Source organism: Lentzea sp. NPDC020367, assembly GCF_044387305.1.
In the GTDB taxonomy this organism is placed as follows: domain Bacteria; phylum Actinomycetota; class Actinomycetes; order Mycobacteriales; family Pseudonocardiaceae; genus Lentzea.
This window is the reverse complement of sequence record NZ_JBIRVV010000003.1, coordinates 913,795-969,637: the sequence shown is the minus strand read 5'-3', so window position 1 is coordinate 969,637 and position 55,843 is coordinate 913,795. Positions and strand designations below refer to the sequence as shown.

Below are 55,843 nucleotides of genomic sequence, written 5' to 3'. Positions count from 1 at the left end.
GACGATCACGAAGTAGTGCGCAGAGGACTGCGCGAGATGCTCGACGACGAGTCGGACATCTCGGTCATCGCCGAGGCGGGTTCCGTCACCGAGGCGGTGACGCGAGCAGGAGCGAACCCTCCCGATGTGGCCGTCGTGGACGTTCAACTGCCCGACGGCAGCGGCGTCGACCTCTGCCGGACGCTGCGGGACCTTGGCATTCGTTGCCTGGTGCTGACCGCATTCGACGACGAAGAAGCGCTCGTCGGCGCGATCATGGCCGGGGCGTCGGGCTATCTGCTCAAGCAGGTTCGCGGTCAGGACGTCGTCACGGCCGTGCGCGAGGTCGCGGCTGGACGGTCCCTTCTGGACCCCGCGACCACAAGCCGGGTACTCGAACGGATGCGCAATCCGTCCCCGATTGGCCTCACGGACCAGGAACAGCGCGTGCTCGAACTCATCGGTGAGGGCCTGACGAACCGCCAAATCGGTGAACGGCTCTTCCTCGCGGAGAAGACCGTGAAGAACTACGTGACGTCCGTTCTGTCCAAACTCGGCATGGAACGCCGCACGCAAGCCGCCGCGTGGGTGGCTAAACGGGGACGGACCAGGTGAGCGTCGTCCCGTTCGGCGAACTCACCACGCGGAAATCGCCACTCGCGGCCTTCGCCCGTTCGGCGAGGTGCCGCAGCCCGCGCTGAGTCACGCCGGACGGGATGCCGCACCCGTTGTCGGCGACGCGCAGCAGCAGGTGCTTCTCATCGCGCCGTACGTCGATCTGGACGTGTGTGGCGCCGGAGTGCCGTACGACGTTCGACAAAGCCTCACGCAACGCCGCCCGTGCGTCGTCGGCGTGCTTGCGCGGCACGTTCGCCAGGTCGCCGGCCACGTGCAGGCGTGGCGGGAAGCCGAGCAACTCACCGGCCGTGCGGACCTCGGCCTTGATCGAGTCGTGCAGGTCGGCGGAGTCGGCCGGGTCGGTGTTGCGCAGCTTGCGGACGGTCGCGCGGACCTCGGCGATCGTCTCGTCGACCAGGTCGACGGCCTCCTCGATGCGGGCGCGCTGCGAGGTGTCGAGCTTCTTGCCCAGGCGCCGTTGCAGCAGGCTGATCTGCACGCCGGCGCCGTAAAGTCGCTGGATGATCACGTCGTGCAGGTCGCGGGCGATCCGTTCGCGCTCCTCGTAGACCGCGACGCGCTGCCGTGCGGTGAAGCCCTCCGACAACACCACGGCGAGGCCTGCCTGCGCCGCGAACGCCGACAACACGTCCACCGTCTCCTGCGTGAACGGCGGCTTGTCCCTGCGCCGGTACACGGCCAGAGCGCCGATCTTGCGGTCCGAGGTGCCGAACGGCGCCACGGCGAACGGGCCGTAGTTCCGCAGCGCCTGCGGCACGTACGGGGCCGTGCGCGGGTCGTTCGCGACGTCGTCGGCCATGACGGGAACGCCCGTGCGCGCGGCTTTGGCGGCGGCACTGCGCGGGCTCAGTGTCGCGACGATCGGCTCACCGCTGGACGCCTCGACGGTCAGCGTGCCGTCGTCGTCCTCCGTGGCGAGCATGGCCAGGCCGAGGTCGGCGTCCGCGATCTCCGCGGCCGCCTTCACCACGAGCCGCAGCACGTTCTCCGGGTCTTCCAGCGCCGCCGACGTGATCTCGGTGGACGCGACGAGCACGCGCCGCGCCAGAGAAGGGTCCATGGTCCTCAACGGTATGCGGGTGTGCCGAGGTCCAGCACCAGGTCCGCCCTCGCCGCCTCGTCCGGGCGGTGCGTGATGTGCAGAACGGTCCTGCCGTCCTGCCTGAGCTGCTGCAACAACTTGCGTGCGGTCGGCTCGTCCAGGTGCGCGGTGGGTTCGTCGAGCAGCACCACGTCGGCGTCGTGCAGCAACGCCCGTGCCAGCGCCAGCCGTTGCGCCTCGCCGCCCGACACCTGGTCCGGCCTGATCACCGTGTCGAGCCGGTCCACCCACTCCGGCAGGCACGCCCCCCGCAGCGCCTCGCGGAGAGCCTCGTCGTCGTGCTGTCCCGACATGCGCAGGTTCTCCCTCACGGTCGTGCTGACCAGCATCGGCTCCTGCGGGCACCAGGTCGCCCTGGGCAGTTCGACGATGCCGCGTTCGGGCTGCAGGAAGCCCAGGAGCAGCGCGAACAGCGTCGACTTGCCGCTGCCCGACGGCCCGACGATCGCCACGTGCGTGCCGGGCTCGATGTTGAGGTGGAGGTCCTTCAACGTCGGCTCGGTCGCGCCGGGCCAGCGGACGTCGACGTTCTCCAGCCGGATCCGCTTGCCGCGCGGCTGTTCAGGGCGTTCCGGCGCATCGAATTGCAAGCGCGCACTTGCTTCTCGCAGTGCCCTGCGCTGCTGAGCGGCCAACGGCAGCGCGGCCAGCGGTTCGGCGAGGGCGAGCGGGACGAGACCGAGCACCGGGTTGCCGGTGGTGGCGCAGACGAGGGCCGCCGCACCGGTCGCGAGCAGGACGATCGCCGTGGCCGCGCCCGTGCCGAACGCCTGCCGGCGGGTCTGTCCCGCGAGCTCGACGTCCTCGGCGTGCAGCTGGGCCAGCAGACGGTGGTGGGCGTCGTGCGCGATGAGGTCCGGTGCGGCGACAAGAGCGTTGATCGTCTCGCGGGCGACCTTGCGGCGGCCCCTGGAGAGCTTCGTGCTGGCCCGCCGCTCGGTCCAGACGGCGACGGCGGGTGCCGCGAGCCCGGCCGCGAGCAGCAGACCGCCCAGCGTCAGCGCGGCGGCCGGGTCGATGAACGCGAACAGGACCGTGGTCGCGATGCCCGCGCCGATCGCGACGACCGGCGGCACCAGGACGCGCGGCACCAGGTCGCGGACGGTGTCGACGTCCTCGACGAGCCGTTGCAGCCCATCGCGGCGTTGCGTGCGCACGAGCCGCAACCACAGCTCGGCGCGCAGGTCGTTGGCGAGGCGGAACGTCTCGTCGTGGGTCACCAACCGCTCGATGTAGCGGAGCACGCCCTTGCTCAGTGCGAACGTCCGCACGCCCACGACCAGCACCGACAGCGTCAGGATCGGCGGCATCTCGGCGGCACGGGCGATCAGGTGGGCGGCCAGCGCGGTCAGGGCGATGCCCGCGACGGCCGCGAGGATGCCCAGGCCGGCGCCCTTCCACGGGATCGGCAGGCGCTTCGGCCGTTCCCGCTGGGTCTCCTCGGTGACGACCCTGGCGAACGTCTCGTCCTCGGTCGTCTCCTTCTCGCGGTGCGAGGCGAGGACGACGGCGGCCGTGTCGCTAGCTCTCTTGATCGCTTTGTCGACTTTGCGACTTGTCACCGGGTCGAGGTGCGCGGTCGGTTCGTCGAGCAACAGCACGGTCGCGCCGTGGCGCACCCTCAGCAGGGCGCGCGCGACTGCGACGCGTTGGCGTTCACCGGTCGAGAGGTCGGTGATCTGGCGGTCGAGCAGATGCGCGGCCACGACCTCGTGGGCGACCTGCTCGATGTCCTCGGCGCCGGGAACCGTGAGCTCCAGCTCGGCGCGCGGGGTGGCGGCGGCGAACGCGGGCTTCTGCGGCACGTACGCGATGTCTCCGGCGACGAACGCGGTGCCGTCCGTCGGCTCCAGGAAGCCCAGCAGCACCTGGAACGTCGTCGACTTTCCGGCACCGCTCGCGCCTTCAAGTCGGTAGATCTCCCCAGGTCGGACGTCGAAGCTGATGCCGTCCGGAGCGAAACCGTCTCGACGCAGGACGCGCAGGTTGTCGACGTGGACCGAACCGCCGGGCAGCCGCGGCCTGGTCTTGTCCTCGTGATCAACGACCTCAGCGACGCGCCGAACCGCTTCCAGCCCGTCCTCGCTGGCGTGGTGGGCGGCACCGGCGGCACGCAACGGCAGGTAGCACTCCGGCGCGAGGATCAGCACGACCAACGCGGTCATCAGCGTCATGTCGCCGTGCACGAGCCGGATGCCGACGCCGACCGCGATCAGCGCAACGCTCAACGACGCCGCGATCTCCAGCACCAACGCGGACAGGAACGCGATCCGGAGCGTGCCCATCGTGGCCTTGCGGTGCTGCTCACCGATCTGCCGGACCGCTCCGGCCTGTTGCTCGGCACGGCCGAACACCGTCAGCACCGGCAGTGCGCGGAGCAGTTCGAGGAGCTGGGCCGAAAGCAGCTCGGTGACGTCGGCGGCCTTGCGGACGCGCTTCTCGGTGTACCAGCCGATCAAGGCGGCGAAGACCGGGATCAACGGCACGGTCACCGCGATCAGCACGGCCGACGGCCAGTCGGTGAAGAGGATCCACGCACCGGCCAGCGGCGGCACGATCACGGCCGTGACCAGCGCGGGGAGGTAGCGGGTGAAGTAGGCGTCGAGCGCGTCGAGGCCCTTGGTCGCGAGCACCGACAGCTCGGCAGTGCCGCGGTCGGCGATCCAGCCGGGGCCGCGTTCGAACGACTTGGCCAGCAGCTGGGTCCGCAGCTCTTCCTTGGCACCGGCGGCGGCACGGGCAGCGGCGGATTCCGTCGCCCACGACAGACCGGCGCGCGCCAGGATCGCCACGGCCAGCAGCGGAAGGCCTTCGCGGGTCGTGATCACCGACGCCAGCGCGACGGCCTGGGCGACGAGCGCCAGTGCGTTGAGGAACGCCAGCGCGCCCACCCCGACGAGGGCGCGCCTGGCGTTCCTGGAGAGCTGGGGCAGAGCTCCCAGCGGGCCTCTTCTCATCTCAGTGCGCCGCGGGGATGTGCTTGACGCCGATGCGCTTGCGGAACACCCAGTAGGTCCAGCCCTGGTAGACGAGTACCGCGGGCGTGCCGAAGCCGGCGACCCACGTGATCACCTGCAGCGTGTACGGGCTCGACGCGGTGTTCGCGACCGTGAGCGACCAGGCGTCGTTCAGCGTCGACGGCAGGACGTTCGGGTAGAGCGAGCCGAACAGGATCGCGACGGTGGCCGCGATCGCGAGGCCCATCAACGCGAACGACTGGCCGTCGCGGTTCGCGAGCAGCCGCCACATCGCCGCGGCCAGCACCAGCACGACCACACCGGCCCACAGTCCGGCGACGATCGCGAGCAGTGCCACGAGCGGCAGAAGTGCAACGGGCGCAAGCATCAAAGCGACGCGACGGGCCCGTTCGCGGATCTCGCCCTCGGTCTTCAACGCCGTGAACACGGCGCCGTGCACCAGTGCGTAGCCCGCGAAGGCAAGCGCGCCAACGACCGTCTCGAGCCGGATCGCCGCGAAGGCCGAGCCGACCCGGTCGCCGTTCGCGTCGATCGGCAGGCCCAGCACCGTCGTCGAGATCAGCAGGCCGACGCAGAGCGTGGCGATCCACGAGCCCGCGACGATCGTGAAGTCCCACGCCTTGCGCCAGCGGGGGTTGTCGACCTTGCCGCGGTAGTCGAACGCGACACCACGGCCGATCAACGCGATCAGGAACAACGTTAGCGGCAGGTACGCGGCGCTCAGCAGCGCCGCATACCAGCCGGGGAAGGCCGCGAACGTGGCACCGATCGCGACGATGAGCCACACCTCGTTGCCGTCCCAGACCGGCCCGATGGTGTTGATCATGACCCGGCGTTCGGCGTTGCTGCGCCCCAGAACGGGCAGCAGCATGCCGACGCCGAAGTCGAAACCTTCGAGGAACAGGTAGCCGAGCCACAGCACGGCGATCAGTACGAACCAGAGCGTTTCCACGTCGCCTCTCCCCTAGTACGCGAACGCCAGGGCGCCGTCGTCGGTCTTCTGGGGCAGTACGCCGGGTATCCCGCCTCGGACGTACTTGCGGATCAGGTAGAACTCCACGACCGCCAGCACGCTGTAGACCGTGGTCAGCGCGATGAGCGAGGTCAGGATCTCGCCGGGGGTGCTGTTCGAGACCGCCTGCGCGGTGAACATCCAGACGCCGTCCACCCCGCTCGGGTTCGGCACGACCACGAACGGCTGCCGCCCCATCTCGGTGAAGATCCAGCCGAAGCTGTTGGCCAGGAAGGGAGTCGCGATGCCGGCGAGGCCGAGAGCCGGGAACCACCATCCGGTGGGCGTCCGGTTCTTGCGGGTCAACCAGAGCATGAAGACGCCGAGACCGGCCGAGATGCCACCGAACCCGATCATCAGGCGGAAGCCCCAGTACGTCACGGGAAGAGCCGGCACGTAGTCGATCGGCTTGCCGCTGAGCTCACCGAGGCGCTCGTCGACGGGGTAGTTCGTACCGTACTTCTCCTGGTACAGCGGGACAAGATCCTGGATGCCCTTGACCTCGCTGCTGAAGTCGTTGTGCGCCAAGAAACTCAGCAGTGCGGGCACCGTGATGCTCTTGACGTTCTCGCAGTCGGGCCTGGTGACGTCGCCGACCGCGAAGACGCTGAAGCTCGCGGGCTGTTCGGTGTGGCACAACGCTTCCGCGGCGGCCATCTTCATCGGCTGCTGCTCGAACATCAGCTTGCCCTGCAGGTCACCGCTGATGCTCAGCGCCGCGAACGCGACCACGCCGACCCACGTGCCGAGCTTGAGCGAGCTGCGCCAGACCCGTTCCTCCTCCGACTTCCGGTAGAGGTGCCAGGCGGCGATGCCGACGAGGAAGGCGCCCGAGACCGCGAACGCGCCGGCGATGGTGTGCGGGAAGGCGGCGAGCACCGTGTTGTTCGTCAGCACGGCCCAGATCGAGGTGAGCCGCGGACGGCCGTCGTGCATCTCGATGCCGACGGGGTGCTGCATCCACGAGTTGGCGGCGAGGATGAAGTACGCGCTGGCCATCGTCGCGAGGCTGAACGCCCAGGCGCAGGCCAGGTGGACCTTCTTCGGCAGCTTGTCCCAGCCGAAGATCCACAGGCCGAGGAACGTCGACTCGACGAAGAAGGCGACGATCCCCTCCATCGCGAGCGGAGCGCCGAACACGTCACCGACGAACCGCGAGTAGGCGCTCCAGGCCATGCCGAACTGGAACTCCTGCACGATGCCCGTCACGACACCCATGGCGAAGTTGATCAGGAGGAGCTTCCCCCAGAACTTCGTCATCTTGTAGTAGCGCTCGTTGCCGGTGCGCACCCACGCGGTCTGCATCCCCGCGACCAGCAGGGAAAGGCCGATCGTCAGCGGCACCATCAGGAAGTGGTAGACGGTGGTGATGCCGAACTGCCACCGCGCGAGTTCGAGTACGTCCACGTTTCCGAGCGTAGGTCTGGATCATGGCCGCCATCAGGTACGACGGTCCTGTCCAGGCTCGGGACCTTGGTCCCGTGCGCGAAGTCACGCCTTTCGGGTGACATGCGTCGGTTACGATGATTTCGCCAGAGGGGAGTAGTTCCCGCCGGAGTACGTTGCCGGTGGCGTGGTGATCGACATACTGATCCGCCTTCGAGTGGATCCGGTCCCACACCCGATGCTTGTGTCGGGCGAACGAGACCTCCGGCCGGGTTGCAGCACGCCCGGTCGGGGTCTGTTGCGCCTCCGTCCGGGTTCGTATTCGGACGTGGAGGAACCTCGTGGCCACATCACTGCTCGCGTTCATCACCGCCTTCGCGGTGGTGTTCCTGGTCGAGCTCCCGGACAAGACCATGGTCGCGACCCTGGTCCTGACCACGCGTTATCGCGCCTGGCCGGTGTTCGTCGGCGTCATCGCGGCCTTCGCCGTGCAGAGCGTGGTCGCCGCCGCGTTCGGTTCGGCCATCACCCTGCTCCCCGACCGCCTGGTCGCCGGAGTCGTGGCACTGCTGTTCGGCATCGGCGCGTTCATGCTCCTCCGGGAGGGCTTCTCGAAGGACGAGGACTCCGCCGACGAGGCCGGGGCGAGCGCTGCCGTGCCGTTCTGGCGGGCGGCTCTGACCTCGTTCGGCGTGCTGTTCGCGGCCGAGTGGGGCGACGCCTCGCAGCTCGCGACCGCCGGCATCACCGCCCGCTACGGCGCACCGGTCGCCGTCGGCCTGGGCGCCTGGCTGGCGCTGGTCGCCGTCGCCGGGCTGGCCGTGCTGGTGGGGCGCAAGCTCGCCGGGCGGTTGCCGACGCACTGGATCCAGCGGGTGGCCGGAGCGATCTTCGCGGTGTTCGCCGTGATCGCGCTGACGCAGGTGTTCTAGCCGGTCACCAGACCGGACGGAGCCCTGGCTGGTCCTCGCCGTGGACGTGTCGCAGGTACGCGGCGAGGCCTTCCCTGATCGTGACGAGGGTGTCGTCGCCGATCGCCTCGGCCATCTCCGCTTCCAGGTCCGACCAGAGGTTGTCCGCGAACTTCAGGTAGTCGCGGCCCTTCGTCGTCAGCGTGACGTACTGGGCGCGCTTGTCCGTCGGATGCGGCTCCCGCAGCACGTAGCCCCACTCGTCGAGCTCGGTGACGATCTTCGCCGCCGCCTGCTTCGTGACGCCGAGGTGCTGTCCGATGTCGACGGTCGTCGCGCGCCTCTCCTTGAGGAACCGGAAGACGTAGCCGTGGGCGGGCCGGAGCGGTTCGAGGCCGATCTGCCGCAGGCGGTCGTGGAACTGGTCGCCCATGGCGCGGTACGTCATCGCCAGCAGCATCGGCACCGGTTCCATCTTGCTTCCCCGAACTAGGTAGACAACCTGGTTGACCTTATTCTAAGGTTAGACAACTTGGTTGACTACTTTGGAGGTTGTCTTGCTGGTCACGGGGGATTCCGCGGAGCTGCACGAGTTCGGCGGGTTCGAGTTCAGGTCGCTGGCCGTGCCGTCGCGCGGCAGTTCCGAGATCGCGCTGTGGACCGTCGATGTGCCGGAAGGTGGCGACGGGACGCCGCATCGCGCGTCGAAGGAGGAGGTGTTCTACGTGCTGTCCGGGTCGGTGACGATCCAGGGGCACACCGCCGGTGTCGGCGACGCCGTCGTGGTGCCGCCGAACACCGAGCTGGCGCTGACCGGTGGGCCCGCGCGGGTGCTGGTCGCCACGTCGGTGGGCATCCAGGGCACGCTGGCGGACGGGCAGACGATCACGCCGCCCTGGTCGGTCTAGTTCGCCGCGGAGCCTTCTTCACGAGGAGGCTCCGGCGTCGTGTCCGGGACCTCTTCGCGCAGCTCGCGGGCGAACTTCTTGGCGTCGTCGATGAGTTCCTGGGACTCGTCGAGGCGGCTCTCGTCAGGCGGGGTGAGTTCGGTGTCGGCCGACGTCGTGAGGCGGTCTTCGTCCGGTGTGGTCACGGCTCTGGGATCGGCGAATCCGACGATTGTGAAACTCCGGCCATCAGGCTGCGGACGTGCGCGGCCAGGCGTTCCGCGATCTCCAGGTCCCACTCGTCGTCGGCGGCCGGTTGAGGGGTCTCGCCCGCCACCACGCGTTCGCCGAGCAGGCGGCGCTCGGCGGGCGTGAAGTCGGTGATGGCTCGGCGGAGCAACGGGAGGGCGTCGTCGAACGCCTCGCCGCGCAGGCCGCTGAGCCATTCGTCGATCAGGCCGAAGAGGCGTGGGTCGGCGGCCAGGAGGGTGGCCGAGCCGCGGAGGAAGCCGGCCACGAAGGCGCTCGCGACGTTGCGGTGCAGGCGGGCCGCCACGTCGTCGCTCGTCAGTTCGCCCGCTTCCCAGAGCAGGCGGGTGGCCCTGCCCGTCGGGAGGCCGTGGGCCTCGGCTTTGACGAGGGCGTGCAGGGCTCGCCACCAGGTCTTCTGGTGGTCGTCGTCGGCCGCCAGGCGGGTGGCCTCGTGGGCGCCGTCCACCACCTGGAGGGCGTGTTCCGCCGTTTCGTCGTCGACGTTGCGGCAGGCGATCGGGAGGCCGACGGCGCCTCGGGTGAGCAGGCCGTGCAGGGCCACGCGCAGCAGTTCCGGGTCGGTGCCCCGGACCGAGCCGTAGCGGACCGTCCTCGCCAGGTCCGGGAGGGCGGCGAGCAGTTCGAGGGCGTCGGTGGCCATGGCGGCGCAGCGGTCCAGGGCCTGGCGCGCCTCGGTCACGGCGGCCGGGAGTTCGCAGCCCACGGACTTGGTGAGGGTCGCGGCGGCGTCGGCGACCCGCTTGGCGTCCTTGGCGGCCTGGGTGAGGACGTTCTCCGCCGCCGTGTGGACCGTGGTGCCGTGGCGGGCGGCCACGGCGACGGACACCGCGAAGATCGGGTCCCAGCGCAGCTGCCAGACCTCGGAGAAGGTGCCGAGCGAGTTGGAGCGGTCCGGCTTGCCCCACGGGACGCCGAGGACTTCCAGGCGTTGCAGGAGTTTCGAGCGTTCGCGGTCGGTGTCCTTGCGGAGGTCCAGCTTGAGCGGCTTGGGCTGGACGTCCGCGGGGAGGCGGAGTTTGCGTTGCAGGCGTTGGAGATCAGCGGCCAGGGGCGAGCGCGGAACGGCTTCGCCCACCTCGCCGAGGCGTTCGCCGACGACGAGTTTGCGGTGGACCAGCTGGAGCGGGACCTCGTCGCCGCCGCAGAGGACCGCCAGCGCCGCCTCGTTCACCTCGCTCAGGCCCGCCGACGGGCGTTCCCTCAGCGCGGCAAGGGTTTCCGCGAGGCGGACGGCCTCCACGGCGCTCGCGGTCGAGGCCGGGAGGTCTTCCGCGCGGAGCACGGCCGCGGCCTTGGCGAACCAGCGAGGGACCACGTCGGCCTGGTGCTGCCAGAGGTGCGCGTACCAGCCCGGGGAGTCGACGCCGGCGCCGTAGCCCGACTCGGCGGCCAGCTGGCCGTGGCTCCACGGGACCCAGGTGCCGGAGATCTTGCGGCGGCGCAGGCCTTTCAGCAGTGCGGTGTCGGCGGCGACGGTCGGCTTGGTGAGCAGCGCCGGGACGTGCCACGCACCGCAGACGACCGCTATCGGACCGTCGGTGTCCTTGCGCGCCTTGCGGATCGTCTGACGCATGAACGCTTCTCGGCGCAGAGTGCGTTCACCTACTTCGCCTTCGAACTCCTTGCGCACGGAGACCATGGCCTCGGCGATGGCGTCCGCGAGGTCGAGCGGGTCCGACGCGCTGTGCTCGACCACGTCCTCCCACCAGCGTTCCGGGTCGTCGAAGCCCGCAGCCTCGGCGAGCAGGCCGATGGGGTCGACGTTGCCGCTCGGGCCGTCGTCGCCGATCGACGCCGCCGCCGGCAGGTCGAAGAAGCGGGCCTGGACGCCGTTCTCGGCCGCGTAGCGCAGGGCCTGCCACTCCGGGGAGAACTCCGCGAACGGCCAGAAGGCGGCGTTCTCGGGTTCCGTCTCGTCGTGCAGCAGGATCGCGACCGGCGGGGTGAGGGCGTGGACGTGTTCGAGGAGCGAGTCCGCCTCGGGCGGCCCCTCGATCAGGATGAGCGCCGGGCGCGTCTGCTCCAGCGCCCGCTTGACCATCCTGGCCGAGCCGGGGCCGTGGTGCCGGATGCCCAGCAGGACAGGCCCGGAGTCAGGCTCAGTCACCGCTGGCGTCCAGGCAGGCCCGGTAGAGGTCGCGCCACTCGGAGCGCTCCTTCAGCACCGTCTCCAGGTACTCCTGCCAGACCGTCGCGTCCGACACCCGGTCCTTGATCACGGAGCCGATCAGGCCGCTGGCCAGCTCGTCCGCGCCCAGCGTGCCGTCGCCGAAGTGGCCGGCCAGCGCCATGCCGTTCGCGATGACCGAGATCGCCTCCGCCGTGGACAGGCTGCCGCTCGGCTTCTTCAGCTGCGTGCGACCGTCCACGGTGGAACCGTTGCGCAGCTCGCGGAAGATCCGCACGACCCGGCGCACCTCGTCGAGGGCGGGCGGCTCGGCCGGCAGCTGGAGCGCCTTGCCGAGCTGCTGGGACCTGGTGAGGACGATCTCGACCTCGGCGTCCTCGGTCGCGGGCGGCGGCAGCACGACGGTGTTGAAGCGCCGCGCGAGCGCCGACGACATCTGGTTGACGCCCCGGTCCCGGTCGTTGGCCGTGGCGATGACCGTGAAGCCCGGCACGGCCTGGATCTGCGTGTTGAGCTCCGGCACCGGCAGCGACTTCTCGCTCAGCACCGTGATGAACGAGTCCTGCACCTCGGACGGCATGCGGGTCAGCTCCTCGACCCGGACGACCGTGCCCAGCTGCATGCCGCGCATGACCGGGCTCGGCACGATGGCGTTCTCGCTCGGGCCCTCGGCGATCAGGCGGGCGTAGTTCCAGCCGTAGCGGACCTGGTCCTCGCTCGTGCCGGCCGTGCCCTGGACCACCAGCGTCGAGTCGCCGCTGATCGCCGCCGCGAGGTGCTCGGACAGCCACGACTTCGCCGTGCCCGGCACACCGACGAGCAGCAGCGCCCGGTCCGTGACCAGGGTGCCCACCGCGACCTCGACGAGCCTGCGCGCGCCCACGTACTTCGGCGAGATCACGGTGCCGTCGGGCAGCGTGCCGCCCAGCACGTACGTGACCACGGCCTGCGGGGACAGCCGCCAGTTGGGCGGCCGCTGCCGGTCGTCCTGGGCCGCGACGGCTTCCAGCTCGGCGGCGTACTGCTGTTCGGCCGTCGGCCTGAGCACGGCGGTCACTGGGCCTCCTGAGGCGGTGCTGGTGCGAACGATTCACGCAGTCGGATGCGGAGGCGGAGAACCTCCAGTTCCAGGGAGTTCTCCGGCCAGCGACGGGTCAGAGCCTCCCAGCTCGCGCCGAGCAGGTCCGCGTCACCCCGCGCCAGCAGCACGGCCGGCGGACGCCCCGCCCGCCAGCGCGGGTCGGGCAGAGCCGCGTACCGGTGCAGCAGCGCGCGGGTGGTCTCGGCCGACCAGGGCGCCGGGAGCTGGGCGCAGGCGTGGTCGAGGAGGTCGTAGTGCCAGTTCTTCGACACGGCGACGACCGCCTGCTCGGCGACCGCGGCCGGCAAGGCCGCGAGCATTTCGAGCTGCTCCATGCCGGTCAGCGTCTCGGCGGCGGCCACGGCCCACGGCCGCGGGTCCGCTGCCGCGGCCAGCTGGTCTGAGACGCCCCGGAGGAGCGCACCGGCCCACGGACCCCTCCTGAGCATGTCGGCGGCTTTCGCGTCGTCTGCCTTGAGGGTCGAGGTCCAGTACGACGGCGGCACACTCGCGGCCGCGGCCCGCATGCGACCGGCCACGCCCTTCTCCGAGCCGTCGCGCATGAGGTCCCGCTGCTCCGCCGCGTCGGGCTGCCCGGTCCACAGCTCGTCCGGCCGGACGTCGAGCCCGTCCGCGGTCAGCCGGAGCCCGTGCCGCAGCCGGTGTGCCGCGCGCGCACCGAGGCGCGTGGGCGACAGCTTGCGGAGCAGGCGGAGGGCCTCGTCGTGGACGGCAGCCGCCTTGTCGTCGAGGGCGGCTTCGAGCAGGCGCTCGTCCTGCGGGCCGAGGCCGGTTTCCAGGGCACTGATCAGGACCTGGCGGTCGGCTGATCGGCGGGACTCCACGAACTCCCGCGCGATGAACGCGCCGACCCCGGCAGGGTCCGCCTTGCGCTTGCGGCGCAGGGCGCGAACTCGTTGGGCGCTGGGCAGGTCGAGGATCTCCTCGAGAGGAACCTCGTCCACCAGCGGTGCGGCGCCACTCGCCCAGGACCAGCCGGGACGGGTGCCGGCGAGCCAGCGGCCGCGCGTGCCCAGGACCTCGACCACGGCGGCGCGCAGACCGGGCCGGGCGGTGCCGAGGGCGAGCAGGGCGGGCAGCATGCGGTGCTCGGCCACGACGGTGTTGGCCTTGGCCAGCGCGCACCACTCGGTGAGCAGGACCTCGTCGTCGACGCTCATGATCGCGTCCAGGACCGCTCTGGCGGCCGGCCTGGGGAGGTGGGCGGTCTCGGGCGGGGCCAGCGGTACCGGGTCGGTGGTGGCCTCCTGCGGGAGGGTGGCGCCGAACGCGGCCACGCCCAGGGCGGCGCAGTCGGACAGCAGGGCCGTCGGGTCGCCGCCGCCTCTCGTGGTGCCGATCAGGAGGTCCTGGACGGTCTGGGACCACTCGGCCTTCACGCGACCACCTCAAGCGCGCCGTCCAGCGCGATCGCTCCCAGGCGGAGGGCGTGGCCGTCCCACAGGCCCCAGGCGTCGAACGGGGTGCCACCGGTCAGCGCCAGCGCCATGTCCAGGCCCGTGTCGTCGCGGACCGGCAACGCGTGACCGGAGGCGTCGACCAGAGAGGCTCCGTGCGGGCGGACGGTCGCGCAGCCGAGCGGGAACAGGCGCTGCCACGGATCGGCCATCAGCATCGGTTCCAGCGAGGCCAGCGACTCGCGCCAGGTTGAGGGGGCGGGAACCGGATCAGGGGCTCGGGAGCCCTCCAGTTCGCCCAGCGCCACTCGGTCCGAAGCCGGGTACGGGTGGACCAGAGCGGAGGACTCCAGGCCGTGGGGCAGCAACGGGACGGGCGCTCCGACGGCGGAGTGGCGGATTGCCACCGCCCAGCGGCCCGTCTGACGGCCCCAGCACCACTGGCGGATGGTCCTGACCCTGCCGTCGTCGGTTTCCAGGCGCAGCAGGGCGACCCAGCGGTCGGAGATTCCCGGAGAGGCCTTCACCGTCTCCTCGGGCACGGTGACGCCCAGGCGGGTGCGCGGCTGCACGAAGCACAACAGGTGCAGGCCGCCCAGGCGGTCGGCCACGTCGGCCGTCCAGCGGGGGCCCGAGCGCGCGACGATCTCCTGGATCTCGGTGACCGCGGCGGCCACTCCCGGCACCTGGGCGTCGATCATGCGGGCGGTGAACGCCTGCCACCACGAGGCCGGGCGGCCCGGCAGGGACGCGATGCCGGCCGAGGCGACGTCGAGCAGCCAGTCGCGCAGGCCGTCGATGCCGGAGGACATCGCGGACGCGCGGTTCGCCGCCGTCTTCTCCCGGGCGCGCAACCGGCGGGCCACGGCCTCGGGTGAGGAATCCAGCTCACGAGCCGCACGCCGCTGGGTCCACTCCTCCACCCAGTCGGGCGGCAGCGCGTCCGGGATGTCCAGCTCCTGCAGGCTCACGGCGTGCTTGCAGGGGAACTTGCGGGACGGGCAGGTGCACTTGGCCGAGCCCGCGGCCAGGTCGACGCACACGCGGTACGGCATCGAGCCGGAGCCCGTGTAGAGGCCCCACAGCACCGGCAGGGCCTTGCCCAGGCCCTGCCAGCGCATCGGAACGGCTCGTGTCCTCACCAGACCAAAGTAGCGAGGACCCCCGACAGAAAATCAGGCCGGACCGCGACGGGCCCAAGTCCAGGCGTAGGCCGGGTCCTCACAGGCCTCCGCGGCCTCGCCCATCTCCAGCGGACGGAACGTGTCCACCATGACCGCGGTCTCGTCGAAGTAGTCCAGCCCCAGCGAGGCCTCGACGGCGCCGGGCTGCGGGCCGTGCGTGCAGCCGGACGGGTGCAGCGACATCGAACCGATGCCGATGCCAGAGCCCTTGCGCGCCTCGTAGTTGCCGCCGACGTAGAACATCAGCTCGTCCGAGTCGACGTTCGCGTGGTTGTACGGCACCGGCACGGCCAGCGGGTGGTAGTCGACCTTGCGCGGGCAGAACGAGCACACGACGAAGTTCGGGCCCTCGAACGTCTGGTGCACGGGCGGCGGCTGGTGCACGCGACCGGTGATCGGCTCGAAGTCGCGGATGTTGAACGCCCACGGGTACAGGTGGCCGTCCCAGCCGACGACGTCGAACGGGTGGTTCACGTAGGTGAACTTCGTGAGTCCCGCACGGTGCCGCACGAGCACGTCGACATCGGTGCCCTCGACGAGCAACGGCTCGGAGGGCCCGCGGATGTCCCGCTCGCAGTACGGCGAGTGCTCCAGGAACTGGCCGGCCTTCGACAGGTACCGCTTGGGCGGCCCGATGTGCCCGGTCGCCTCCAGCACCAGCAACGACATCGGCGCCGACGGCACCACCCGGTAGGTGCACGAGGTCGGGATCACGACGTAGTCGCCGTCGCCGACCTCGAGCGCTCCGTAGATCGTCTCGATGACACCCGAACCGCCCTGCACGTACAGCAGCTCGTCACCGAAAGCGTTGCGGTACAACGGAGAAGGCGCGGAGGCGACGACGAAACCAATGGTCACGTCCGGGTTCGAGAACAGCTTCCGGCGACCGGTGACGGCGTCCACGTCATCAGAAGCCCAGGTCAGGTCCGTGGTCTTGAAGTGGCGCGGCTTCAGCGGCAGGTTCGGCGCCGCACCCCCGCGCTCGTCCTTCACCGTCTCCGCGTTGACGATCGCCGTGGGCAGGTACCGGTGGTAGAGCAGCGCCGAGTCGGCCGAGAAACCCTCGACGCCCATGAGCTCTTCCGCGTAGAGCCCACCGTCCGGTTTGCGGAACTGGGTGTGGCGCTTTCGGGGGATCTCTCCCACCTGGCGGTAGTAGGCCATGAGTGCTCTCCGGGTCCTTCCAAGGCGTTCGACTATCGGACATCTTTGTTCAGTTGGCGGTACACGGCTAGCGTGTCAGCCGTGTCAAGCGCTGTCGAACTCCGTGCGCCCGGTCCGCGCGGTACTCCGCCCCTGCTCGCGAGGCTTGTGGACGATGCCGCGCTGTTCCCTCCGGGGAACGCGTCGATGCCCGACGCGGTGCGCGGTCACCTCGACGGACGCGTCGGCGAGTGGGCTGGCGTCATGGGCCTCTTCCTCTGTCCTGCCTCCCGTCTCGCCGAGCTGATCACCGAACTGATCAAGGTCAAGCCGGCCAAACCGATCGCCCTGAGTCTCGTGATCGACACCGGCCTCGGCGGCGTGCCGAAGGCCGTCTCGATCGTCGAGAGCCGAAGCGAGCTCCTGGCACTGCGCATGGTCGAGATGCCCGCACCGTCCGATGTGGACGAGGTGTGGCTCGAGCGCGTGTCCGAGTTCGTGCCCGAGGACGTCATCCGCGTCGTCGAACCCCGCCGCGGCGGTGCCGAGTGGCTCGACGGCGTCCGCCGGGTCATCGAGCACGGCAGCTGGCCCAAGCTGCGTTGCGGCGGTCTCTCCCAGGAGAACTTCCCCAGCGTCGAAGAGGTCGGCGACTTCCTGTCCGTCGTCAGCGGCGGTGGCGTCGCGTTCAAGGCGACGGCGGGCCTGCACAAGGCCGTCCGCTACACCGACGAGCAGGGCTTCACCCACCACGGCTTCCTGAACCTCCTCGTGGCCACCGCGCGCTCGCTGAGCGGCCGCGACGTCCGCGAGGCACTGGCGAGCACCGACGCCGAGGCGCTCACCGCCGAGGCCAAGGCGCTCAGCGACCAGGCGGCGCACGCCGTGCGCGGTGTGTTCGCGAGCTACGGCTCGTGCTCGCTGGCCGAACCCGTCGCCGACCTTGAGGGGCTTGGACTTCTGTGAGCTGGATCAGCGACCCGAACTTCTCCGAGGACCAGCCGTTCGGACCGCAGACCCTGCCCTACGGGGTCGTCGACGGGGGCGTGGCCGTCCGCGTCGGCGACCGGGCGTTGCTCCTGGGGAGCCTCGCGCTGGGCAAGTGCAGCGAGTACGTCCAGGGCGACTCGCTGGACCCGCTGCTGCAGGCCGGCAGGCCGGTCTGGAGCGTGCTGCGCGCCAAGCTGCGGGAGATCGTCACGGCCGGTTCCGCCCCCAAGGGCGCGGAACTCGTCGGGATCGAGACCGCGAAGCTGCCGTTCACCGTCGGCGACTACGTGGACTTCTACTCGAGCAGGCACCACGCCGAGAACGTCGGGAAGATGTTCCGCCCCGACGGTGACGCGCTCACGCCGAACTGGACGCACCTCCCGATCGGCTACCACGGCCGCGCGGGCACGGTGTACGTCTCCGGCACGGAGATCGTCCGCCCGAACGGCCAGAAGCGCGGCAGCGAGGGCCCGAAGTTCGGCCCGTCCGAGCGCCTCGACATCGAGGCGGAGGTCGGGTTCGTCTGCGGTGGCCCGAAGGCGGCCAACGTGAGCACCAGCAGGGCCGCCGAGCACGTCTTCGGCGTCACGCTGGTCAACGACTGGTCGGCGCGCGACATCCAGGCCTGGGAGTACCAGCCGCTCGGCCCGTTCCTGGCCAAGTCGTTCGCGACGTCGATCGGCGCGTGGATCACGCCGCTGGAGGCCTTCTCAGTTGCACGCGTGCCGACGCCGCCGCTGCCGAACAAGCTGCACGACTACCTGACGTGCGACCAGCCGTGGGGCCTGGACATCACCATCACGGTGGAGCTGAACGACACCATCGTCGCGCGGCCTCCGTTCCGGGAGATGTCGTGGTCATTTGTGCAACAGCTGGCGCACATGACGGTGAACGGGGCTACGGTGCGCCCAGGTGATCTGTTCGCCTCGGGCACGGTCTCCGGACCGGAGAAGGACGAGCGCGGCTCGTTCCTCGAACTGAGCTGGGGCGGCAAGGAACCGTTCAAGCTCGACGACGGCTCCACGAGGTCCTTCCTGGAGGACGGCGACACGGTCAAGCTGACCGCCACCGCTCCCGGTGAGGGCGGCTCCGTGGTCGGTCTCGCCGAGGTGGTGGGAACAGTTCGGAGTGCGTGATGGTCGGAGCGACGAAGGAGAGCTCGCTGACCCTGGAAAGGGGTCTGGCGCTGCTCCAGGCGGTCGCTGAGGCGGAGTCCGAGGCACCGTCGATCTCGGAGCTCGCCACGGCCATCGGCGCGTCCAGGGCCGCGGTGTACCGGCTTCTCGTGCCACTGCAGGCGCGCGGTCTCGTGCGCCGGGAGGGCTCGAAGGTCCGCCTCGGCCTCGGCGTGCTGCGCCTCGCCTCCAACGTCCTCCCCCAGCTGCGCATGGCGGCCAACCCGGCGCTGCGCGAGCTCGCCGAGAAGGTCGGCGCCACCGCGCACCTCACCGTCGCGGACGGCACCGAGGCCCAGGCCGTCGCTGTCGTCGAACCGTCGTGGACCGCTTTCCACGTGGCGTACCGGGTGGGTTCCCGCCACCCGGTGCACCGCGGGGCGGCCGGCCGGGCGATCTCCACGCCCGGCGAGATCTGGGTCGTCTCCGCGGGTGAGCTGCAGCCGAACGCTTTCGGCGTCGCTGCCCCTGTGCGCGGAGTGCCCGGCCTCAGGGCGTCCGTTGGCGTGGTGGCACTGGAAAAGCTCGACGCGGACGTGGTCGGTCCTCACGTCGTGCGGGCGGCCGAAGAAGTGGCGGCAGCGCTCAAATGACCGAAGAGCGGCTACGGCGCTGGCGGTTGCTCCTGGGCCCCAGCGCGGAGGACGTGTCCGAGCTGGGCGAGGACGACCAACGGCGTGATGGCGCGCTCACGGGTCTTTACGGCGGTGGCGGCGACAGGGGCGCGGGCCTCGGGGCCAGCTCCCCGCAGCTGCACCGCTGGCTCGGCGACGTCCGCAAGTACTTCCCCACCTCCGTCGTGCAGGTGATGCAACGGGACGCGGTCGAGAAGCTGGGTCTCAAGCAGTTGCTGCTCGAACCTGAGCTGCTCCAGTCGGTCGAGCCGGACGTGAACCTCGTCAGCACCCTGCTGCAACTCTCCCGGGCCATCCCCGCCCGCACCCGCGACACAGCGAAAGCCGTGGTGCGCAAGGTGGTCGAGGACATCGAGAAGCGCCTGCAGGACCGGCTGATCGAGGCTGTCCGAGGCGCCGTCGACCGGTCGCGGCGCACCAGAAGGCCGCAGCTGCAGGACGTCGACTGGGCGACGACGATCAAGGCGAACCTCAAGAACTACCAGCCGCAGCACAAGACCGTGATCGTCGAGGACCTGATCGGTCACCGCCGACGCAGCCGGACCGCGGCGATGCGGGACGTGATCCTGCTCGTCGACCAGTCCGGTTCGATGGCGGAGTCCCTGGTGCACGCGGCGGTTCTGGGCTCGGCGCTCGCGAGCATCCGGTCGATCTCGACGAAGCTCGTCGCCTTCGACACCGAGGTCGCCGACCTGACCGACCAGCTCAGCGACCCGGTCGACCTGTTGTTCAGCGCCCAGCTCGGCGGCGGCACGGACATCAACCGCGCGGTCGCCTACGCGCAGACCCAGGTCCGCAGGCCCACCGACACGGTGCTCGTGATCATCAGCGACCTCTACGAGGGCGGGTCGGAGACCGAGCTGCAGCGCCGGGTCCGCGAACTGGTCGCGAGCGGCGTCACGGTCGTGAACCTGCTGGCGCTCAGCGACTCCGGCACCCCCGCCTACGACCACGAACTGGCCGCGAAGCTGCACGCTCTCGGCGCGCCGGCGTTCGCCTGCACGCCGGACAAGTTCCCCGAACTGCTGGCGGCCGCGCTGCGCAAGGACGACCTCACCCAGTGGGCCGAGGGCGAAGACATCGCTACCGGTCGATGACCCGGCCACGGGTGAGGAACGCGAGGCCACGCGTCATCACGACGACACGTCCTCGTTCGTCCGGGCCGGCGATCCACACCCGGCCGGTGTGCCGCACCAGCACTCGCGCCCGTTCGGGAAGCTCCGGCAGCCGCAGGTTCTTCTCCGAGTCGTCGACCCGCAGGTAGGCGGACCGGCCGATGCGCCGTCCGGCCACGAAGTTCACCGACACCGGGCGCCACGGGAACTTCTCGATCAGGGCGATCGTGCCGCGGCGCGTGAGGAAGTGGCGCAGGCCCGGCGCGGCCAGTTCGAGCACCACCGGCACGGACAGCACGGTGAGCCAGATCCAGCCGATCACGAGCACGACGCCGAGCACCGCGAGCGCGAAGAAGATGTGACCGATCGCGCGCCGGTCTGCCCGCGCGAGGCAGGTGTCACTCCACGCCGTGGTCACGTGCACGTCCATTGACATAGCCATCTAGATGATCATCGAAACACGCGGGCGGTGATGAGCTGTGGAACTCCCCTGAACGTCACAACGGTGTTCCCCGCGGCGTCCGGCGGAACGAACCACACGCGGCGATGCCGGGCGATCCGTCCACGCAGCAACGGACCCACTCTCAGAGTCAGCAACAGCGGTGGTGACCCCAGCACCACCAACCGGCCGCCCTCCCACCGGGCCTGCGCGAAGATCCACGGCTCCCCTTCCGGCAAACGCACCGGACGTCGTCGCGTGACCGTCCAGAGAACGGCCGCGGCGAAGAACAACAACACCAGCGCCACCGGTGAGGACCAGGACCACACGAGCACCAGCACGAACTGGAGCGCGAAGGCCGCACCGGCAACCACAGTCCACATCAGTGCACGGCGGCTCGCCCGGTCGACACAGTGCCGGGTCCACCGATCGTCGAGCGCCGTCACCTCGGTGGACGGCTTGTTGGGCACGACCACCCGTCCACCGTACAGGTGACGCTTCCCATGACGCGCCAAGCTAAGTTAGGCTTGCCTAACCTTCGAGGAGGTGCAGCGGTGACCGACACCCAGACCAAGCGCCCGCCGGCGCCGCACGCCGCAGAGCGCGCCCGCACGATCGCGGCCCGGCACGGTTCTGCCGCACTGCTTCCTCAGTCCGGTTCCCGCACGAGCCCGTTGTTCCACCACGTGCACCCGTGCGGCACCACGATCCTGCTGCTGCCCGACGAACACCCGCTGGTCGGGCAGTTGTGGCAGACCCCGCGGGCCGAGGTGACGGCGATGCTCGAGATCGCCGACCAGGCGCCGGTGCCGTTGCGCGAACCCGTCCGCGGCCTGCTGTGGCTCACCGGCTGGGTCGCGGCGCTCGAGGACAAGGAGGCGCGTGACGAGATCCTCGCGGTCGCCGACGTGCGTCCGGACCACCGGCTGCTCGACGCGGGCCACGGCGCCTCGGTGCTGCGGCTCACACCCGCGTCGATGGTGATCGCGGACGCCGAGGGCACGTCGTCGATCAGGCCGGAGCAGTTCGCGAGCGCGGCACCGGACCCGTTCTGCGGCAACGAGGACCACTGGCTGCGGCACCTGGAGGCCGCGCACAGCGACGTCGTCGACCAGCTCTCCCGCCACCTGCCGGAGGAGCTGCGGACCGGTCACGTCCGGCCGCTCGGGCTCGACCGGTTCGGGCTGCGGCTGCGGATCGAGGCGGAGTGCGACGACCACGACGTGCGGATCGCGTTCTCCAAGCCCGTCAGCACTCCGCAGGAACTCGCCGCGGAACTGCGGCGGTTGATGGGCTGCCCGTTCCTGTCCCAGAGGTAGCGTCTGGCTGGTGACCTTGATTCCCGCCGAAGAGAAGCGCGGTTACCAGCTCGAACTGCTGATCGTCTTCAGCATGACGCTCGGGCTGTCCGGGCTGCGCAGCCTCGTGCGGCTGATCGACAGCCTGCTGCAGCCGACGCCGCTCAACCAGCAGTCCGTCGCGATCAACGTCCCGCAGGCGCGCGCCGACCTGCTGGACCTCGTGGCGCAGCTGCTCGGCGTGCTGCAACTCGCCGCGTGGGGCGGCATCGGGCTGTACCTGTTGTGGCGCACCGGAATCAAGCTGCGCGTCATCGGCCTCGACGGCACCCGCAAGCTCGCGGACTCGCTGGGTGCGCTGGGACTGGCCGCGATCATCGGCATCCCCGGTCTGGGGCTCTACTTCGCCGCCTGGGCGCTCGGGCTCAACCTCGCCGTCCAGCCGTCCACTTTGGACAACCAGTGGTGGATGAGCGCGGCGCTGATCCTCGCCGCCGCCGGCAACGCGTGGGCGGAGGAGGTGCTCGTCGTCGGGTACCTGATCACGCGGCTCGAGCAGCTCGGCTGGCGGCAGTACACGGCGTTGTTCGCGGCGGCCGTGCTGCGCGGTTCGTACCACCTCTACCAGGGCTTCGGCGGGTTCGTCGGCAACGTGGTCATGGGCCTGGTGTTCGGCTTCTACTGGCAGCGCACGAAGCGGTTGTGGCCGTTGGTCATCGCCCACACCATCCTCGACGTGGTCGCGTTCATCGGCTACACAATGTTGCGCGGCAAAGTGAGCTGGTTGCCGTAACGATTCCACGGTAGATTCCATAATTTACCGCCATTCGTTGCGATTTTCGGCTCGCGGACGGCGATTTGTGCTGTTCAGGGTTACGCTCGTCGGGTGACTGCGCACACGATCGCTGAGACCGAAGCACTTCCGGACGCCGCGCCCCGCGTGGACAGCGAGGTCGGCCCATTGCGCACGGTGCTGCTGCACCGGCCGGGCAACGAGCTCAAGAGGCTCACCCCGCGCAACAACGACCAGCTGCTGTTCGACGGCGTGCCGTGGGTCGGCAGGGCCCAGGAGGAGCACGACGCGTTCGCCGCGACGCTGACCTCGAAGGGCGTCGAGGTCCTGCTGCTGGCCGACGTGCTGGTGCAGGCCCTGGAGGACAACCGCGCGCGCATCGCGGGCATCCACAGCGCCGTCAACGAGCGCCGCCTCGGCATCGACCTGGCCGACGCGCTGCGCAGCCACCTCACCTCGCTCGACGCACCGCAGCTCGCGCAGGTGCTGATGACCGGCATGACGTTCGAGGAGATGCCGGCCGCCGAGGGCGCGTCGCTGGTGCGCAAGATGCACCTGCCGATCGACTTCGCCGTCGACCCGCTGCCGAACCTGCTCTTCACCCGCGACTCGTCGGTCTGGGTCGGCGACCGCGTGGCCATCACGTCGCTCGCGCTGCCCGCCCGCGACCGCGAGACGACGCTGACGGACCTGATCTACGCCTACCACCCGCGGTTCCGCCGCACGGGCCGCGCGTACGGCGCGCACTCGGCGCCGTTGGAAGGTGGCGACGTGCTGCTGCTCGCGCCGGGCGTGATCGCCATCGGCGTCGGCGAGCGCACCACCCCGGCGGGCGCGGAGTCGTTCGCCCGCTCCGCCCTCGCGGACGGCCTGGCGCACACGGTGCTGGCGGTGCCGATCGAGCAGGAACGCGCCACCATGCACCTCGACACCGTCTGCACGATGGTCGACCGCGACGCCGTGGTGATGTACCCGGCGATCCGCCACACGCTGACCGCGTACCCGTTGCGCGCCGACGGCAACGGTGGCGTGCGGGTGGACGGCCCCGTGCCGTTCCTGGAGGCGGCGGCCGAGGCGATGGGCATCGAACGGCTGCGGGTGATCGACACGGGCCTCGACATCGTCACCGCCGAGCGTGAGCAGTGGGACGACGGCAACAACACGCTCGCCGTGGCGCCTGGTCTCGTCGTGGCGTACGAGCGCAACGTCGAGACGAACGAGCGGCTCGAAGAAGCGGGCGTCGAGGTGCTGCGGATCGCCGGCTCGGAACTGGGCTCCGGCCGCGGCGGACCCCGCTGCATGTCGTGCCCGATCGACCGCGCGCCATTGGTGTGATCGTTAGGAACGCCTAACCTTTGTTTGGATCACCTTTCCAAACAAAGGTTAGCTTTTCCTGGAATGCGAAGATCTTTGTTCTCGGCTAACGTACTCCGCATGGCCTCGAACGTGAAGAAGATCCTGTCCAAGAAGTCGAAGTTCCACGAGCTGCTGCAGGCTCAGGTCGGCAACGAGTTCTCCGCTTCGCAGCAGTACATCGCACTCGCCGTCTGGTTCGACAACGAGGACCTCCCCCGCCTCGCGTCGCACTTCTACAGCCAGGCCCTCGAAGAGCGCAACCACGCGATGATGATCGTGCAGTTCCTGATGGACAACGACATCGCCATCACCATTCCCGGCGTCGAGGCGCCGTTCAACGAGTTCAAGTCGCCGCGCGACCTCGTCGACCTGGCCCTGCGCCAGGAGCAGCAGGTCACCGACCAGATCGTGGGCCTCGCCAAGGCCGCCCGCGAGGAGGGCGACTACATCGGCGAGCAGTTCATGCAGTGGTTCCTGAAGGAGCAGGTCGAGGAGGTCTCCTCGATGAAGACGCTGCTCACGATCATGGACCGCGCGGACGGCAACATGTTCTACGTCGAGACTTTCCTGACCCGCGAGAGCGTGGGCGACGAGGGTGCCGACTCCGGCGCCCCGACCGCCGCGGGCGGCAAGCTCTGAGTTTTTCTTCGCACGCTTTGAGTGCCTGATCACAAAGGACCGCCTCACCTAATCGGGTGAGGCGGTCCTTTCAGTTGTTGAGGCGAGCGGCCTGACGGGTGAGGTATTCCCGCTCGGCCAGGTTCGACGCTTTCTCCGCCGCCGCGACGTAGAGTTTCGCGGCCGTTCGCCGGTCACCGTCGCGCTCGTGGAGGTATGCCGCCACGGCCGAGTAGCGGGGCAGTGAATCGTCCAGTTCCGCCAACGCTTTCAGCCCGGCACGCGGTCCGTCCGCCTCCCCCACGGCCACCGCGCGGTTGAGCCGGACGACAGGACTGTCGGTCAGCGCGAGCAGTTCGTCGTACCACTCCACGATCTGCACCCAGTCGGTCTCGTCGGCCACCGGCGCGTCCGCGTGCAGTGCCGCGATGGCCGCCTGCGCCTGGAACTCGCCCAACCGGTCCTGCGCGAGCGCCGCCTGCAGGATCTCGACGCCCTCGGCGATCAGCGTCGTGTCCCACCTGCCGCGGTCCTGCTCGGCGAGCGGCACCAGACGGCCGTCGCTGGTCCGGGACGCGCGGCGGGCGTGGTGCAGGAGCATGAGCGCGAGCAGCCCCGCGACCTCGGGGTGGTCGATCACGGCGGCGAGCTGCCGGGTGAGCCGGATGGCCTCTGCGGCCAGGTCGACGTCGCCGGAGTAGCCCTCGTTGAAGACCAGGTAGAGCACGCGCAGCACCGTGGCGACGTCGCCGCGCTGGTCGAACCGCACGTCGCCGACCGTCTTCTTGGCCCGGCTGATGCGCTGGGCCATCGTGGCCTCCGGCACCAGGTAGGCCTGGGCGATCTGCCGGGTGGTCAGTCCGCCGACGGCCCTGAGCGTGAGCGCGACGGCGGACGACGGCGTGAGCGATGGGTGCGCGCACAGGAAGTAGAGCTGCAACGTGTCGTCGGTGTCCGACGCCGGGCCCTGCTCCGGTTCGGCATCGATCGCGTCCTCACGCCTGCGCCGCGCCGTCGCCGCTCTCGTGGCGTCGAGGAACTTGCGCCAGGCCGCCGTGACGAGCCAGCCCTTCGGATCCCGCGGCGGATCCTCCGGCCACACGCGGACCGCCTCGACCAGCGCGTCCTGCACGGCGTCCTCGGCCGCCGCGAAGTCCGCTCCGCGGCGGACGAGGATGCCGAGCACCGCCGGCAGGAGGCTCCTGAGCAGTGCCTCGTCCACTCGTCACTCCGTGATCGTCGGCGCGTGGCCGTAGAACGGACGGATCTCCAGCCACTCGTGGATCGGCTTGCCGTCCTTGCCCGGCGCCGCCGACAGCTCGGCCGCGAGTTCGAGCGCGCGTTCGTAGCTGTCGGTGTCGATGATCATCCAGCCGGCGATGAGGTCCTTCGTCTCCGCGAACGGCCCGTCGGTGACCGGCGGCCTGCCCTCGCCGTCGTACCGGACCCAGGTGCCCTCCTGCGCGAGCGCCCGCTCGTCGACGAACTCACCGGTGGTCCTGAGCCGGTCCGCGAAGTCGTTCATGTACTTCACGTGCGCGGTGATCTCGTCCTGCGTCCACTGGTCCATCGGTACGTCGTTCACCGCCGCAGGCGCGCCGCGGTAGTGCTTGAGCAGCAGGTACTTCGCCATCTCCGGTGTCTCCCTCGGTGCTTTGCGACCCATCATGGTCACTTCCACCGCGGGGACGGAGCCGAAACGCGGATCTCGACATCACCGCCGAAGATCTTTTCGGCTAGTTGTGGCAGTCCTGCTCGTTGAGCGCGAGGTACGCCGCCCAGAGAGTCTTCTTCTCCTTGTCCACCCCGAAGACGAACCTGGCCGCCGGGTTGTCGTCGGCGTCAGCGACCCAGGTGTAGTTCGGGCCTGTCGGCCTGATGTTGGTGTACTCGGCTTTCAGCTTCTCCTCGGTCGCCCCGATGCCGACGCCGTCCGACGTCATCTCCGGGCTGAAAGTGATGGAGGCGACGCCGAGCTTCTTGGACACCCAGGTGCGCTGCTTGGTGCCGGTGATCTCGTGCAGCGTGCAGGAGTCGGCAGGCTGGCCGCCTTCGAGAGCGGGGCCGATCAGCTTGGCGTCGAGCGCCTGTTGCCGCGTCATGCCGAGCTTCAGGTCGCCGTAGCCGAACGAGCCGATCACCGGCTTGGCCGGTGGAGGCGGCGGGTTGGTCACCGTCTGCGTCACGACGGTGGTGACCACCGCGGGCGGCGGCGTCGCGCTGGACGGCGCGGAACTGGACGTGGCGGTGGTGTCCGGCGCGGGCGTCGGCGTGGACGTGCACGCGGAAAGACCGAGAGCGGCGGCGATTGCGACGAGAATGATCGAGCGCTTCATTTCTATTCCCCCCAGGAAATTTTTTGGCGTTCAGGTACCGCGCCCGCCCCACCCCCAGCGGGGCGGGCACGGTGGCTTCTGGAGAATCAGAGATGGGCCATCGCGCAGTCGTTGCCGAGCGCGTACATCTGGACGAGCGTGACCTTGTCGCTGTCGGCGAAGTGGTCGGACTGGGAGCTTCCGATGAAGGCGTAGGAGGCGCTGTCGTCGATTGGCGCCGACCATCCCGCGCGCCATTCGGACGCGCCCTGATAGGCGTTCTTGACCTCGGCGAAGGTCGAGCCCACGCCGATTCCCCTGGAAGTCTTCGCGTCCGCGGGCAGCGTGATCCGGACGACGCCGTACTTCTTGGAGATCGCGACCTTGCCGTCGCTCACGCAGACACCGTCACCGGGGATGTTCCAGGACAGCTGCGTCGGGCCGACCGCGTTCAGCTCCTCGAGCGTCATGCCCAGCTTGACGGTGCCATAGCCCAGCCGGTTGTCCACCTTCACCACGGCCTGCGGCGGGTTGGTCACCGTCGCGGTCACGACCTCCGTCACGACCGCGGGCGACGTGACGGAGGTCGATTCGGTGGCGGGCGCGGAATTCTGCTTCGGCGCCGGAGTGGATGTGCACGCGGCAATTCCGGAAACGGCCACCGCGACGACGAGCGCAAGCTTGACAGAGCTGTTCATTTCTATTTCCCCCATTGATGACGAACCCCCATGCCCTTTCGGACACCCAGTAAGACGCCACCCGAGAAGCTAGGTTGCACAGTTCTGAGTCACGAAGAGATCACAGCGAATTCGTCCGCAAACGGGTACACCGAAGCCCCGCCGCACCCCCAATGAGCGGCGGGACCTCAGCAAGATCGAATTGTCAGACGGCCGTGCAGTCGTTCGCATTCAGCCGCATGAACACGGTGGTCACCGTGCTTCCGTCACTCTCGAAGATGTACGACCACGCCGGTGTCGCGTTCATTGACACCACCACGTTGGAACCGCTTTGCGTGGCATTCGCATAGGCGGTCTTGACGTCGGCGACCTTCGAACCGACGCCGACGTTCTTGGGCGTCTTGGCGAAGCTCGCCAGCGTGATCCGCACGATTCCCCGCGCCGGCGAGACGATCACGGCGTTGCTGTCCGGCACCGACTTCGTCGCGTACGCCTTGCACCTGTTCTCGGAATCGGCCGGGGTGCTCGGTTCGACCAGAGAGCCGGTCGCGAGCGCGTCGCCCTCGGACATCCCCAGCGCGAGCGATCCGTACCGGCCGGGCTGTGCCTCCGGCGTGGCCGGCGGTGGAAGAGGAGGATCCGACTTCTGGTCGCTCCTGGTCCCGGTGCCGGGGGTGTCGGGATTGCCGCCGTTGGAGTTCGGCGGCGGGTTCGTCGTCACGATCACCGTCGAGGTGAACGTGCTGACCGACGTCGGAGGCGTGGTCGTCGAGCTGGTCGGGGTGGCCGTGGTCAGGTACGCGCTGACCGTGTCGTCCGACCTGCCCTTGCCCAGCTGGGCCAGCCCTGCCCCGGCACCGACCAGGACCGCCACGGCGAACGCGCCGGTGATGGCGGCACGGCGGCGGCGAAGGCGGGCGGCACCGCGCACCACGGTCTCGGCGGCGACGGGTGGGGAGTGCACGTCGAGCCGATCATCGCTGAAGAGCTTGCGCAGCTGATCATCCAGGTCGTCCACCGGTCACTCCTTCCCCAAGCGTGTTCGCAGGCTCGCCATGGCCTTGCTGCTCTGACTCTTCACCGTGCCGCACGAGATTCCGAGCGCGCTCGCGATCTCGGCCTCGGAGAGGTTCTCGTAGTAGCGCAGCACGACCACCGCGCGCTGTCGTGGCGGCAGGTCGCGCAGCGCCTGCCAGAGCGGTTCGTTCTCGAGCCTGCTCAGCTCGGGAGCCACGGCTCCGCTGTCGGGGAAGTCCGCCACGAGGCTCTCCCGGCGACGTCTGCGCCAGATGCTGATGTGCGTGTTCGCCATCGCCCTGCGAACGTACGCGAGCGGGTCGTCACCCTTGCGCTGCACGGCGGCCCAGCGCGAGCCGACCTTCTCCAGCACGGCCTGCACCAGGTCGGCCGAGTCGTGCGGATTTCCCGTCAACGCGTGCCCGTAGCGCAGGAGTCCGGGCATGGACATGCGCACGAACTCAGCGAAGTCCCCCACGGCTTCCGCTCTTTCTCCGCCGCGCTCGGCGGCTGTCCCCAGCTGCAGCACCGCCGTCACGGCACACCCCCTCCCCCAAAGCAGCACACTGGCTTCGAGGGATCCACGCCTGGGCGAGTCGAACGGTTGCCAAACTAAATCACAAAACGGCAACGGCTTCCGGCAGAACGAACGAACCGTCTCGCTCACTGGGGAACTCGTGCACCTCGGCCACCGCGGCGACCGGGATCGGCCCGTAGACGTGCGGGAACCACAGCGGCGAGTCCGCCACCGCCTCCCACCGGACGGGCATGCCCAGCAGCTTCGGGTCGACGACGAGCAGCAGCAGGCCGCTCTGCCCGTGGAAGAACTTTCCGGCCGTCACGTGCACGACGCCCCGGTCGGAGCAGTGCACGAACTCCTCACCCTCGGCGGGCGGGATCGACCCGGCCGACTGGGCAGCAGCCCAGCCGGCCGTCGTGATGATGTGCAGCAGCACTTATCCACAGCTCCCTGTGCACAACCATGTGGACAACCCGGTAGACTACCGCAGGGTGATCTGGCGGCCACGCAGGCCGTCACGGGCGCGGCGCTCGGCGTCGCTCAGCGGCTCGTCGATGGCCAGCGCCTCCAGCAAACGCTTGCCCAGCGCCTCGGCCGACTCGGCCCACTCGCGGGCGTGCATCTCGCGGTCGAGGTCCCAGACCGGCACGAGCAGGCCGTGCGCGCGGAACGAACCGGCGTAGCGCGAGCCCTCGCCGAGGTCGAGCTCACCGCGGGCGGCCAGGCGGGCCATCGCGGGCAGCAACTTCTCCTCGGGCTCCGGGCGGACCCAGCGCAGGTGCGCCTTGTCGCCCGCGTCGACCCAGTAAGCGGCCTTCACGCCGGGGGCGTCGAGGCGCTCGGTCGGCAGGATCGCCGCGTTCGCCCGCTCCAGGGACAGCGCGACGTCGCCCGTCGGCTCGGTGCCCTCGGGCATCCACCACACGAAGTCGGTGTGCAGCACCGGCGTGATGTCGGCGTCCGCGTCGAGCAGGTCCTGCAGACGGCCGGGGTCGTCCCCGTTGTCCGGGCCGACGACCGGCAGGACGTCACCGGTCTTCGCCTGCTGCGCCCACTGCAGCGCCCGCGCCAGGTCGCGGCTGATGTCGCCGGAGCGCGTCTGCACCTGCAGGCCCACGAACGGCACGTCGTCGCCGCGGATCAGGCCGGCGGCGGCCATCGGCAGCACGGTCGCGAGGGTGACCTCGCGGCCGTCCTTGGTCGGCAGCTTCACGATCGCCGACGGCACGAACTCGCGCAGCGCGATCAGCTCGCACTCGGCGGCGAGACCCTCGAACGGACGGGACACGATGACGTCCGTCGCTCCGCCGGGCGCGCCGTGGCAGGCCTTGTAGCGCTTGCCGGACCCGCACGGGCAGGGCTGCTTCGGGTTGATCCCGTCCTTCGGTGCGTCCTTGACCGCGGTCCGCTTGGCCACCTTGGCCCTCCTCGTGCTCAGGCTTGTCTAGGTCGCCAAATTAGCCGTCAGCAGGCGGCGGGTGTTCGCCGGGGCATTGGTCGCGAGGTAGCGGACCCCCAGGTCACGGCACAGCGCGACGTCCTCGGCGTTGTCCACCGTCCACACGTAGGTCTCGTGACCGGCGCGCCTCGCCCGATCAACGTATTCGGGGTCGTTGCGCAGCAGGTGCAGACCGGGCCCGGTGTAGTCGGCGAACGACGGCAGCGAGCCGCCGCGGTACCGGCCGAGGCGGTCGAGCAGCAGCACCGTGCGGATGTCCGGCGCGTGCTCGCGGAACGCCTTCACCGCGGTCGGCGAGAACGACATCATGACGATCTGGGCGCCGAGCCCGTGCTTCTTCAACGCCTCGGCGAGCTTGCGCTCGACCTCGTTGCGGTACCGGACCGGGTGCTTGGTCTCGACGAAGAGCTGCACGTTCTTGCCCTTGACCAGCTCCAGCAGGTCGTCCAGCACCAGCAGCCCGGCAGGCTGGCGGTGGGGGTGCCAGCTGCCGTAGTCGAACTTCCGCAGCTCTTCGAGCGAGAGCGCGCTGACCGTGCCACGGCCGTTCGACGTGCGGGTGAGCGTGCGGTCGTGCACGCACACGATCTCGCCGTCCTTCGACAGGCGGATGTCGCACTCGAGGCCGTCCGCGCCCTCTTTGAGCGCGAGCTCGTAGGCGCCGATGGTGTGCTCGGGACGGTCGGTGGACGCGCCACGGTGCGCGACGATCGCTGGCTGCTGCACAAGACCAGACGATAGTTCCTGCGCAACAATTTGAGTCATCAATCAAATGGGCGTGGACGAAACGCCGATCGCGACTTACCGTCCCGCCTTGTGACGTTCGACCAGCGTGATCCCGCGTTCATCGCCGACCCGTACCCGGCGTTCGCCGCCCTGCGTGAGGCCGGTGAGGTGCATCACCACGAGCAGATGGACGTCGCTGTCGCGGTGTCGCACGCGGCCTGCTCGGCGGTGCTGCGGCATCGCTCGTTCGGGCGAATCTGGTCGGACGTCAAGCCGGTCGAGCAGTTCATGTCCTTCAACCTCCTGCACCGCAACTCGCTGCTGGAGAACGAGCCGCCCACGCACACCCGCCTGCGCCGGCTGGTCGCCGCCGCGTTCGGCCGCGGTCACGTCGAGCGGCTGCGCCCGTGGGTCGCCGACCTGTCCGACCGGCTCGTCGACGAGCTGGCCGCCAAGATCAAGGACCAGGGCCAGGCCGACCTGCTCGCCCACGTCGCGGCGCCCCTGCCGGTCGAGGTGATCGCGGAGCTGCTCGGCGTCCCGCAGCAGGACCGCTACCTGCTCCAGCCGTGGTCGAACGCCATCGTGAAGATGTACGAGTACGGCCTGCCCGCCGACCAGCAGGCCGCGGCCGAACGCGCCGCCACCGAGTTCGTCGCCTACCTGCGCGAACTGGTCGCGTTGCGCCGCAAGAACCCCGGCGCCGACCTCGTCTCCGACCTGGTCGCCGTCACCGACACCGACGGCGCCAGACTCACCGAGGACGAACTCGTCGCCACCGCCGTGCTCCTGCTGATGGCGGGCCACGAGGCCACGGTCAACGTCATCGGCAACGGCGTCTACGCGCTGATGCAGCACCGCTCGCAGTGGGAGCGACTCAGCCCCGAACTGATGCCCACGGCCGTGGAGGAGCTCATCCGCTACGACTCGCCGTTGCAGCTCTTCGAACGCACGGCCACCGAACGCGTCGAGATCGCCGGCCACGTCATCGAGCCCGGCGAGAAGATCGCCGCACTGCTCGGCGCGGCCGCCCGCGACCCGCTGGTCTTCGAGAACCCGGACGTCCTCGACATCGGCCGCGAGAAGAACCAGCACCTCGGGTTCGGCATGGGCATCCACTACTGCCTGGGCGCGCCGCTGGCCCGCATCGAGGTGGAGGCGGCGCTGTCCTCGTTGCACCGCAAGCTTCCCGGCGCGGTGCTGGCCGAGGAACCCAACCGCCGCGCGGAGTTCGTGATCCGCGGCCTGCACTCGCTTCCGCTGGGCGCTGGGTGAGCGGCGAAGAGGAACTGATGCGCCGTGCCTATGCGGCACAGGCGATCCTCACCGGATCGCCGCTGGGCGAGGAATCGCTGGCGGCGGACCGGGCGTTGCAGGAGCTGACCCGCGACCGCGACTGGGAGGTGAGCCAGGCGCGGTTGCTCGCGTGGCAGCAGTGGGAGAAGAACGGACCCGGCCAGCCGAAGGTCTGGTTGGGACGGTGGCAGCGCTGGATGGCCTGGGACATGGCGCGGTCGGAGTTCTTCCGGATCGCCGACGACGCCGCGAGGAAGCGCTACCACGACAACTACCTGAAGACGCACGGCAAGGACTTCGAGGAGCTGGTCCTCGCGGCGACGGAGAAGTCCGACCGGTTGAAGGCGGACCGGACCGAGGAGATCTCCGCGGCAGAGCAGGAGATCAACGCGATCGTCGTGGCACTGCACCACGAACTGCGTTGGGCCCCAGAACGAATCGTCCGGCGGATGGGACTGACCTCGACCCAGGTCAGGACCCTGCTGGGCCTGCCCCAGCTCCCGCGCAGGCCCCACGGCTGACTAGCGGCGGTACTTGCGCGGCAACGGGAAACCCCGTTCCTGCATGACCTTCCGCAGCCGGTCCGGGTAGTCGGTGATGATGCCGTCCACGCCGTCGTCGATCAGCTTGTGCATGGTGGCCGGGTCGTTGGTCGTCCACGGGATCACCTTGAGCCCCTGCCGATGCGCGTCCTGCACGAGCGCCTTCGTGGTGAACGGCACGTAGTCCGGGTCGCCGACCTTGCCGCCCTGCGGGTTGCCGTGCACCGGCGAGAGCGCCGCCGCGCCGAAGCTCTTCGCCATCTTCGCGACGCTGCCATCGAAGTCGGCGAGTTCGAGACCACCCGTCCACGGCGAACCCGGCCGCAGCATCTCCGGCTGGGTCAGCGCCACCAGCGGGATGCGCGGCTCGACCTCGCGCAACCGCATCAGCGTGCCCCAGTCGAAGGACTGGACGGTCACGTTCGCCAGGAAGCCCGAGCGGCGGATCTCCCGGACGGCGCGCTGCACGAACTGCTCACGTGGCGCGGTCTCGTGCGGTGCGGCGGCCTCGACCTTGGTCTCGATGTTGAAGCGGATGCCCCACGCGCGGTGCTTGCGGGCGAGGTCGAACAACTCGTCCAGGGTGGGCATGCGGGCGCCCGGCGAGAGTTCCTGGTCCGGGTACTGCGACCACCTCGTGCTGCCGCAGTCCAGCGTCCGCACCTGCGCGAACGTCAGGTCCTTCACGTACTTGCCGGCGTAGGGGAACTCGGGATCGCCGGGGAACGCGGGCTTCGTGTCCAGGCACTTCGCCGGGTTCGTCCTGCGGTCGTGGGTGATGACCTCACGACCATCCCTGGTGATCTGGAGGTCGAGCTCCAGGGTCGTCACGCCGAGTTCGAGTGCCTTGCCGAACGCCTTGAGCGTGCTCTCCACGGTCAGGCCGATGCCGCCGCGGTGTGCCTGGAGGTCGAAGTCCCGGTGGTGCGCCTGGGCGACGCCAGGGGTGGCCATTGCGATCACCAGAGCCCCGATGAGTGTCCTCATTCATCCAACCTGGCACGGCCGGAAGAACGTCGGCAGGTCCAGCAGGGCGAACGTCGGTTGAACAGCGTCAGCGGGGCGAGCCGGACGCGCGCACCGACCGCAGCGGCGGTTCGGGGGCGTCCTTGACCTCGACGACCCGCATCAGCCGGACGGACGCGGCGTCCACCGGCAGCAGCAGCGTGGTGATCCGGCGGACGACCAGCGCTGTCGTCACCGCGACCCCGACCAGCACGAGGTCCTGGAACACGTGCAGCAGCACGCCGTTCGCCAGCGCCTGCGTGCTGTCCGCGAGGTTCAGCCACAACAGGTTGATCCAGAACATCAACCCGGCCGCGACCCAGAAACCCCACCACCAGAGCAGGAGCTTCGACGGCCGGGGACGTTCGCCGACGGGGCGGCGCGCCACCGCGTGTTCCAGCTCGGCCAGCACCGAACCCGGCACGACCAGGTTGACGAAGGGCGCGAGCAGGAGCAGGAGTGCGTTCACACCAGACCGGGACGGCCCGTAGCTCACGAGGTCCGCGGCCACGTTCCGCGCGCGCCGGATCCACACCAGCACCAGCACGAGTGACAGCGCCCAGCCGACGAACATGACCGTCCACGAGGACACGACCATGGCGTCCGACGTGAGCACCACGTTCGCGTCCAGAGCGCCGAACCGGCTCATCACGAGCAGCACGTAACGCCAGATCTCGGACCCCGCCGCCCACAGGGCGACGAAGGCGACGACCCAGAGCGAGTTCTGCGCGGTCTTGCCGAGCCGGCGGACGTTGTCGACCGAGTCGGCCTGCTCGACCGTGCTGGCCACGGCCGTCGGCCAGCGCCACGCGAGCAGGGGGAAACCCCAGCGCGGCGGGACCGGGTAGTTCGGCGGACCACCGTAGGACAGCCGCTGCGACCGGTTCTGCGGTTGCGGATAGGCACCGGGTGGCGGAGTCGCCACCCAGTCCACGCGCATCGGCTGCAGCGGCTGCACGATCAGATGACCTCGGGCGCCATGCCGTCGGTGCCGCCCTCGAGCGGGCGACCGGCGGCCTCCCAGTGCTGCATGCCGCCCTCGACGTTCACGGCCTCCCAGCCGTTCTCGTTGAGGTACTGGGTCACGCGGGCCGAACGGCCACCGGCGCGGCACACGACGTAGAGCTGCACGTCGTTCGGCACCTCTTCGAGACGGGCACCGATCTCGCTCATCGGGACGTGCAGCGCGCCGGGCGCGTGGCCGGCGTCCCACTCGTCCTGCTCGCGCACGTCCAGCAGTACGGCGCCCTCGGGCAGCTGTGCCGGGACCTCGGCGATCTCCACGCTTGGAACAGTCACGCCGTAGATGTTCCCATGCCGGAGGTTGCACGGACGTGAACCTCCGGCACGGGACACCCTCAGACCACCTCCGCGATGGCGGGCCCGAGCCTCGAGAACTGTTCCTCGGACAACGGCAGCGTGGCGCGCCCGGCCCCGAAACGTTCCCAGGAACCTGGCTGCTTCGGGTCAGGACGCACGTCCGGGCTGCCGAAGTTGCGCAGTTCGAGCTGAATCAACGTGTTGTCCTTGTGGTACACCCTCAACACCTGCACCAGCGTCTGGAACGGCTCGTACGGCCGCACGCCGTGCAACTGCACGACCGAGCCGTCGACGACGAGCCGCCGAGCGGGCTGGCAGTCACCGGTCTCCCACAGCGCGTCGTTCGCGTTCTCCAGCGGGCTACCGGTGAACCTGGCGAGGGTGATCCTCATGCTGCCGGTGCCTCGGGAGTCGGACACGTCGGCCTCGTAGCTGGTTTGTGCCGGGTTGGACGTAGCGGCGCCGATGGTGACCTCCGGCACCGCCTTCCTCGCCTGGGCCAGCCACGCGGCAACGGTCTCGGGGTCGAACTGCCGTGCGCCGAGGTTCACCGACCGCAGTTCCCGCGGCGCCTTCACGTCGCAAAGAGGGATGTCGACCACAGGACGGCCCGCGGGTGGGGGCGCGCTCGATGCGGGCGACCAAGTCCGGTGCGGAATCTGCGGCGGGGTGTCGACCCTGGGCCAGCCCAGCGCGTGCTCCACCGTGGCGGGACCGTAGTCCGGCTGGTCCGCCGGCGAGGGCGGTGCGGCCTGGTTCAGCGTGGCGGCCCCGATGCCGATGCCGGCGACCACCGCGACCACTCCGAGCATCGCTCCGGCGCGCTGGGCGAACACCCGGCGCCGGCCGCGCTTCATGACCTGGTCCAGCGTTGTCGTGGGAGGCGGCGCGGAGACGTCGAGAGCTCCGCGCAGCTCGTCTTCGATGTTCATCGACCACACTCCGAGTTGACCGGTTCGCCGTACGCCTCGCGGAGCGTCGCCAAACCCCTGGCTGTCTGACTTTTGACGTTGCCCACCGAACAGCCGAGCTCGGCGGCCGTCTGCTCGATGGACAGGTCGTGCACGAAACGCAGCACGAGCGCGGCCCGCTGTTTCGGCGCCACCTGTTGCAGCGCCGCGTTCAGCCGGGCGTCCGGATCGGTGAAACCGCCGCCGACGCCGTGTTCCGGCAGGTCGGCGACGGGACGTTCGCGGTCGCGGCCACGACGTCTGCTGTCGAGGAACACGCGCGTCACGATGGTGCGGACATAGCCCTCCGCCGTTTCACGCTTGATGCTCGGCCACTTCGCGTACGCCTTCACGAAGGCGTTCTGCGCGATCTCCTCCGCCTCCGACCAGTCACCGCACAACGCGTACGCCGTGCGCCGGGCCCAGTCGAATCTGCTCGTGAAGAACTGCGAGAACTCCTCGTCTCGTCGCACTCCGGTCCCCCAAGTTCTGCCGCGTTCGCATCCAATACGCGGTCAGCCGATCCAGGGTTGCACGCACGAAAAACGGGCCGCCCCCGTGAAGGACGGCCCGTTTCCCGGTGGTGCGTGCTTAGTGCGCGATGGCCTTCTCGGCGCCCGCACCGGTGAGGGAGCGGACCTCCATCTCGGCCTGCTTGACCGAGTCGGCCTTCTCCTTGGACAGGATCGTGCCGATGTAGCCGAGCAGGAACGCGACGGGGATCGAGACGATGCCGGGGTTCGAGAGCGGGAACAGGTGGAAGTCGGCGTTCTTGAACATCGAGGTCGGCGTGCCGGAGACGGCGGGCGACAGGATGATCAAGGTGATCGTCACGATCAGACCGCCGTAGATGCTCCACAGCGCGCCCGAGGTGTTGAACCTCTTCCAGAACAGCGAGTAGAGGATCGTCGGCAGGTTCGCCGAGGCGGCGACCGCGAAGGCCAGCGCCACGAGGAACGCGATGTTCTGGCCGTTGGCGACGATGCCGCCACCGATGGACACGAGACCGATGACGATCGCGGTGATGCGGGCGACCTTCACCTCGTCGGTCTTGTCCTCGGCGTCACCGTTGCCGTTGTCCTTGCCCTTCTTGATGATGTTGGCGTAGATGTCGTGAGCGAACGACGCCGACGCCGTGATCGTCAAGCCCGCCACGACCGCGAGGATCGTCGCGAAGGCGACGGCCGCGATCAGGCCGAGCAGGATCGGGCCACCCAGTTCCAGCGCGAGCAGCGGGGCGGCCGAGTTGGCCTTGCCGGGAGCCGCGTTGATCTTGTCCGGGCCGACGAGCGCACCGGCGCCGTAGCCCAGGACCAGGGTGAACAGGTAGAAGATGCCGATCAGCCAGATGGCCCACACGACCGAGCGACGTGCTTCCTTCGCCGTGGGCACGGTGTAGAAGCGCATCAGGATGTGCGGCAGACCCGCGGTGCCGAGCACCAGGGCCAGTGCCAGTGAGAGGAAGTCCAGCTGGCTCGTGCCGGTCTTGCCGTACTGCAGACCGGGGCCGAGCAGCTTCTCGCCCGCCTTGGGCGCGGCGTCGACCGCGGCACCGAGCAGCGAGGACAGGTTGAAGCCGTACTTGCCGAGCACCCAGAGGGTCATGACGCCGGCACCGACGATCAGCAGGACCGCCTTGATGATCTGCACCCAGGTGGTGCCCTTCATGCCGCCGATGAGGACGTAGGCGATCATGAGGGCGCCGACCACGGCGATGACGATCGCCTGGCCACCCGTGCCCGTGATGCCGAGCAGCAGGGCGACGAGACCACCGGCACCGGCCATCTGGGCCAGCAGGTAGAAGAACGAGACGGCCATGGTCGACGTGGCGGCCGCGGCGCGGACCGGACGCTGGCGCATCCGGAAGCTCAGCACGTCGCCCATCGTGTACTTGCCGGTGTTGCGCAGCAGTTCGGCGACCAGCAGCAGCGCGACGAGCCACGCCACCAGGAAGCCGATCGAGTACAGGAAGCCGTCGTAGCCGTTGAGCGCGATGGCACCCGCGATGCCGAGGAACGACGCGGCCGACAGGTAGTCACCCGCGATCGCGATGCCGTTCTGCGGACCCGTGAACGCGCGACCGGCGGCCAGGTAGTCGGCGGCGGTCTTGTTGTTCCGGCTCGCCCGGATGACCACGAACAGCGTGATCAGGACGAAGACGCCGAAGATGCTGATGTTGAGGATCGGGCTGGACTCGTTCACTTGCCGTCTCCCTCGATCTCGTTGCGGAGCTTCTCCGCCAGCGGGTCGAGGTTCTTGTTCGCGTGCCGCACGTACAGCGTCGTGATGACGAACGTCGACACGAACTGCAGCAGACCGAAGATGAGCCCGACGTTGATGTTGCCGAACACCTTGGTGGACATGAAGTCGTGCGCGTAGTCCGCGAGCAGCACGTACAGCAGGTACCACGCCAGGAACAGGCCGGAGACGGGGAATACGAACTTGCGCAGCCGATGCTTCAGCTCGGCGAAGTCATCGCTCGCTTGGACGTCGACCCACTTTTGCGCTTCTGGGGACGACTCAGACGGGGTGTGTTCAACGCTGCTCACAGTCCCCTCCTCGCGGTACTCGTCGTAGGTGTCAGCAACGTGACGTGCACGTAATGCCTCCAGGTGCGGTCTGTTCTTGGTCAGGAACCGTATGGAGACTTGAGTCACTCAGGTAAGACCCCGTTCGTGCCGTTGCGCCCAGCAGTCGGGTGATGCGACGAACGGTCAGTATGCGTAGACGAACAGCACTCTGCGTGACCTTGTTCACCGTTCACCGATTCGAGTGACCTAATTTCACCCATTTGAAACGGTGGCTACTCACCGTGTGCGACCAGCTCCCCTGCGCTTGTCCTCGGCCTGCCGGGCCTTCTCCTCCGCGGTCCCGAAGCGGGCGATGTCGCGGTCACGGATGAATCCCAGCGGGTCGGGGGCGTGCAGCCGCAGCAGGATCTGACTGACGTCCGCGGGCACCCGCCTGCGGGTCGCCTTGCTGACCATGATCATGATCGCGAACGCCACCGGGACCGTGATCAGCGCAGGTTGGGTGATGAACGCGGGCGCCCAGCGGCCGGTGTAGGAGCTCACGACGCTCACGACCTGAGCGGTGAGGACCATGCCGCCGCCGACCACGAGCCCGCACACGGCACCCACCCAGGTGAGTCCTCTCCACCAGATGCCGAGGACCAGAAGCGGGCAGAACGTCGACGCCGCCAGAGCGAAGGACATGGCCACGGTCAGTGACGCGTCGGAGCGCGGCAGCAGCAGAGCAAGACCGATTGCGACGAGTCCGGTGAACACAGTCGCCCACCGGAAGTCACGAACCTTGCCCGGCATGATGTCCGTCGAGACGACCCCGGCGACCGACACGACGAGTCCGGACGAGGTCGACAGGAAGGCCGCGAACGCGCCAGCGGCGACGATCGCGCCGACGATCTGACCGCCCAGGTTCGGCAGCATCGTCTCCGGCAGCATCAGCACCGCCGCGTCGGTCTTGCCGTTCACCAGCAGCTGCGGCAGGTAGAGCCGCGACAGCACGCCCAGCACCGTCGGGAAGATGTAGAACAGGCCCAGCAGGTAGAGCACGTGCAACGCCGTGCGGCGGGCCGCCTTGCCGTCCGGGTTGGTGTAGAAGCGGACCAGGACGTGCGGCAGGCCCATCGTGCCGAGGAACGTCGCGAAGATCAGCGAGTACGTCCTGATCAGCTCGGAGATGCCGCCGGTCTGCGGCCGCGTCCAGTCGTAGTTGCTGGTCGGCGAGCCCTCGACCACCGGCACCGGGCTGCCGGCGGCGAACTCCATCTTCGTGCCGGGGCTCAGCTCGTAGACACCGCGGCCCCAGAAGACCGCACCGTCCGCGTTCCTGCCGTCGATCTGGCCGGTCACCTTCAACGTCAGCGGCTCGTCGACGCGGACCTTCACGACCTGCTCGGCCACCGTGATCGACTCGGCCTTCGGGAACCGGACCACGCCGTCGTCGCTGATCGGCTGCGTACCGCGGTCGGGAGAGGCCAGGAACACCACGAAGAGCACGAACGTGGGCGCGGCGATCGCGAAGAGCTTGCCCCAGTACTGGAACGCCTGCACGAGCGTGATCGCGCGCATGCCGCCGCCCAGTACGTTGATCACCACGATGACCGTGACGATCAGGCCGCCGAACCACGCGGGCAGGCCGGTGATCGTGGTCAGCGTCAGACCGGCGGACTGCAGCTGCGGCACCAGGTACAGCACCCCGATGCAGACCACGAAGAACGTGCTGAAGTGCCGCACGTTCGACGATCCCAGCCGGGCCTCGGCGAAGTCCGGCAGCGTGTAGGCACCGGAACGGCGCAGCGGCGCGGCGACGAACAGCAGCAGCGCGAGGTAGCCGGCGGTGAAGCCGATCGGGTACCAGAGGGCGTCGACGCCGTCCTTGAGCACGAGTCCCGCGACGCCGAGGAACGACGCCGCGGACAGGTACTCGCCGGAGATCGCGGCGGCGTTGCGGGTGGCCGGGATCGCACGGCGCGCCACCAGGAAGTCCGGGGTGGTGTTCGCCTTGCGCGACCCGACGTAGCCGAGGAGGAACGTGACGGCCGCAACGGCGACGATGGCGCTGAGGCTCCAGATGGTGGCGTTCACGTCAGCGGTCGACCATGTTCACGAAGTCGCGCTCGTGCCGTTCGGCCTGCCTGCGGAAGACCCACCCGACGCCGTAGAGGATCGGGAAGGGTGCGAGACCGAGCACGAGCCAGGGAATGGGGATGCCGAGGATCTTGAGATCCCCGATCGACGGAACCAGGTAGAACGTGACCGGCAGCAGGCACATGCCGATCAGGACCGCGAAGGCGAGCCCGAACGCGGACTTGAGCTGCTGCCGGATGAGGTCGCGAACCAGCTTCTCACCGACGCTGGTCTGCTCCTCCAGCTCGATGATCGTGCGCAACGCCTTGCCGCGCGACTTCGTGGAGTCCGCGAGCACGACCCTGCGGCGGCGCGGCCTGCTGCCCTGCTCGCCGAGCCAGGCCTCACGGGCGGGCTGCTCGGGCTTTCCCGCGTCGTGCCTGCTCACCAGCCGCTCTTCGGCGGTCGCACGATCCGCTCCTTGAGCTCCTTGGTGTGCCGGCGGCTGACCGGGAGCTCCTTGGCACCCTCACCGGTGCCGATGACGACCGCGTAGCCGTTCGCCGTCATCCGCAGCTCGCTCACCAGCGGCAACGCCACCAGGTACGAGCGGTGGATGCGCACGAACCCCGCGTTGGCCCAGCGTTCCTCGAGCTGCGCGAGCGGGATGCGGACGAGGTGGCTGCCGTCCTGGGTGTGCAGGCGGGCGTAGTCGCCCTGCGCCTCGACGTACCGCACGGACGCGCGCGGCACGAGCTTGATGGTGCCGCCGAGCTCGACGGGGATGACCTCGTCGTCGGTCGGTTCGGCGGGGTTCTGGGCCGTGGCGCCCGACGAGGCCGTCGGCGCCGCCGTGCGTCCCACCCGGTCCGCGACCCGCGAGATCGCCTTGAGGACGCGCTCCTCGTTGATCGGCTTGTTGATGAAGTCGAGCGCGCCGACGTCGAACGCCGTCACGAGCGCGTCGCGTTCCTCAACGCCTGTCACGAAAACGAGCGCGGGCGGGTACCTGAACGCGCTGAGCACCCGCGCGAGATCCATGCCGGAGAGTCCGGGCATGTTGATGTCGGCGAAAACCGCGTCGACCGGCGGAAGGCCGTTCTTGGTCCTCGCCATGACCTCCTGCTCGTAGTCACCCCTCAGGATGCGCAGAGCCTCGGCGGCGTCGAAGGCCGTGAGGACGCGCCGGATGTGAGGACTGCTCTCGAGCAGGAACTTGATCTCGCTCAGGCCGAGGGCCTCGTCATCGACTGCGAGGACGAGGAGACCGGCGTTGTCTTGGGTACTCACTGTGTCGGGCATCTTGCCCATCAATGTGCGGTCATGTCTACGCCGGGGTAGGCCTCGACACGCCCTGTGAAACCGAACTGATGCTCACAGCCCGAATCGGGACCAGCGAGCACGTTCCTCGACGCTCGCGAGCACCTGCGCCACGAGATCCCCCGATCGGGTGGACGCGCCGGTCAGTCCGAGCTTGGCCAGCAACGGCCTGCGCGGCTCCGCGATCGTCAGTTCGGCGTCCGGGAAGCGCTTCGCGATGACGCTCCTGATCGTGCCGATGCCGTCGACCAGGCCGAGTTCCACGGCCTTGCTGCCGGTCCACACCTCGCCGCTGAAGAGGTCGGCGTCGGCGCTGAGCTTCGCGCCGCGGCGTTCGGTGACCCACGCCCGGAACTGGTCGTGCAGATCGGAGTGCAGCGTCTTGAGCCACTCGACGTCCTCGGGCTTCTCGGCCTGGAACGGGTCGAGCCGGACCTTGTTCTCCCCCGCCGTGTAGACGCGGCGCTCGACACCGGCCTTCTCCAGCAGGCCGTTGAGCCCGAAGCCCGCACTCACGACACCGATGGAGCCCACGAGGCTCGTGCCGTGCGCGTAGATCTCGTCACCCGCGCACGCCAGCCAGTAGCCACCGGAAGCGGCCACGTCCTCGCAGAACGCGAGCACCGGCACGTGCTTCTTGGTCGCGAGCTCACGGATGCGCTCGGCGATCAGGGCGGACTGCGTCGGCGCGCCGCCAGGAGAGTTGATGAGCAGTGCCACGGCGATGAGCCGCTCGTTGTCGAACGCCCGGTTGATGGCCGACTCGACGTTCTGGAGGCTGATCGTGTTGCGCGCGACCGGCGAGGACTGCGGGGTGATGACCCCGTGCAACCGCACCGCGGCGACCACCGGCGGCCGCTCACCCCGGTCCATGACCCTCGGGAGACGGGCCGCGATCTTCTCCGTGACGCTCATGTACTCGACAGTACGTGCGTTTCGCGGACACGCGGGAGCCCAACTGCGCTGTCGGTTGCTCCCGCGTGACCTGTGACACAAGATGCTAGGTTCGGGCTGTGACGTTCAACCCGATCCGCTGGCTAGAACGGTATGTGGAGTGGTGGGACGACCGGGGCCGGCAGAACGCGGCCGGACCGACGCCCATGCACATCTACTGGATGTGGGTGAGCTGGAGCGTGTGCGCCGTCGTGCTGATCACGACTTTGGCGGTGGCAGCACGCTGAGCTGGGTGCACGCTGATCTGGGTGCCTGTCAGCACTTGCAGCTGTTGAACCCCTTGGCGGTGCACTTGATGCAGACGCGGACGCGTTCGGGTGCTTGTTGTTCGCGCACTTGGTGATGGCCTTTGCTCGCGGGCGGCGTCTGTTCTCTCAAACGGCCGGCAGTTCATTGGTCAAAACCACAATCGGCACGATGCACGCCTGGGTTGAGCATGATTGACCCTGCAAGTTCAGGCGCGGATCGCCGGTTGCTCCGCCGTCATCGGCTCGTCGGTCATCTGCGACCCGATGTTCAGGTTCGGCAGCACGTTGCGGGCGAACTTCGGCACCTTGAGGATCACCTTCGTGCCCGCGTTCGGGGCCGTTTCGACGACCAGCGCGTACTCGGCGCCGAACACCGTGCGCATGCGGTCGTTGATGTTGCCGATGCCGACGTGCGCGCCGGTCTGGTGCGCGTCCTTGATGTCGTCGAGCCGGTCGGGGTCCATGCCGACGCCGTCGTCCTCGACGCTGATCAGGGCCTCGTTGCCGTTGTCCTCGGCGGTGATGGTGAGCATGCCGCCGCCGGGCTTCTTGGCCAGGCCGTGCCGGACCGCGTTCTCGACCAGGGGCTGCAGGACCAGGAACGGCAGGACGACCTGCAGGACCTCGGGCGCGATGCGCAGCCGGACGCTCAGCCGGGCGCCGTAGCGGGCCTGTTCGATGGTCAGGTAGCGATGGATGTTGGTCAACTCATCGGCGAGGGTCGTGAACAAGCCGTCGGTGCGGAACGAGTAGCGCGTGAACTCCGCGAACTCCTGCAGCAGCTCTCGGGCGTGCGCGGGGTCGGTGCGGATCAGCGAGGAGATCGTGTTCAGCGCGTTGTAGACGAAGTGCGGCGAGATCTGGGCTCGCAGGGCCTTGACCTCGGCCTGGGCGAGGGCCTGGCGCTGCTTCTGGACGACTTCCAGCTCCAGCTGGGTCGAGACGAAGCGGGCGGTCTCCTCTGCCATGCGGATCTGGCGCTTCGACGCGACGCCGGAGACCACGATCAACGTGCCGGCGACGTCACCCTCGACAACGAGCGGCACCACGACAACGCTGTGCAGGGAGCACGGACCCTGCAGCTCGCAGCCGAGCTTGCGGTGGTCGACGTGTTCCTTGTGGCAGTTGTTGATGGCACGGGCGACCGTGTCGCGGAGGTACTCGTAGTGGTCGTTCGCGCCGCCGTCCCACGAGAGGACGGTGCCCTCTTCGTCGGTGATGGCGACCGCGACGCACCGCAGCATCTCGCGCAGGTGCGGTGTGGCCTTGTCGGCGGCCTCCTGGGTCAAACCCGCACGGAGATCGCTCGACGCCTTGGACATCCGGTCGAGCATGTCCATCACAGCATCCTCGACGGAGGTGCTGACTCGTCGAGCGCGGCACAGCATCACGAAGAGGCCCAGAACGGCCAGGGTCGCGATGACACCGAGCACGGCGCGCTCGGTCAACAGGTCGCCCACGGTGCACATGCTGTGCTGTGGGGCACCCCTATAGCAAGAGGCGCGCCCGGCGTACCCCCGTACGGTCCACCGATCCGGGTAGACATCCGATGAATTTGGGGAGAGGGTGTGCCCGTGAAAGTGGCTCTGTTCGCGACCTGCCTGACCGACACGTTCTTCCCGCAGACGGCCAGGGCTGTCGTGCGTTTGCTGGAGCGGCTCGACTGCACGGTCGAGTTCCCGCTCGAGCAGACGTGCTGCGGCCAGATGCACTTCAACACCGGCTACCGGGAACTGTCGAAGCCGCTGGCGCGCAAGTACACCGACGTCTTCGGGAGCTACGACTACGTGGTTGCGCCATCCGGGTCATGCGCGGGCATGGTCCGCGAGGTCCATCCCACCCTGGGTGAGTCTCCGCCGCGCACGTTCGAGCTCGCGGAGTTCCTCGTCGACGTGCTCGGCGTGACCGACGTCGGCGCGTGGTTCCCCCACCGGGTCACCTACCACCCCACGTGTCACTCGTTGCGCATGCTGGGGGTCGGCGACAAGCCGTTGGCGCTGCTCAGGGCCGTGAAGGCACTCGATCTGGTGGAACTGCCGGACTCGACGCAGTGCTGCGGCTTCGGTGGCACGTTCGCGGTGAAGAACGCCGAGACGTCCACGGCGATGCTCGCGGACAAGATGCGGTGCGTGCTCGACACCGGCGCCGAGGTGCTGTGCGCCGGCGACAACTCCTGCCTCATGCACATCGGAGGTGGGCTCTCGCGACTGCGCACGGGCGTCCGGCCGGTGCACCTGGCGGAGATCCTGGCTTCGACGGAGGAGGACCCGTGGCGCGCAACCCCGTGACGTGGCTGGGCAGCCCGACGTTCCCCAAGGCCGCCAAAGAGGCGTTGAACGACACCCAGTTGCGGCAGAACCTGCGCAAGGCCACCGGGACCATCCGGGGACGCAGGGCCGCCGCCGTCGCCGAGATGACCGACTGGGAGATGCTCAGGGTCGCCGGCGAGCAGATCAAGGACGACGTCCTGGCGCGCCTCGACACGTTGCTCGTGCAGCTCGAGGAGTCGGTCACGGCGCGAGGCGGCGTCGTCCACTGGGCGCGGGACGCCGAAGAGGCCAACCGGATCGTGCTCGACCTCTGCCGGGCGGAGCAGGCGACCGAGGTCGTCAAGGTCAAGTCCATGGCCACGGCCGAGATCGGGCTCAACGAGGCCCTCGAGGCCGGTGGCGTGCACGCGATCGAGACCGACCTCGCCGAACTGATCGTGCAGCTCGGCGAGGACCGGCCGTCGCACATCCTGGTGCCGGCGATCCACCGCAACCGCTCGGAGATCCGCGAGATCTTCCAGCGCCGCATGGGGGTCGAGGTCTCCGACGAACCGGCGGACCTCGCCGAGGCGGCCCGCGTGTACCTGCGCCAGAAGTTCCTCACGACCAAGGTCGCGATCTCGGGCGCGAACTTCGCCGTCGCCGACACCGGGTCGATCGTGGTGCTGGAGTCCGAGGGCAACGGCCGGATGTGCCTGACGCTGCCGGACACCCTGATCACCGTGATGGGCATCGAGAAGCTCGTGCCGTCGTGGCAGGACCTCGAGGTCTTCCTGCAGCTGCTGCCCCGCTCGTCCACCGCGGAGCGGATGAACCCGTACACGTCGGTCTGGACCGGCGTGACGCCCGGCGACGGCCCGCAGAAGTTCCACCTCGTGCTGATCGACAACGGCCGCACCGCGACGTTGACGGATTCCGTTGGGCGCCAGGCACTCCGGTGCATCCGTTGCTCGGCGTGCCTCAACGTCTGCCCGGTCTACGAACGCACCGGCGGCCAGTCGTACGGCTCGGTCTACCCCGGTCCGATCGGCGCGATCCTGACGCCGCAGCTGATGGGCGACCTGCACGACCCGCTGGCGGCCTCACTTCCTTACGCCTCTTCGCTTTGCGGCGCCTGCTTCGAGGTCTGCCCGGTGCGGATCGACATCCCGTCGGTGCTGACCCACCTGCGCGCCGAAGTCGTGGAGGCCAAGGGACGCACGGCGGAGTCCGTCGCGATGTCGGCCGCCGCGTGGATGTTCCGGGAGGCCTCGCGCTACGAGAAGGCCCAGAAAGCCGGTTCCCTGGCCCGTTTCCTGGCGCGCGACGGCAAGATCACGTCGCTGCCGTGGCCAGGATCGAAGTGGACGTCCTCCCGCGACGTGCCCGCACCGCCGTCCGAGTCGTTCCGCGCCTGGTGGAGGAAGAACCGTGGCTAGCGCACGAGAAGAGATCCTTCAGCGCATCCGCAACGCTCAGGTGCCTCCGGCCGTGCCCGTCGTGCGCGGCTACAACCAGAAGGGCCCCGGCGGCGTCGAGTTGTTCGCCGAACGGGTCGCCGACTACCGCGCGATCGTGCACACCGTCAGCGACGTGCCCGAAGCGCTGGAAGCCTTGAAGGGCAAGCGAATCGTCGCGCCTGTCGGCCTTCCGGACGAATGGCTGATCGACGGCGTCACGTGGTTGCGCGAGCCGTTGTCGATCGACGAGCTCGACCAGGCGGACGGTGTGCTGACCGGATGCGCGGTGGCCATCGCGGACACCGGCACGATCGTCCTCGACGGCAGCGAGGCCCAGGGACGCCGCGCGCTCACGTTGCTCCCGGACTACCACCTCTGCGTGGTGCGCGAGGACCAGATCGCGGCCTCCGTCCCGGAAGCCCTTCAGCGCCTGGAGTCCACCCGGCCGCTGACGTTCATCAGCGGACCGTCGGCGACCAGCGACATCGAGCTCAACCGGGTGGAGGGCGTCCACGGCCCCCGCACCCTGGAGGTCCTGATCGTCATTTGAGCAGGCGGGACAACCGGCGGTCGGCCAGCGGCTTGCCGCCGGTCTGGCACGTCGGGCAGTACTGGAAAGCCTTGTCCGCGAACGACACCTCACGAACCGTGTCGCCGCACACCGGACACGGCAGCCCGGTACGTGCGTGCACTCGCAGCCCCGAGCGCTTCTCGCCCTTGAGCCGTGCCGCGTCCTGGCCGACGGACCGTGCGACCGCGTCGGTCAGGGTGGTGAGCATCGCCTCGTGCAGGTGGTCCAGTTGTTCGGAGTTCAGCTTGCCCGTCGTCGCGTAGGGCGAGAGCCGGGCCATGTGCATGATCTCGTCGGAGTAGGCGTTGCCGATGCCCGCGATCAGGGTCTGGTCCGTCAGCGACGTCTTGAGCCGCTCGGTCCGCTTGTCGAACAGGTCTTCCAGCTGAGTGCGGGTGATCCCCAGCGCGTCGGGGCCCAGCCTCGCGACGCTCGGGATGGTCTTCGGGTCGCGCACGATCCACGCGGCGAGGCCCTTCTTCGTGCCCGCTTCCATCAGGTCGAACCCAGGCCCCTGGCCGGGTGGACCGAGGTGCACGCGCAACGCCAGCGGGCCGCGGCCCTGTTTCGGCGGCGGTGCGGACATGTTGTCGGCCCAGCGCAGCCAGCCGGCGCGGGCGAGGTGGACGACCAGGTGCAGGCCGTCCGCGACTTCCAGGTCCAGGTGCTTGCCGTGCCGGTGCGCGGCCACGACCTCCTGGCCGTGCAGCGCGGTCCACGGCGGGTCGAACGTCTTGAGGACCTGCAGCGAAGCCACGTCGACGCGGTGCACCACACGGCCCACCGCGTTCTCACGCAGGTGGTGGACCAGTGCTTCTACCTCGGGTAGTTCGGGCACCGGACCAGTGTCGCATCAGTCGACGGGTTGCAGCGGACCTTCGACGTCCGGCAGCGAGTGCATCTCGATCGTGCGGGCGACCCGGGACGCCTCCTGGCGCACCGCCATCGGACCGCGGACCGAGCCGATCCACCGCTCGGGTGGCAGCTCGTCGGCCGTGGCCTTGCTCTCCGCGACCAGCGTGTGCGGGCGGCGCAGCGCCCAGCGGACCGGGAAGAACGCGAACAGGAAGATCAGCGCGAGGATCAGCCAGGCGGGGACGACGACCTGCTCCGGCGTCCAGGCGATCAGCACGACCACCATGACGGCGAGCATTCCTGCCATCATGATTCCGGGCAGGACACCACCGCTGACGTCGTGTTCGAAGTCGTCGGACTCCACCGGGTTGCGCCACTCGATGCGGCTGTGGACCGTCCACATCCGCCCGTCAGCACCGCGCACCAGCCGCGTCATGTACCCGTCTCCCACAGTCGGTCGGTCTTGGACAAACCGTACCTGGCCGAGGCAGAGCCTTGTGGGTGAACTCGGCTGAGCTTGATCGTCACCGTCAGTTTTCGATGGCCGGTTTCGGGTAGAGCGTGATCGTCGTGGCCGTGGTCTGCGGCGTCGAGCACGGCTCGGAGGGCGGCGTCGGCGGTTCGGACGAGGCCGACGGCGTGTCGAGCGACGTGATGTCCCGCCGCGTCGTGGTCACCACCGAGCTGACGACCTCGGACTTCTCCGACGACTCCACGATCTTCTCCGCCCGCTCCACCGGCGGGTCCTGGTGCTGGTCGCTGGTCGGCACCGGCACGGACGTCGTCCTGCGCACGGTCTCCTGCCGCTGCCCGCCGCCGGGGTTGATCACGTTCTCCTGCGGCTTCTGCCGGTGCTGTTCGGGCGGCGGCTGGGCCACCACGAGTCCCTGGCTGTGCTCGGAGCTCGTCGAGCCGGACGTGTTCATCGCGACGACCGGGTTCTGGTCCGGCTGCAGCACGGCGACACCGGGGCCACCGTTGAACACCGCGGCCATCGTCCCGAACAGGCCGATGGTCGCCACGCTCGCTGCCGCGACGGCCAGCTTCGCCTTCGTGAGGAACACCTTCCCGGCGAACGCGAGCCCGAGCGTGGTCGGCACGATCAGCAACGCCGAGCTGGCGCGCAACGTCGCGCAGACCTCGTTCAGCTCGGTGTAGAGCTGCGTGCAGGCGGAACAGGTGTCGAGGTGGGCGCGGATCCGGCGTTCCTCGACGCCCTGGACCCCGCCCGCGGTGTAGGTGCCGAGCTTCGACCGGATCGCCGCGCACGACGAACGTCCGTCATCGGCCGCGAGGTGGGCCTGCAGGTACGCCGCACGCAACCCCTCGCGCGCACGGCGGGCCAACGCCGACATGGCGTTCGGCGAGAGTCCGAAGTGCGGTGCCACGGTGGCGGGGCGTTCGCCCTCCACCTCGACGCGCCACAGCACGACCCGCCAGCGTTCAGGCAGGCTGGAGAAAGCCCTGGTGATGAGGTTGTGCTCGGCCCGGCTGTTCGCGTTGTCGCTCACCGGCTCGACGCGCCGGCCCAGCTCCTCGTCCTCGACGGGCACGTCCCGGCGCCGTCCGCTCCACTCCCACGCGACGCGGCGGGCGACGGTCAGCAGGTACGTGCGCACATGGTCCGTGGGCCCGCTGCCGCGACGAATCGCCTGCAGCATGCGGAAGAACGCCTCAGCGGTGAGGTCGTCGGCTTCAGCCGCCTCACGGACGTGCCTGAGAGAGAAACGGCGGATCGCGTCCGCATGCCGGGAGAACAGTTCGCCGTAGGCCGAGTCATCTCCCTCGCGCACTCTGGCGAGCAGGTCCCGGTCGACCTCGTTCTCGTCGACCATCACAGGCTTCAACATGCCACAAGGGGCCAGACCTGCTCCTGGATGAGAACAGGTCGATATACAAGACCATCCGTTCGGCGTGGGCTGATCAGCGCAACGCATTCGGTGACAGGACGGTCACAGGTGGGCGTCGGCCCGTCGGCGGAAGAAGATCCAGCGACTATCGTCACGCCCGTGGTGGACTGGCGAGAACGCGCCTCGGCCCTCGTGCCGGAACTTCGGGCTGTCGCCGAGACCGAGGAGTGGTCCTGCCACGTCTTCTTCTCCGAGCTGTACCAGCTGGCCCAGGAAGCGCACCGCGAGCAGGCCGACGACGTGCTCCGGCGCGCGTACGGCTTCGCGCACTGGTGCTTCCACCAGCCGGAGCAGTTCCTGGAGAACGCGGCGTTGATCAGCTTCTACGAGCACGTGTTCGACGACTGGGACCTCCGCGAGGAGGTCGCCGCGTGGCTGCCGGTCGACGTGCTGCCCAAGGTGCGGGCGCTGTGGGAGTGGCGGTGGCCGAAGGAGCAGTTGGACGAGGTAGATCAACTGCTGGCCGGTTTGGAACCCCCCTCGCAAGATGCCGTCTAGGGCCTGTTGTATAGTTCTCTCCCGTAAGGCAGTGCGGATGTAGCGCAGTTGGTAGCGCATCACCTTGCCAAGGTGAGGGTCGCGAGTTCGAGTCTCGTCATCCGCTCCACTCGGGAAGGCCCATGCTCATGGAGAGCATGGGCCTTTTCGTTTCGCCATGATTTTGGGGGGACGACCCCCCAAGCCCCCCGGCGTTCACCTCACCGCCGGCCCGATCTTGAGTGTGCCCCTGTTTGCGTCCAACACGGCCATTGGTCCAAGCGCGACGGACAGCGGGTGGTCGCCGTGGCCGACGTCGAGGCCGCCGAGCACCGGCACCCCCAGGGGCGCCAGCCGGTCGCGCAGGACGTCGAGCACGGTCCAGTCGCGATCGACGAAGTCCTCGAACCCCGGGAACCGGCCGAGCGCGACTCCGCGCAGTCCCCGCAGCGAGTCCGACCGGATGAGTTGCGTCAGCTGCCGGTCGACGTGTCCCAGCCCGACGGCGCGCGGGGCCTCCAGGAACAGGATCGAGCCGTCCAGGTCGGGCAGTCCGGCTCCCACGGACCAGGCGAGGGTGCCGAGATGCCCGCCGACGAGGTTGCCCGTGGCCACACCGCCCACCCGGACGGCCGCCGTGAGCGCGTCCGGGTCGCGATGCAGGACGGCGGGTTCGGTCTCCATCAGCAACGACCGCGTCGAGGCCGCCGAACGGGCGCCGGCCAGGAAGCCGTGGATCCCGGCGACGCGGCAGTGCCGCCACACGGCCAGGTGCAGGTTGGTGATGTCGCTGAACCCCACCAGCGGTTTGGGGTCGTCCGCACGGCGTCGAAGTCGAGGTCGTGCGCGATGCGGTACGCGCCCGCGCCGCCGCGGGTGGCGATCACCGCTCGCACTCCGGGATCGCGATAGGCGTCGTTCAGGTCGGCCAGGCGGTCCTCGTCGCGTCCTGCCAGGTAGCCGCGGCGGTCCAGCGCGTGCGTGCCGACCTCGACGACCAGACCCCAGCTCTCCAGCGCCTGCACGGACTTCGCGAGCTCCTCCTCGCTCGGGTAGCTCGCGGGCGACACGAGACGAACCCGATCTCCGGCAACGACACGCGGAGGCAGCACGACGTTCACACGACAGACTCTCGCAGTCCCGTCGAGTGGTTCTCAGGGTGATCTCCGAGCCCACCCGTGAAAGGGTGGACCTGTCCGCTCGCATCACCCCGATCGAGCCTGTTCGACAAGGACCTGGAGATCATGGCCATCAAGCAGACGGCAAACGCTCACTGGGAAGGCTCCCTCGTCGAGGGCAAGGGAAACGTCAGCCTCGCCACCTCCAACAGCGGCAGCTTCGACATCGACTGGAAGGCGCGCGCCGAGGAGGCGGGCGGCAAGACCAGCCCCGAGGAGCTCATCGCCGCCGCGCACTCCGCCTGCTACTCGATGGCGCTGTCGCACGGCCTGACCGGTGCCGGCACGCCGCCCACCTCGATCGACACCAAGGCCGAGGTGAGCTTCCAGGCCGGCGTCGGCATCACCGGCATCCACCTGACCGTCCGCGCCAACGTGCCCGGCCTGTCCCAGGAGGACTTCGTCACGGCCGCCGAGGGCGCCAAGGCGAACTGCCCGGTCTCCAAGGCGCTCGCGGCCGTCGAGAACATCACCCTCGACGCTGCCCTGGTCTGAATCGCAGCGCCGCTGGCCCGTGACTGATCAGGTGCCTGCGGTAGCGCACGTCGCCGGGCTGCTCGGCCACCTCGGACGAGCGGTCGAGCAGCTCTTCGGCGACGATCCGGCCTTCCAGCTTCGCGAGCTGGGCGCCGAGGCAGTAGTGCGGTCCGTGCCCGAAGCCGAGATGGCCCGGCACGGACGGCCTTCCCGGGTCGAAGTCCTCGGTGAACACCTTCGGGTCGCGGTTGCCCGCCGCGTAGTCGAGGAACAGGTGCTCGCCCTCGGCGATCTTCACCCCGCCCATGGTCACCGGGCACGTCGCCGTCCGGAAGAAACCGATGAACGGCGTGTCCAGGCGCACGACCTCCTCGACCACGCCGCCTAACCGGCGTTCCTTCGCGTCGAGTCGCAGGAACGTGCTGGCCAGCAGGTTCGTGGTCGAGTCGGTACCGGCCACGACGACCGCGAGGCACAGCGACAGCCGTTCCTGCTCGGACAGCTGCCCGCCCCTGAACGCGTTCGAGCGGGCGAAGTAGGCGCAGAACTCGTTCATCCCGGCGAAGTACGACCCGAGCACGCGCTCGCTGACCTCCTCGCCGCTGGTCAGTTCCAGCACCGGTGCCACGAACTCGCGGAACAGCGGGAAGTCCGCTTCGGGCACGCCGAGCACGTCCCCGACGACGCCCAGCGCGAACGGCGCGGCGAACTGACTGACGAAATCGGCCTCCTCCGGTAGTTCGTCGAGCAGAGTCCCTGCGCGTTCCCTAATTGTGTCAGCCATTTGGCGCACGGCCGTTGGAGTGAATTTCTGATTCGCCGCCGCACGAATTCGGGCGTGCCTCGTGCCGTCCGCCGCGTTGAGCGAGGACATCAGTTCCAGCAATCGCCGCTGCTCCGGCGGCATCATCGCCGCCACGGCCGCGACCTGCGGACCTGTCATGTTCCGGGAGGAGAACGTCACCGGATCAGCCAGCACGGCACGCAGGTCGGCGTATGCGGTGACGCGCTGGGCGTTGATTCTCGGGTCGAATTCCATTGCGATATCTTTGCGCGGTTCCAGCCTTTGTCGGGGGCTGACGACAGGACGAAAAACGTGATAATCCGGCTGCTCGGACCGCTCGAACTCACCGGTCCGAACGGAGCAGTCCAGCTCAGCAGTGCGGGACAGAGGACCCTGGTGGCACGGCTGGCGCTGAACCCGGGAGAGACGGTGCCGAGGAGCGCGCTCGTGGACGCGCTCTGGTCGGACGAGGCACCGGCGTCCGCCACGAAGACCCTGCACAGCCTGCTCGCCCGGCTGCGCGGCCAGATCCGCGACGCCGGACTCGGCGAGTTGATCACCACCCGCGAGCCGGGTTACGTGCTGAACGCGCCTGCGGACACCGTTGATGCCGCACGATTCGAGGCGCTCGTCGCAGCAGCGCGGCACAGCGACGAACCGTTGCAGTCCGCGAAGATGCTGCGCGAGGCCCTGGCGTTGTGGAGCGGCGACCCGCTGGCGGACTGCCGGCCGGGCGAGTGGACCCGGCAGGAGTCCGCGCGGCTCACCGACCTGCGGATGGACGCGACCGAGGACCTGATGGAGGCGTCACTGGCGCTCGGCGAGCACGCCGCGGTGGCGCCGCTGGTCAACTCGCTGGTCGACCAGCACCCGTTCCGCGAACGGCTGTGGGAACAGCTGATGATCGCGCTCTACCGGTGCGGGCGGCAGGCCGAGTCGCTGGCCGCGTTCCAGCGGGCGCGCGGTGCCCTGGTCGACGAGCTCGGGATCGAGCCGGGCCCGCGGCTGCGCGACCTCGAACAGGCCGTGCTGACCGCCGACCCGCGCCTCGACCTGCCCGAACGCACGCCGGTCCTGGTGCGCGGGAACCTGCCGGCCGACCGGTCGAGCTTCGTGGACCGCCCGGAGGCCGAGCACGTCGCCGACCTGATCAGGAAGCACAGGCTGGTCACGCTGATCGGCGTCGGCGGGGTGGGCAAGACGCGGCTCGCGGTGCACGTGGCACGCGCCGAGCAGCCACCGGACGGCGTGTGGCTGGTGGAGCTGGCGGCGTTGCGCGACCGCGCCCTGGTCCCCCACACCGTCGCCGAGGCGCTGGGCGTGGTCGACCAGACCGGACGCGGTCAGTTGAGCGTGCTCACGGAGTTCCTGGCCCGCAAGGACGCGTTGCTGGTGCTGGACAACTGCGAGCACGTCGTGGACCACTGTGCGGTCCTCGTGGACACGTTGCTGCGTGTGGCTCCGAATCTCCGTGTCATCGCCACGTCCCGCCGCGCGCTACGGGTCTATGGCGAGCAGGTGATGTCCGTGGCGCCGTTGTCCGTGCCGTATCCGGCGGCAACGTTGTTCGCCCAACGCGCTGATGCGGCGATTCCCGGCTCGTTCGTCATCACCCGCGCGAACGAGCAGGCCGTCACGGACCTGTGCAAACGGCTCGACGGCATCCCGCTGGCGATCGAGATGGCGGCGTTGCGGGTGCGCGCGCTGACGCCGGCGCAGCTGCTGGAACGGCTGGACGACAGGTTCCGGGTGCTGACCGACGGCGGGCGCACCGCGTTGCCGCAGCACCAGACCCTGCTCGCGACGATGGAGTGGAGCTTCGACCTCTGCTCACCGCGCGAACAGCTGCTGTGGGCACGGGCGTCGGTCTTCGCCGGCAGCTTCGACCTGGCCGCGGCCGAGGCGGTGTGCTCGGACGAGTCGCTGACCGCGGACTTCATGTTCGACGCGGTCGACGGGCTGGTCGACAAGTCCGTGCTGCAGCGCGAAGAACACGCGGGCGTGGCGCGCTACCGGTTGCTGGAGACCATGCGCCAGTTCGGGCAAACGCGGTTGCGTGCGAGCGATGAAGAGCCACGGCTGAAGGCGCGCCATCGTGACTGGTACGCAGGCATTGCCCTGCAAGGAGAACGGGCCTGGTTCACGCCCCGGCAGGCTGCGACCGTGGGAGCGATGACGGCCGAACGCGGCAACCTGCGGGCGGCGTTGGAGCACTCCCTGACGACACCGGGAGAGGCCGACTCGGGGCTGCGGCTGGCGGCGACGCTGTGGTTCTACTGGGTCGGCTGCGGGCGGTTCGCCGAGGGACGGCACTGGCTGAACTGGGCCTTGTCGCTCGAGACCCAGCCGTCGCGGGCGCGCTGCAAGGCGTTGTGGGTCACCGGATACCTGGCGACGTTGCAGG

59 protein-coding genes, 1 tRNA gene and 1 pseudogene (2 of these 61 running past the window's edge) are annotated in these 55,843 nt (G+C 69.3%); 21 read left to right on the top strand and 40 right to left on the bottom strand.

Annotated elements, in window-relative coordinates:
* Positions 1-594 carry the 3' portion of a response regulator transcription factor gene (locus ACH413_RS17095; protein ID WP_360047172.1) on the top strand. It extends 24 nt beyond the left edge of the window, so the window shows 594 of its 618 coding nt (coding positions 25-618); the start codon falls outside the window, past its left edge; its stop codon occupies positions 592-594.
* Here the strand turns inward: ACH413_RS17095 and ACH413_RS17090 are convergent.
* From ACH413_RS17090 to ACH413_RS17075, 4 genes are read right to left on the bottom strand one after another with little or no spacing between them, the layout of a single operon-like run.
* Positions 572-1,678 (bottom strand): GAF domain-containing sensor histidine kinase, encoded by a 1,107-nt coding sequence (locus tag ACH413_RS17090; RefSeq protein ID WP_360047171.1) that lies wholly within the window; start codon positions 1,676-1,678, stop codon positions 572-574. The two genes, ACH413_RS17095 and ACH413_RS17090, sit on opposite strands and share 23 nt — an antisense overlap.
* 5 nt (positions 1,679-1,683) lie before the next feature.
* Entirely contained in the window at positions 1,684-4,677 is a 2,994-nt protein-coding gene (gene cydD, locus ACH413_RS17085; RefSeq protein WP_360047170.1) for a thiol reductant ABC exporter subunit CydD, read from the bottom strand.
* A gap of 1 nt (position 4,678) precedes the next feature.
* Positions 4,679-5,650 (bottom strand): cytochrome d ubiquinol oxidase subunit II, encoded by a 972-nt coding sequence (cydB, locus tag ACH413_RS17080; RefSeq protein ID WP_360047169.1) that lies wholly within the window; start codon positions 5,648-5,650, stop codon positions 4,679-4,681.
* 12 nt (positions 5,651-5,662) lie between these two features.
* A complete protein-coding gene (locus ACH413_RS17075; protein ID WP_360047168.1) occupies positions 5,663-7,117 on the bottom strand; it encodes a cytochrome ubiquinol oxidase subunit I in 1,455 nt (484 codons plus the stop codon).
* Between the two features lie 320 nt (positions 7,118-7,437).
* Between ACH413_RS17075 and ACH413_RS17070 the strand changes: the two genes are divergently transcribed.
* A complete protein-coding gene (locus tag ACH413_RS17070) occupies positions 7,438-8,028 on the top strand; it encodes a TMEM165/GDT1 family protein (protein WP_360047167.1) in 591 nt (196 codons plus the stop codon).
* Positions 8,029-8,032: 4 nt separating this feature from the next.
* On the opposite strand, the gene ACH413_RS17065 is transcribed toward ACH413_RS17070, so the two are convergent.
* Positions 8,033-8,482, bottom strand: coding sequence for a MarR family transcriptional regulator (locus ACH413_RS17065; RefSeq protein WP_360047166.1), 450 nt, complete (start codon positions 8,480-8,482; stop codon positions 8,033-8,035).
* 82 nt (positions 8,483-8,564) lie between these two features.
* Here ACH413_RS17065 and ACH413_RS17060 point away from each other — a divergent pair, with 82 nt between their 5' ends.
* Positions 8,565-8,915, top strand: coding sequence for a cupin domain-containing protein (locus ACH413_RS17060; protein WP_360047165.1), 351 nt, complete (start codon positions 8,565-8,567; stop codon positions 8,913-8,915).
* Here the strand turns inward: ACH413_RS17060 and ACH413_RS17055 are convergent.
* Genes ACH413_RS17055 through ACH413_RS17030 form a run of 6 tightly spaced genes read right to left on the bottom strand, consistent with a single transcriptional unit; the run spans position 8,912 to position 16,142 of the window.
* Positions 8,912-9,100, bottom strand: a complete 189-nt coding sequence (locus tag ACH413_RS17055) for a hypothetical protein (protein ID WP_360047164.1) — start codon at positions 9,098-9,100, stop codon at positions 8,912-8,914. The two genes, ACH413_RS17060 and ACH413_RS17055, sit on opposite strands and share 4 nt — an antisense overlap.
* Complete coding sequence (locus ACH413_RS17050; RefSeq protein ID WP_360047163.1) at positions 9,097-11,274, bottom strand: DUF5682 family protein; 2,178 nt, start codon at positions 11,272-11,274, stop codon at positions 9,097-9,099. The genes ACH413_RS17055 and ACH413_RS17050 overlap by 4 nt, the downstream gene beginning before the upstream one ends.
* Entirely contained in the window at positions 11,267-12,352 is a 1,086-nt protein-coding gene (locus ACH413_RS17045) for an AAA family ATPase (RefSeq protein ID WP_360047162.1), read from the bottom strand. Before ACH413_RS17045 ends, ACH413_RS17050 begins: the two co-directional genes overlap by 8 nt.
* Positions 12,349-13,776, bottom strand: a complete 1,428-nt coding sequence (locus tag ACH413_RS17040) for a DUF5691 domain-containing protein (RefSeq protein WP_360047161.1) — start codon at positions 13,774-13,776, stop codon at positions 12,349-12,351. Before ACH413_RS17040 ends, ACH413_RS17045 begins: the two co-directional genes overlap by 4 nt.
* Positions 13,773-14,936 (bottom strand): SWIM zinc finger family protein, encoded by a 1,164-nt coding sequence (locus ACH413_RS17035; RefSeq protein WP_360047160.1) that lies wholly within the window; start codon positions 14,934-14,936, stop codon positions 13,773-13,775. Before ACH413_RS17035 ends, ACH413_RS17040 begins: the two co-directional genes overlap by 4 nt.
* Positions 14,937-14,969: 33 nt before the next feature.
* Positions 14,970-16,142 (bottom strand): homogentisate 1,2-dioxygenase domain-containing protein, encoded by a 1,173-nt coding sequence (locus ACH413_RS17030; RefSeq protein WP_360047159.1) that lies wholly within the window; start codon positions 16,140-16,142, stop codon positions 14,970-14,972.
* An 81-nt stretch (positions 16,143-16,223) separates the two neighbouring features.
* Here ACH413_RS17030 and ACH413_RS17025 point away from each other — a divergent pair, with 81 nt between their 5' ends.
* The 4 genes from ACH413_RS17025 to ACH413_RS17010 are packed head-to-tail and all read left to right on the top strand — an operon-like array spanning position 16,224 to position 20,018.
* Positions 16,224-17,087: a hypothetical protein gene (locus ACH413_RS17025; RefSeq protein ID WP_360047158.1), complete on the top strand. Its 864-nt coding sequence runs from the start codon at positions 16,224-16,226 to the stop codon at positions 17,085-17,087.
* Positions 17,084-18,247 carry a fumarylacetoacetate hydrolase family protein gene (locus ACH413_RS17020; RefSeq protein ID WP_360047157.1) on the top strand — a complete coding sequence of 388 codons (1,164 nt, stop codon included), beginning with the start codon at positions 17,084-17,086 and terminating at the stop codon, positions 18,245-18,247. The genes ACH413_RS17025 and ACH413_RS17020 overlap by 4 nt, the downstream gene beginning before the upstream one ends.
* Positions 18,247-18,879, top strand: a complete 633-nt coding sequence (locus ACH413_RS17015; protein WP_360047156.1) for a helix-turn-helix domain-containing protein — start codon at positions 18,247-18,249, stop codon at positions 18,877-18,879. Before ACH413_RS17020 ends, ACH413_RS17015 begins: the two co-directional genes overlap by 1 nt.
* Positions 18,876-20,018 carry a VWA domain-containing protein gene (locus tag ACH413_RS17010; RefSeq protein WP_360047155.1) on the top strand — a complete coding sequence of 381 codons (1,143 nt, stop codon included), beginning with the start codon at positions 18,876-18,878 and terminating at the stop codon, positions 20,016-20,018. Before ACH413_RS17015 ends, ACH413_RS17010 begins: the two co-directional genes overlap by 4 nt.
* Here the strand turns inward: ACH413_RS17010 and ACH413_RS17005 are convergent.
* Entirely contained in the window at positions 20,005-20,478 is a 474-nt protein-coding gene (locus tag ACH413_RS17005; protein ID WP_360047154.1) for a hypothetical protein, read from the bottom strand. The genes ACH413_RS17010 and ACH413_RS17005 overlap by 14 nt on opposite strands.
* An 8-nt stretch (positions 20,479-20,486) precedes the next feature.
* The gene (locus ACH413_RS17000; RefSeq protein ID WP_360047153.1) at positions 20,487-20,951 is read right to left on the bottom strand and encodes a hypothetical protein; all 465 of its coding nucleotides are present in this window, start codon (positions 20,949-20,951) and stop codon (positions 20,487-20,489) included.
* 78 nt (positions 20,952-21,029) lie between these two features.
* On the opposite strand from ACH413_RS17000, the gene ACH413_RS16995 reads away from it, so the two are divergent.
* From ACH413_RS16995 to ACH413_RS16980, 4 genes are all read left to right on the top strand, one after another.
* The gene (locus ACH413_RS16995) at positions 21,030-21,794 is read left to right on the top strand and encodes a DUF2470 domain-containing protein (RefSeq protein ID WP_360047152.1); all 765 of its coding nucleotides are present in this window, start codon (positions 21,030-21,032) and stop codon (positions 21,792-21,794) included.
* A gap of 73 nt (positions 21,795-21,867) precedes the next feature.
* Positions 21,868-22,566, top strand: a complete 699-nt coding sequence (locus tag ACH413_RS16990; protein ID WP_360047198.1) for a CPBP family intramembrane glutamic endopeptidase — start codon at positions 21,868-21,870, stop codon at positions 22,564-22,566.
* A gap of 147 nt (positions 22,567-22,713) precedes the next feature.
* The gene (locus ACH413_RS16985) at positions 22,714-23,901 is read left to right on the top strand and encodes an arginine deiminase (RefSeq protein ID WP_330278274.1); all 1,188 of its coding nucleotides are present in this window, start codon (positions 22,714-22,716) and stop codon (positions 23,899-23,901) included.
* 99 nt (positions 23,902-24,000) lie between these two features.
* Complete coding sequence (locus ACH413_RS16980; RefSeq protein ID WP_360047151.1) at positions 24,001-24,561, top strand: ferritin; 561 nt, start codon at positions 24,001-24,003, stop codon at positions 24,559-24,561.
* 70 nt (positions 24,562-24,631) lie between these two features.
* Here the strand turns inward: ACH413_RS16980 and ACH413_RS16975 are convergent, their stop codons facing one another.
* The 9 genes from ACH413_RS16975 to ACH413_RS16935 all read right to left on the bottom strand — a co-directional run bounded on the left by ACH413_RS16975 (position 24,632) and on the right by ACH413_RS16935 (position 31,254).
* A complete protein-coding gene (locus ACH413_RS16975; RefSeq protein ID WP_360047150.1) occupies positions 24,632-25,762 on the bottom strand; it encodes a DUF6596 domain-containing protein in 1,131 nt (376 codons plus the stop codon).
* A gap of 3 nt (positions 25,763-25,765) precedes the next feature.
* The gene (locus ACH413_RS16970; protein WP_093594853.1) at positions 25,766-26,173 is read right to left on the bottom strand and encodes a YciI family protein; all 408 of its coding nucleotides are present in this window, start codon (positions 26,171-26,173) and stop codon (positions 25,766-25,768) included.
* Positions 26,174-26,276: 103 nt separating this feature from the next.
* The gene (locus tag ACH413_RS16965) at positions 26,277-26,876 is read right to left on the bottom strand and encodes a hypothetical protein (protein WP_360047149.1); all 600 of its coding nucleotides are present in this window, start codon (positions 26,874-26,876) and stop codon (positions 26,277-26,279) included.
* 86 nt (positions 26,877-26,962) lie between these two features.
* Positions 26,963-27,553: a hypothetical protein gene (locus ACH413_RS16960; RefSeq protein WP_360047148.1), complete on the bottom strand. Its 591-nt coding sequence runs from the start codon at positions 27,551-27,553 to the stop codon at positions 26,963-26,965.
* A 184-nt stretch (positions 27,554-27,737) separates the two neighbouring features.
* Positions 27,738-28,550, bottom strand: a complete 813-nt coding sequence (locus tag ACH413_RS16955; RefSeq protein ID WP_360047147.1) for a hypothetical protein — start codon at positions 28,548-28,550, stop codon at positions 27,738-27,740.
* Positions 28,551-28,553: 3 nt separating this feature from the next.
* On the bottom strand, positions 28,554-29,078 hold the full coding sequence (locus ACH413_RS16950) for a SigE family RNA polymerase sigma factor (RefSeq protein WP_360047197.1): 525 nt from the start codon (positions 29,076-29,078) through the stop codon (positions 28,554-28,556).
* Between the two features lie 88 nt (positions 29,079-29,166).
* Positions 29,167-29,505 (bottom strand): DUF952 domain-containing protein, encoded by a 339-nt coding sequence (locus ACH413_RS16945; RefSeq protein ID WP_360047146.1) that lies wholly within the window; start codon positions 29,503-29,505, stop codon positions 29,167-29,169.
* Between the two features lie 45 nt (positions 29,506-29,550).
* Positions 29,551-30,486, bottom strand: coding sequence for a DUF5926 family protein (locus ACH413_RS16940; protein ID WP_360047145.1), 936 nt, complete (start codon positions 30,484-30,486; stop codon positions 29,551-29,553).
* Between the two features lie 27 nt (positions 30,487-30,513).
* The gene (locus ACH413_RS16935) at positions 30,514-31,254 is read right to left on the bottom strand and encodes a glycerophosphodiester phosphodiesterase family protein (RefSeq protein WP_360047144.1); all 741 of its coding nucleotides are present in this window, start codon (positions 31,252-31,254) and stop codon (positions 30,514-30,516) included.
* A gap of 90 nt (positions 31,255-31,344) precedes the next feature.
* Here ACH413_RS16935 and ACH413_RS16930 point away from each other — a divergent pair, with 90 nt between their 5' ends.
* On the top strand, positions 31,345-32,529 hold the full coding sequence (locus tag ACH413_RS16930; RefSeq protein ID WP_360047143.1) for a cytochrome P450: 1,185 nt from the start codon (positions 31,345-31,347) through the stop codon (positions 32,527-32,529).
* Positions 32,530-32,546: 17 nt separating this feature from the next.
* Positions 32,547-33,071, top strand: a complete 525-nt coding sequence (locus ACH413_RS16925) for a hypothetical protein (RefSeq protein WP_360047142.1) — start codon at positions 32,547-32,549, stop codon at positions 33,069-33,071.
* Here the strand turns inward: ACH413_RS16925 and ACH413_RS16920 are convergent, their stop codons facing one another.
* The 11 genes from ACH413_RS16920 to ACH413_RS16870 all read right to left on the bottom strand — a co-directional run bounded on the left by ACH413_RS16920 (position 33,072) and on the right by ACH413_RS16870 (position 43,191).
* Entirely contained in the window at positions 33,072-34,079 is a 1,008-nt protein-coding gene (locus ACH413_RS16920; RefSeq protein ID WP_360047141.1) for a glycerophosphodiester phosphodiesterase, read from the bottom strand. It lies immediately after the preceding gene.
* A 67-nt stretch (positions 34,080-34,146) separates the two neighbouring features.
* Complete coding sequence (locus ACH413_RS16915; RefSeq protein WP_360047140.1) at positions 34,147-35,055, bottom strand: DUF4328 domain-containing protein; 909 nt, start codon at positions 35,053-35,055, stop codon at positions 34,147-34,149.
* 2 nt (positions 35,056-35,057) lie between these two features.
* A complete protein-coding gene (locus ACH413_RS16910) occupies positions 35,058-35,396 on the bottom strand; it encodes a rhodanese-like domain-containing protein (RefSeq protein WP_360047139.1) in 339 nt (112 codons plus the stop codon).
* 59 nt (positions 35,397-35,455) lie between these two features.
* Positions 35,456-36,349: a hypothetical protein gene (locus ACH413_RS16905; protein WP_360047138.1), complete on the bottom strand. Its 894-nt coding sequence runs from the start codon at positions 36,347-36,349 to the stop codon at positions 35,456-35,458.
* A complete protein-coding gene (locus tag ACH413_RS16900; RefSeq protein ID WP_360047137.1) occupies positions 36,346-36,840 on the bottom strand; it encodes a SigE family RNA polymerase sigma factor in 495 nt (164 codons plus the stop codon). Before ACH413_RS16900 ends, ACH413_RS16905 begins: the two co-directional genes overlap by 4 nt.
* Positions 36,841-36,958: 118 nt before the next feature.
* Entirely contained in the window at positions 36,959-38,569 is a 1,611-nt protein-coding gene (locus ACH413_RS16895; RefSeq protein ID WP_360047136.1) for a cation acetate symporter, read from the bottom strand.
* Complete coding sequence (locus ACH413_RS16890; RefSeq protein WP_330271711.1) at positions 38,566-38,916, bottom strand: DUF485 domain-containing protein; 351 nt, start codon at positions 38,914-38,916, stop codon at positions 38,566-38,568. The genes ACH413_RS16895 and ACH413_RS16890 overlap by 4 nt, the downstream gene beginning before the upstream one ends.
* Positions 38,917-39,174: 258 nt before the next feature.
* Positions 39,175-40,974 (bottom strand): cation acetate symporter, encoded by a 1,800-nt coding sequence (locus ACH413_RS16885; RefSeq protein WP_360047135.1) that lies wholly within the window; start codon positions 40,972-40,974, stop codon positions 39,175-39,177.
* A 1-nt stretch (position 40,975) separates the two neighbouring features.
* Positions 40,976-41,404, bottom strand: coding sequence for a hypothetical protein (locus tag ACH413_RS16880; protein WP_093594899.1), 429 nt, complete (start codon positions 41,402-41,404; stop codon positions 40,976-40,978).
* Entirely contained in the window at positions 41,401-42,258 is an 858-nt protein-coding gene (locus ACH413_RS16875; RefSeq protein WP_396425003.1) for a LytR/AlgR family response regulator transcription factor, read from the bottom strand. The genes ACH413_RS16880 and ACH413_RS16875 overlap by 4 nt, the downstream gene beginning before the upstream one ends.
* Positions 42,259-42,330: 72 nt before the next feature.
* A complete protein-coding gene (locus ACH413_RS16870) occupies positions 42,331-43,191 on the bottom strand; it encodes a S49 family peptidase (protein ID WP_360047133.1) in 861 nt (286 codons plus the stop codon).
* 98 nt (positions 43,192-43,289) lie between these two features.
* Between ACH413_RS16870 and ACH413_RS16865 the strand changes: the two genes are divergently transcribed.
* Entirely contained in the window at positions 43,290-43,457 is a 168-nt protein-coding gene (locus ACH413_RS16865) for a hypothetical protein (protein ID WP_166048541.1), read from the top strand.
* Positions 43,458-43,684: 227 nt separating this feature from the next.
* Here the strand turns inward: ACH413_RS16865 and ACH413_RS16860 are convergent, their stop codons facing one another.
* Positions 43,685-44,947: a histidine kinase gene (locus ACH413_RS16860; protein WP_319976284.1), complete on the bottom strand. Its 1,263-nt coding sequence runs from the start codon at positions 44,945-44,947 to the stop codon at positions 43,685-43,687.
* 111 nt (positions 44,948-45,058) lie between these two features.
* Between ACH413_RS16860 and ACH413_RS16855 the strand changes: the two genes are divergently transcribed.
* The 3 genes from ACH413_RS16855 to ACH413_RS16845 are packed head-to-tail and all read left to right on the top strand — an operon-like array spanning position 45,059 to position 47,737.
* The gene (locus ACH413_RS16855) at positions 45,059-45,766 is read left to right on the top strand and encodes a (Fe-S)-binding protein (RefSeq protein ID WP_360047196.1); all 708 of its coding nucleotides are present in this window, start codon (positions 45,059-45,061) and stop codon (positions 45,764-45,766) included.
* Positions 45,748-47,166 carry a LutB/LldF family L-lactate oxidation iron-sulfur protein gene (locus ACH413_RS16850; RefSeq protein WP_360047132.1) on the top strand — a complete coding sequence of 473 codons (1,419 nt, stop codon included), beginning with the start codon at positions 45,748-45,750 and terminating at the stop codon, positions 47,164-47,166. The genes ACH413_RS16855 and ACH413_RS16850 overlap by 19 nt, the downstream gene beginning before the upstream one ends.
* Positions 47,159-47,737: an LUD domain-containing protein gene (locus ACH413_RS16845; RefSeq protein WP_360047131.1), complete on the top strand. Its 579-nt coding sequence runs from the start codon at positions 47,159-47,161 to the stop codon at positions 47,735-47,737. The genes ACH413_RS16850 and ACH413_RS16845 overlap by 8 nt, the downstream gene beginning before the upstream one ends.
* On the opposite strand, the gene ACH413_RS16840 is transcribed toward ACH413_RS16845, so the two are convergent.
* From ACH413_RS16840 to ACH413_RS16830, 3 genes are all read right to left on the bottom strand, one after another.
* The gene (locus tag ACH413_RS16840) at positions 47,730-48,596 is read right to left on the bottom strand and encodes a DNA-formamidopyrimidine glycosylase family protein (protein ID WP_360047130.1); all 867 of its coding nucleotides are present in this window, start codon (positions 48,594-48,596) and stop codon (positions 47,730-47,732) included. The two genes, ACH413_RS16845 and ACH413_RS16840, sit on opposite strands and share 8 nt — an antisense overlap.
* A 15-nt stretch (positions 48,597-48,611) precedes the next feature.
* Positions 48,612-49,049, bottom strand: coding sequence for a DUF983 domain-containing protein (locus ACH413_RS16835; protein ID WP_266036465.1), 438 nt, complete (start codon positions 49,047-49,049; stop codon positions 48,612-48,614).
* A gap of 94 nt (positions 49,050-49,143) precedes the next feature.
* Positions 49,144-50,463 (bottom strand): sigma-70 family RNA polymerase sigma factor, encoded by a 1,320-nt coding sequence (locus ACH413_RS16830; RefSeq protein WP_360047129.1) that lies wholly within the window; start codon positions 50,461-50,463, stop codon positions 49,144-49,146.
* Between the two features lie 159 nt (positions 50,464-50,622).
* Here ACH413_RS16830 and ACH413_RS16825 point away from each other — a divergent pair, with 159 nt between their 5' ends.
* Complete coding sequence (locus tag ACH413_RS16825; protein WP_093596160.1) at positions 50,623-51,021, top strand: hypothetical protein; 399 nt, start codon at positions 50,623-50,625, stop codon at positions 51,019-51,021.
* A gap of 33 nt (positions 51,022-51,054) precedes the next feature.
* Positions 51,055-51,130 (top strand) — tRNA-Gly (locus ACH413_RS16820).
* An 86-nt stretch (positions 51,131-51,216) separates the two neighbouring features.
* On the opposite strand, the gene ACH413_RS16815 is transcribed toward ACH413_RS16820, so the two are convergent.
* Positions 51,217-51,684 carry a hypothetical protein gene (locus tag ACH413_RS16815; protein WP_360047195.1) on the bottom strand — a complete coding sequence of 156 codons (468 nt, stop codon included), beginning with the start codon at positions 51,682-51,684 and terminating at the stop codon, positions 51,217-51,219.
* 105 nt (positions 51,685-51,789) lie between these two features.
* Positions 51,790-52,025 (bottom strand): annotated as a pseudogene (locus ACH413_RS16810) (LD-carboxypeptidase); the annotation flags it as partial.
* 219 nt (positions 52,026-52,244) lie between these two features.
* Between ACH413_RS16810 and ACH413_RS16805 the strand changes: the two are divergent.
* Positions 52,245-52,673 carry an OsmC family protein gene (locus ACH413_RS16805; RefSeq protein ID WP_030480288.1) on the top strand — a complete coding sequence of 143 codons (429 nt, stop codon included), beginning with the start codon at positions 52,245-52,247 and terminating at the stop codon, positions 52,671-52,673.
* Here ACH413_RS16805 and ACH413_RS16800 read toward each other — a convergent pair.
* A complete protein-coding gene (locus tag ACH413_RS16800; protein WP_360047128.1) occupies positions 52,648-53,694 on the bottom strand; it encodes a cytochrome P450 in 1,047 nt (348 codons plus the stop codon). The genes ACH413_RS16805 and ACH413_RS16800 overlap by 26 nt on opposite strands.
* Before the next feature lie 57 nt (positions 53,695-53,751).
* On the opposite strand from ACH413_RS16800, the gene ACH413_RS16795 reads away from it, so the two are divergent.
* Positions 53,752-55,843, top strand: the 5' portion of a protein-coding gene (locus ACH413_RS16795; RefSeq protein WP_360047127.1) for a BTAD domain-containing putative transcriptional regulator. The gene runs 698 nt beyond the window's last position; only the first 2,092 of its 2,790 coding nucleotides appear in the window; its start codon is at positions 53,752-53,754; its stop codon lies beyond the right edge, outside the window.

Excerpts from the sequence above, each read along its gene's own strand:
- ACH413_RS17090 (WP_360047171.1), bottom strand. The coding sequence starts at position 1,678 with ATGGACCCTTCTCTGGCGCGGCGCGTGCTCGTCGCGTCCACCGAGATC.
- cydD (WP_360047170.1), bottom strand. The coding sequence starts at position 4,677 with ATGAGAAGAGGCCCGCTGGGAGCTCTGCCCCAGCTCTCCAGGAACGCC.
- ACH413_RS17065 (WP_360047166.1), bottom strand. The coding sequence starts at position 8,482 with ATGGAACCGGTGCCGATGCTGCTGGCGATGACGTACCGCGCCATGGGC.
- ACH413_RS17030 (WP_360047159.1), bottom strand. The coding sequence starts at position 16,142 with ATGGCCTACTACCGCCAGGTGGGAGAGATCCCCCGAAAGCGCCACACC.
- ACH413_RS17015 (WP_360047156.1), top strand. The coding sequence starts at position 18,247 with ATGGTCGGAGCGACGAAGGAGAGCTCGCTGACCCTGGAAAGGGGTCTG.
- ACH413_RS17010 (WP_360047155.1), top strand. The coding sequence starts at position 18,876 with ATGACCGAAGAGCGGCTACGGCGCTGGCGGTTGCTCCTGGGCCCCAGC.
- ACH413_RS17005 (WP_360047154.1), bottom strand. The coding sequence starts at position 20,478 with ATGGCTATGTCAATGGACGTGCACGTGACCACGGCGTGGAGTGACACC.
- ACH413_RS16990 (WP_360047198.1), top strand. The coding sequence starts at position 21,868 with ATGACGCTCGGGCTGTCCGGGCTGCGCAGCCTCGTGCGGCTGATCGAC.
- ACH413_RS16980 (WP_360047151.1), top strand. The coding sequence starts at position 24,001 with ATGGCCTCGAACGTGAAGAAGATCCTGTCCAAGAAGTCGAAGTTCCAC.
- ACH413_RS16970 (WP_093594853.1), bottom strand. The coding sequence starts at position 26,173 with ATGGCGAAGTACCTGCTGCTCAAGCACTACCGCGGCGCGCCTGCGGCG.
- ACH413_RS16965 (WP_360047149.1), bottom strand. The coding sequence starts at position 26,876 with ATGAAGCGCTCGATCATTCTCGTCGCAATCGCCGCCGCTCTCGGTCTT.
- ACH413_RS16960 (WP_360047148.1), bottom strand. The coding sequence starts at position 27,553 with ATGAACAGCTCTGTCAAGCTTGCGCTCGTCGTCGCGGTGGCCGTTTCC.
- ACH413_RS16925 (WP_360047142.1), top strand. The coding sequence starts at position 32,547 with ATGCGCCGTGCCTATGCGGCACAGGCGATCCTCACCGGATCGCCGCTG.
- ACH413_RS16920 (WP_360047141.1), bottom strand. The coding sequence starts at position 34,079 with ATGAGGACACTCATCGGGGCTCTGGTGATCGCAATGGCCACCCCTGGC.
- ACH413_RS16905 (WP_360047138.1), bottom strand. The coding sequence starts at position 36,349 with ATGAACATCGAAGACGAGCTGCGCGGAGCTCTCGACGTCTCCGCGCCG.
- ACH413_RS16875 (WP_396425003.1), bottom strand. The coding sequence starts at position 42,258 with ATGCCCGACACAGTGAGTACCCAAGACAACGCCGGTCTCCTCGTCCTC.
- ACH413_RS16870 (WP_360047133.1), bottom strand. The coding sequence starts at position 43,191 with ATGAGCGTCACGGAGAAGATCGCGGCCCGTCTCCCGAGGGTCATGGAC.
- ACH413_RS16860 (WP_319976284.1), bottom strand. The coding sequence starts at position 44,947 with ATGTGCACCGTGGGCGACCTGTTGACCGAGCGCGCCGTGCTCGGTGTC.
- ACH413_RS16835 (WP_266036465.1), bottom strand. The coding sequence starts at position 49,049 with ATGACGCGGCTGGTGCGCGGTGCTGACGGGCGGATGTGGACGGTCCAC.
- ACH413_RS16830 (WP_360047129.1), bottom strand. The coding sequence starts at position 50,463 with ATGTTGAAGCCTGTGATGGTCGACGAGAACGAGGTCGACCGGGACCTG.
- ACH413_RS16815 (WP_360047195.1), bottom strand. The coding sequence starts at position 51,684 with ATGGAGACCGAACCCGCCGTCCTGCATCGCGACCCGGACGCGCTCACG.
- ACH413_RS16805 (WP_030480288.1), top strand. The coding sequence starts at position 52,245 with ATGGCCATCAAGCAGACGGCAAACGCTCACTGGGAAGGCTCCCTCGTC.
- ACH413_RS16800 (WP_360047128.1), bottom strand. The coding sequence starts at position 53,694 with ATGGAATTCGACCCGAGAATCAACGCCCAGCGCGTCACCGCATACGCC.